Annotated in this window: 48 protein-coding genes and 10 pseudogenes (2 of these 58 only partly in view); 37 read left to right on the top strand and 21 right to left on the bottom strand. The window is 61.6% G+C overall.

The genetic code is table 11. The features are described from left to right. From A2G06_02735 to A2G06_02745, 3 genes and pseudogenes are all read left to right on the top strand, one after another. Positions 1–666, top strand: partial view of a peptidase gene (locus A2G06_02735; protein ANA39477.1) — the 3' portion only. It extends 459 nt beyond the left edge of the window; only the last 666 of its 1125 coding nucleotides appear in the window; its start codon lies beyond the left edge, outside the window; it ends in the stop codon at positions 664–666. An 85-nt stretch (positions 667–751) separates the two neighbouring features. Next, positions 752–2392 carry a hypothetical protein gene (locus A2G06_02740; protein ANA39478.1) on the top strand — a complete coding sequence of 547 codons (1641 nt, stop codon included), beginning with the start codon at positions 752–754 and terminating at the stop codon, positions 2390–2392. Positions 2393–2493: 101 nt separating this feature from the next. After that, positions 2494–3086 (top strand): annotated as a pseudogene (locus A2G06_02745) (dephospho-CoA kinase). A gap of 30 nt (positions 3087–3116) precedes the next feature. On the opposite strand, the gene A2G06_02750 reads toward A2G06_02745, so the two are convergent. Next, positions 3117–3899 carry an IclR family transcriptional regulator gene (locus tag A2G06_02750; GenBank protein ANA39479.1) on the bottom strand — a complete coding sequence of 261 codons (783 nt, stop codon included), beginning with the start codon at positions 3897–3899 and terminating at the stop codon, positions 3117–3119. Positions 3900–4212: 313 nt separating this feature from the next. Here A2G06_02750 and A2G06_02755 point away from each other — a divergent pair, with 313 nt between their 5' ends. Next, positions 4213–4668, top strand: a complete 456-nt coding sequence (locus A2G06_02755; GenBank protein ID ANA39480.1) for a universal stress protein — start codon at positions 4213–4215, stop codon at positions 4666–4668. 114 nt (positions 4669–4782) lie between these two features. Here the strand turns inward: A2G06_02755 and A2G06_02760 are convergent, their stop codons facing one another. From A2G06_02760 to A2G06_02785, 6 genes and pseudogenes are all read right to left on the bottom strand, one after another. Continuing rightward, complete coding sequence (locus A2G06_02760) at positions 4783–5574, bottom strand: TIM alpha/beta-barrel protein (protein ANA39481.1); 792 nt, start codon at positions 5572–5574, stop codon at positions 4783–4785. Positions 5575–5579: 5 nt separating this feature from the next. After that, entirely contained in the window at positions 5580–6794 is a 1215-nt protein-coding gene (locus tag A2G06_02765) for a nucleotidyltransferase (protein ID ANA39482.1), read from the bottom strand. A 21-nt stretch (positions 6795–6815) separates the two neighbouring features. Then, a pseudogene (locus A2G06_02770) lies at positions 6816–8338 on the bottom strand (cation acetate symporter). After that, complete coding sequence (locus tag A2G06_02775) at positions 8331–8657, bottom strand: sodium:solute symporter (protein ID ANA39483.1); 327 nt, start codon at positions 8655–8657, stop codon at positions 8331–8333. Before A2G06_02775 ends, A2G06_02770 begins: the two are co-directional and overlap by 8 nt. 76 nt (positions 8658–8733) lie before the next feature. Then, positions 8734–9960 (bottom strand): pseudouridine synthase, encoded by a 1227-nt coding sequence (locus A2G06_02780; protein ID ANA39484.1) that lies wholly within the window; start codon positions 9958–9960, stop codon positions 8734–8736. Positions 9961–9963: 3 nt separating this feature from the next. Further along, complete coding sequence (locus A2G06_02785; protein ANA39485.1) at positions 9964–10593, bottom strand: tRNA (guanine-N7)-methyltransferase; 630 nt, start codon at positions 10591–10593, stop codon at positions 9964–9966. A 139-nt stretch (positions 10594–10732) separates the two neighbouring features. On the opposite strand from A2G06_02785, the gene A2G06_02790 reads away from it, so the two are divergent. Next, positions 10733–12064: an RNA helicase gene (locus A2G06_02790; GenBank protein ID ANA39486.1), complete on the top strand. Its 1332-nt coding sequence runs from the start codon at positions 10733–10735 to the stop codon at positions 12062–12064. Between the two features lie 91 nt (positions 12065–12155). Here the strand turns inward: A2G06_02790 and A2G06_02795 are convergent, their stop codons facing one another. The 4 genes from A2G06_02795 to A2G06_02810 all read right to left on the bottom strand — a co-directional run bounded on the left by A2G06_02795 (position 12156) and on the right by A2G06_02810 (position 15919). Continuing rightward, positions 12156–13946: an aminobenzoate synthetase gene (locus A2G06_02795; GenBank protein ID ANA39487.1), complete on the bottom strand. Its 1791-nt coding sequence runs from the start codon at positions 13944–13946 to the stop codon at positions 12156–12158. Beyond that, complete coding sequence (locus A2G06_02800; protein ID ANA39488.1) at positions 13943–14800, bottom strand: TIGR02757 family protein; 858 nt, start codon at positions 14798–14800, stop codon at positions 13943–13945. The genes A2G06_02795 and A2G06_02800 overlap by 4 nt, the downstream gene beginning before the upstream one ends. Before the next feature lie 142 nt (positions 14801–14942). Continuing rightward, positions 14943–15401, bottom strand: a complete 459-nt coding sequence (locus A2G06_02805) for a D-tyrosyl-tRNA(Tyr) deacylase (protein ID ANA39489.1) — start codon at positions 15399–15401, stop codon at positions 14943–14945. Next, positions 15398–15919 carry an RNase III inhibitor gene (locus A2G06_02810; protein ID ANA39490.1) on the bottom strand — a complete coding sequence of 174 codons (522 nt, stop codon included), beginning with the start codon at positions 15917–15919 and terminating at the stop codon, positions 15398–15400. The genes A2G06_02805 and A2G06_02810 overlap by 4 nt, the downstream gene beginning before the upstream one ends. Before the next feature lie 152 nt (positions 15920–16071). On the opposite strand from A2G06_02810, the gene A2G06_02815 reads away from it, so the two are divergent. After that, positions 16072–16251: a hypothetical protein gene (locus A2G06_02815; GenBank protein ANA39491.1), complete on the top strand. Its 180-nt coding sequence runs from the start codon at positions 16072–16074 to the stop codon at positions 16249–16251. A 145-nt stretch (positions 16252–16396) separates the two neighbouring features. Here the strand turns inward: A2G06_02815 and A2G06_02820 are convergent. From A2G06_02820 to A2G06_02840, 5 genes and pseudogenes are all read right to left on the bottom strand, one after another. Beyond that, a pseudogene (locus A2G06_02820) lies at positions 16397–18087 on the bottom strand (potassium transporter TrkA). Between the two features lie 21 nt (positions 18088–18108). Continuing rightward, positions 18109–18933: a nitroreductase gene (locus tag A2G06_02825; GenBank protein ANA39492.1), complete on the bottom strand. Its 825-nt coding sequence runs from the start codon at positions 18931–18933 to the stop codon at positions 18109–18111. Then, the gene (locus A2G06_02830; GenBank protein ID ANA39493.1) at positions 18921–19811 is read right to left on the bottom strand and encodes a deoxyribonuclease IV; all 891 of its coding nucleotides are present in this window, start codon (positions 19809–19811) and stop codon (positions 18921–18923) included. The genes A2G06_02825 and A2G06_02830 overlap by 13 nt, the downstream gene beginning before the upstream one ends. 4 nt (positions 19812–19815) lie before the next feature. Beyond that, on the bottom strand, positions 19816–20235 hold the full coding sequence (locus tag A2G06_02835; GenBank protein ID ANA39494.1) for an HIT family hydrolase: 420 nt from the start codon (positions 20233–20235) through the stop codon (positions 19816–19818). Between the two features lie 106 nt (positions 20236–20341). After that, entirely contained in the window at positions 20342–21190 is an 849-nt protein-coding gene (locus tag A2G06_02840; protein ANA39495.1) for a diaminopimelate epimerase, read from the bottom strand. Positions 21191–21347: 157 nt separating this feature from the next. Here A2G06_02840 and A2G06_02845 point away from each other — a divergent pair, with 157 nt between their 5' ends. The 6 genes and pseudogenes from A2G06_02845 to A2G06_02870 all read left to right on the top strand — a co-directional run bounded on the left by A2G06_02845 (position 21348) and on the right by A2G06_02870 (position 26774). Continuing rightward, positions 21348–21557 (top strand): hypothetical protein, encoded by a 210-nt coding sequence (locus tag A2G06_02845; protein ANA39496.1) that lies wholly within the window; start codon positions 21348–21350, stop codon positions 21555–21557. A gap of 89 nt (positions 21558–21646) precedes the next feature. Beyond that, positions 21647–22051 (top strand): cytochrome C, encoded by a 405-nt coding sequence (locus tag A2G06_02850; GenBank protein ANA39497.1) that lies wholly within the window; start codon positions 21647–21649, stop codon positions 22049–22051. A 147-nt stretch (positions 22052–22198) separates the two neighbouring features. Beyond that, a complete protein-coding gene (locus A2G06_02855; protein ANA39498.1) occupies positions 22199–22663 on the top strand; it encodes an Rrf2 family transcriptional regulator in 465 nt (154 codons plus the stop codon). A 20-nt stretch (positions 22664–22683) separates the two neighbouring features. Next, positions 22684–23606: pseudogene (locus A2G06_02860) on the top strand (cysteine synthase A). A gap of 62 nt (positions 23607–23668) precedes the next feature. Continuing rightward, positions 23669–24478, top strand: a complete 810-nt coding sequence (locus A2G06_02865) for an adenine nucleotide alpha hydrolase (GenBank protein ANA39499.1) — start codon at positions 23669–23671, stop codon at positions 24476–24478. A gap of 76 nt (positions 24479–24554) precedes the next feature. Then, on the top strand, positions 24555–26774 hold the full coding sequence (locus A2G06_02870; protein ID ANA39500.1) for a diguanylate cyclase: 2220 nt from the start codon (positions 24555–24557) through the stop codon (positions 26772–26774). On the opposite strand, the gene A2G06_02875 is transcribed toward A2G06_02870, so the two are convergent. Together A2G06_02875 and A2G06_02880 are read right to left on the bottom strand one after the other, a co-directional pair. Continuing rightward, entirely contained in the window at positions 26755–27198 is a 444-nt protein-coding gene (locus A2G06_02875; protein ID ANA39501.1) for a molecular chaperone, read from the bottom strand. The two genes, A2G06_02870 and A2G06_02875, sit on opposite strands and share 20 nt — an antisense overlap. A 136-nt stretch (positions 27199–27334) precedes the next feature. Beyond that, the gene (locus A2G06_02880) at positions 27335–27508 is read right to left on the bottom strand and encodes a hypothetical protein (protein ANA41576.1); all 174 of its coding nucleotides are present in this window, start codon (positions 27506–27508) and stop codon (positions 27335–27337) included. 258 nt (positions 27509–27766) lie between these two features. On the opposite strand from A2G06_02880, the gene A2G06_02885 reads away from it, so the two are divergent. The 3 genes and pseudogenes from A2G06_02885 (at position 27767) to A2G06_02895 (ending at position 31835) form a co-directional block, all read left to right on the top strand. Then, positions 27767–27946, top strand: coding sequence for a hypothetical protein (locus tag A2G06_02885; GenBank protein ID ANA39502.1), 180 nt, complete (start codon positions 27767–27769; stop codon positions 27944–27946). After that, positions 27947–30620, top strand: a pseudogene (locus tag A2G06_02890) (DNA polymerase I). 189 nt (positions 30621–30809) lie between these two features. Then, complete coding sequence (locus tag A2G06_02895) at positions 30810–31835, top strand: diguanylate cyclase (GenBank protein ANA39503.1); 1026 nt, start codon at positions 30810–30812, stop codon at positions 31833–31835. Between the two features lie 24 nt (positions 31836–31859). On the opposite strand, the gene A2G06_02900 is transcribed toward A2G06_02895, so the two are convergent. Both A2G06_02900 and A2G06_02905 read right to left on the bottom strand, forming a co-directional pair. Continuing rightward, positions 31860–32357 (bottom strand): hypothetical protein, encoded by a 498-nt coding sequence (locus A2G06_02900; GenBank protein ID ANA39504.1) that lies wholly within the window; start codon positions 32355–32357, stop codon positions 31860–31862. A 16-nt stretch (positions 32358–32373) separates the two neighbouring features. After that, positions 32374–33002 (bottom strand): annotated as a pseudogene (locus A2G06_02905) (SAM-dependent methyltransferase). A gap of 148 nt (positions 33003–33150) precedes the next feature. On the opposite strand from A2G06_02905, the gene A2G06_02910 reads away from it, so the two are divergent. From A2G06_02910 to A2G06_02920, 3 genes and pseudogenes are all read left to right on the top strand, one after another. Beyond that, complete coding sequence (locus tag A2G06_02910; protein ANA39505.1) at positions 33151–34077, top strand: hypothetical protein; 927 nt, start codon at positions 33151–33153, stop codon at positions 34075–34077. Positions 34078–34079: 2 nt separating this feature from the next. After that, positions 34080–34460 carry a peptidyl-tRNA hydrolase gene (locus A2G06_02915; GenBank protein ANA39506.1) on the top strand — a complete coding sequence of 127 codons (381 nt, stop codon included), beginning with the start codon at positions 34080–34082 and terminating at the stop codon, positions 34458–34460. Continuing rightward, positions 34457–36834, top strand: a pseudogene (locus tag A2G06_02920) (DNA mismatch repair protein MutS). Before A2G06_02915 ends, A2G06_02920 begins: the two are co-directional and overlap by 4 nt. Positions 36835–36855: 21 nt before the next feature. On the opposite strand, the gene A2G06_02925 reads toward A2G06_02920, so the two are convergent. Further along, positions 36856–38370, bottom strand: a complete 1515-nt coding sequence (locus A2G06_02925) for a B12-binding domain-containing radical SAM protein (protein ID ANA39507.1) — start codon at positions 38368–38370, stop codon at positions 36856–36858. 121 nt (positions 38371–38491) lie between these two features. Between A2G06_02925 and A2G06_02930 the strand changes: the two are divergent. From A2G06_02930 to A2G06_03020, 19 genes and pseudogenes are all read left to right on the top strand, one after another. Further along, positions 38492–39171 (top strand): annotated as a pseudogene (locus A2G06_02930) (SAM-dependent methyltransferase). Between the two features lie 147 nt (positions 39172–39318). Further along, a complete protein-coding gene (locus tag A2G06_02935) occupies positions 39319–40536 on the top strand; it encodes a hypothetical protein (GenBank protein ID ANA39508.1) in 1218 nt (405 codons plus the stop codon). A 184-nt stretch (positions 40537–40720) separates the two neighbouring features. Continuing rightward, positions 40721–42103, top strand: coding sequence for an FAD-linked oxidase (locus A2G06_02940; protein ANA41577.1), 1383 nt, complete (start codon positions 40721–40723; stop codon positions 42101–42103). Between the two features lie 139 nt (positions 42104–42242). Further along, positions 42243–42587 carry a cupin gene (locus tag A2G06_02945; GenBank protein ANA39509.1) on the top strand — a complete coding sequence of 115 codons (345 nt, stop codon included), beginning with the start codon at positions 42243–42245 and terminating at the stop codon, positions 42585–42587. Between the two features lie 290 nt (positions 42588–42877). Then, entirely contained in the window at positions 42878–43159 is a 282-nt protein-coding gene (locus tag A2G06_02950; GenBank protein ID ANA41578.1) for a hypothetical protein, read from the top strand. A gap of 1 nt (position 43160) precedes the next feature. Next, positions 43161–43502, top strand: a complete 342-nt coding sequence (locus A2G06_02955; GenBank protein ID ANA39510.1) for a transcriptional regulator — start codon at positions 43161–43163, stop codon at positions 43500–43502. A 120-nt stretch (positions 43503–43622) separates the two neighbouring features. Further along, positions 43623–44612, top strand: a complete 990-nt coding sequence (locus A2G06_02960; protein ANA39511.1) for an arsenic resistance protein — start codon at positions 43623–43625, stop codon at positions 44610–44612. Between the two features lie 2062 nt (positions 44613–46674). Further along, a pseudogene (locus tag A2G06_02965) lies at positions 46675–46872 on the top strand (transcriptional regulator). A 1005-nt stretch (positions 46873–47877) separates the two neighbouring features. Continuing rightward, positions 47878–49038 (top strand): hypothetical protein, encoded by a 1161-nt coding sequence (locus A2G06_02970; protein ID ANA39512.1) that lies wholly within the window; start codon positions 47878–47880, stop codon positions 49036–49038. Between the two features lie 168 nt (positions 49039–49206). Next, positions 49207–51354 carry a prepilin peptidase gene (locus tag A2G06_02975; GenBank protein ANA39513.1) on the top strand — a complete coding sequence of 716 codons (2148 nt, stop codon included), beginning with the start codon at positions 49207–49209 and terminating at the stop codon, positions 51352–51354. Between the two features lie 129 nt (positions 51355–51483). Next, positions 51484–51978: an NrdH-like redox domain-containing protein gene (locus tag A2G06_02980; protein ID ANA39514.1), complete on the top strand. Its 495-nt coding sequence runs from the start codon at positions 51484–51486 to the stop codon at positions 51976–51978. 42 nt (positions 51979–52020) lie between these two features. Next, a complete protein-coding gene (locus A2G06_02985) occupies positions 52021–52596 on the top strand; it encodes a DNA-3-methyladenine glycosylase (protein ANA39515.1) in 576 nt (191 codons plus the stop codon). Continuing rightward, positions 52593–52993: pseudogene (locus A2G06_02990) on the top strand (hypothetical protein). Before A2G06_02985 ends, A2G06_02990 begins: the two are co-directional and overlap by 4 nt. Before the next feature lie 39 nt (positions 52994–53032). Beyond that, on the top strand, positions 53033–53581 hold the full coding sequence (locus A2G06_02995) for an isochorismatase (GenBank protein ANA39516.1): 549 nt from the start codon (positions 53033–53035) through the stop codon (positions 53579–53581). Positions 53582–53621: 40 nt separating this feature from the next. After that, positions 53622–54227, top strand: a complete 606-nt coding sequence (locus A2G06_03000; protein ID ANA39517.1) for an SAM-dependent methyltransferase — start codon at positions 53622–53624, stop codon at positions 54225–54227. 14 nt (positions 54228–54241) lie between these two features. Further along, positions 54242–54724 (top strand): dihydrofolate reductase, encoded by a 483-nt coding sequence (locus A2G06_03005; GenBank protein ID ANA39518.1) that lies wholly within the window; start codon positions 54242–54244, stop codon positions 54722–54724. Continuing rightward, positions 54721–55869 (top strand): hydrolase, encoded by a 1149-nt coding sequence (locus A2G06_03010; protein ID ANA39519.1) that lies wholly within the window; start codon positions 54721–54723, stop codon positions 55867–55869. Before A2G06_03005 ends, A2G06_03010 begins: the two co-directional genes overlap by 4 nt. A 1-nt stretch (position 55870) precedes the next feature. Beyond that, positions 55871–56863, top strand: a complete 993-nt coding sequence (locus A2G06_03015; protein ID ANA39520.1) for an alcohol dehydrogenase — start codon at positions 55871–55873, stop codon at positions 56861–56863. 409 nt (positions 56864–57272) lie between these two features. After that, positions 57273–57671: the 5' portion of a hypothetical protein gene (locus tag A2G06_03020; protein ANA39521.1), read on the top strand. Its footprint extends 45 nt past the window's final position; the window shows 399 of its 444 coding nt (coding positions 1–399); the start codon lies at positions 57273–57275; the stop codon falls past the right edge of the window.

A 57671-nucleotide genomic window follows, 5' to 3' on the forward strand; every position in this document is an offset into this window, starting at 1 on the left:
GGCGGTCGCTTTGCCAGCCTTCCCCACTTCGATCCTGATATGTTCTTTTCCTCCATGCGGGTTGATTGGCGCCAGTTGGCCGAACGGACCCGGCGGGTCGCCGATGCGGTTAATGGTGCGACCGCCCTGCGGGTGGAAACCCCGAACGGCACGCGTATGCGTTTCGACAAGGGGGGGCGGGTTGCCAAGGGGGACGATGGGCTTCTTGCCGCACCGGGAAGTTTCGGCAACCTCCCTGCGGGGGAGGTGTACCTGGCCCCGCTGGAGGGGACGAGCGAAGGAATCATGGTGCTCGAATGGGGGCCCACGCGCCGGCTCGACTCTCCGGTCGAGCTGGTGGTCAGGGCCGGCGCTGTCGTGGACGTACGAGGCGACGATCCCCTGCGGGCAGCGCTGGAACGGAAATTCGCCGAGAGCGACCGGAACCGGAACATCGCCGAGCTGGGCATCGGGACCAATGACCGGGCAACCCGGCCGGACAACGTCCTTGAAGCCGAGAAGATCCTCGGCACCATTCATATCGCACTGGGTGACAATTCCGGTTTCGGCGGCACCGTGCAGACGCCGTTTCATGAAGACTACGTCTTTTATCGTCCCACCCTCACCCTTGTCTCGGAAACCGGTGCCGAAACCGCCCTGCTGAGCAACGGCAGCCTCTTGCTCTGATGATTCAAGAGTTTTTATCTCAAGAATCGGTGCGCTTTGTCGATATGTATACAAAGAAGGTATCTTTGCGCCACGGAGGTGTGCCATGGTCGGGGAGATACAAGACGCAAGCGTCGGCCTCACCTTTCGGCTCGACAATGGAGAGCACAAGCTCAGCGCGAGTTTTGTGCCGACCGGTGAAAAGCCGCCCATCAATCTTTCCTGGATCAAACAGGCCCTCGCCTTGGCGGGGTTTGCCGATCTCTATCTCTACGAGCACGCCCTGGTGGAGTTGCTGAAGCGTTACAACGCCGCCACCCAGCCGTTCACCTTCGACCTGGGTGAGCGTCGCAATGGTTCTTTCACCATCACGTGCACCCCTGACAATCTGGAAGCACGTCTGACGATCATTCCCGCGTACGGCGGCAAGGCGGTCGCCGCGGAACAGGTCAGGCAGGCACTGAGGGAAAAGGGGGTCGTCTTCGGTGTTGACGAAGAGGCCATCAATCGCGCCGTTGCCGCCGGTGCGGCCTCGGATGTCCTGGTGGCGCAGGGAATACCGCCCCGGCCGGGCACCGATGGCGAACTGGTGAGCTTCGTCACCGAGATCCGCGACCGTCAGCCCCAGCTCCTCGATGATGATACGGTCGACTACCGGAACCTGGGGCAGATCCTCAGCGTACGTGCCGGCGATCCCCTCATGCGCCGGATCCCGCCCGTGGAAGGTGTTGCCGGCACGAGCGTCATGGGAAAGATCCTTTCTCCGCCGCCGGCGCGTGATGCGGTCTTTGCCCCGAACCTCCCGGGAACGGCCTTTGATGCGGAGGACCCCAACCTTCTCGTGGCCGCCGTGGACGGCCAGCCCGTTCTGGTTGCCAACGGCATTACTGTTGAGCCAGTGCTCCGGTTGAAGCTCGTCGACCTTTCCGTCGGTAACCTGGATTTCAACGGAACCATCGATATTGCCGGAGACGTGGTGGCGGGAATGACCGTCAAGGCCAGCGGCGACATTTTCATCGGTGGTGTGGTGGAGGCGTCAAGGATTGAAGCCGGCGGCAATGTCGAGGTCCGTGGCGGTGTCCTCGGCCAGGGGGAAACTCGCGCCTCGTCGGCGGCAGCCGGAAGGGACCCGGTGTGGATAAAGGCCGGGGGGTGCGTTACGGCCCAGTTTGTCGAGCACGTCATCGTCGAGGCGGGCGACGGTATCATGGTGCGGGAGTTCTGCATGCAGAGCGAACTGGTGGCGGGCAACCGGATTGTTGTGGGGCATGACGGAGGGAGCAAGGGACACGTCATTGGCGGCAGTTGCCAGGCCGTCAACCTGGTCCGTGCGGTTACCCTCGGTTCGCTGGCCGGCGTGCATACGGCCGTGAGCGTAGGAGTCGACCCCCACGTGCGGGAGCGTTTTTCAACGGTGCGCCTCAAGCTTCAGGAAAAAGAGCGGGAGATGGACGAGCTTGCCAAGAATCTCGATTACTATGCCTCGCTGCCGTCGGCTCAGCCGGAACAGCTCGCGCGTACCAGTGAGGCCAGGGACAAGCTTCAGGCGGTCATTTCGGAGCTCACGGGAGAAAAGAAACGTCTCCAGAAGCGCCTGGAACAGGTGGCCGGGGCCCAGGTCGTTGTGGAGCGAGAGGCCCTGGTGGGGGTCGTGATATCCATTGGCGCCAAGGTCTTCCTGGTGGACGAGGACCTGGGCGCAACGGTCTTCCGGATCGAGGACGGGGCCATTGTCGCTTCAACCTGAGGCAGGCGGGGGCTGCGCCTCACGCCGTCCTTCCTCCAATTGCCGTTGACACCGGCGACCGACTGTGAAATGGTTCCTGACCAGGGAGATTTGGACCAGCCATGAACATAATCGGACTTACCGGTGGAATCGCTTCGGGAAAAAGTACGGTATCGCGGATTCTGGAGCGGCTCGGCGCGGTGGTGATCGATGCGGATCAACTGGCCCGCGAGGCGGTCATGCCGGGGGTGCCCGCCCATCGGGCCATTGTGGACACCTTCGGCGGGGGGGTCCTGCTGCCTGACGGCACCATCGACCGGAAGGCTCTCGGCAGCATCATCTTTGCCGATTCCTCTGCCCGCAAGCGGCTGGAGGCGATAATGCACCCGGCCATCAGGCGCTTGCCGAGCAGCGTCTTGCCGAACTGCGCCGGTCCGGCGCGCCGGTTGCCGTGTACATGGCCGCGCTCTTGGTCGAAGCTGGCGCAACCGATCGGGTCGACGAGGTCTGGGTGGTGTATGTGGACCGGGAAACACAGGTTCGGCGTGTGATGGCGCGGGATGGTCTGAGTCGCTCGGAGGCCGAGCAGCGGCTGGCCGCCCAGATGTCCATGGAGGAGAAGGCCGCAAGGGGGCAGGTGGTCATCGACAACAACGGCACCCCCGAGGAGTTGGAGCGACGGGTCGAGGAGATCTGGGCGAAACGGTTCCCATGAAAAAAGCCCCCGGTTTGCGGGGGCTTTTTGTTACCGATGGAAGCCGAGCTTCATGGATATCTCGTCGGCAGCCTTTTTGACCAGAGGTATCAATTCCTTGTCCAGCCGCTCGTCGGTAAAGCGCATGGAGGGCCCCGAAAGGCTCACCGCACCGATGATCCGCCGGGTGTAATCGCGGATCGGAGCGCCAACGCAGCGCACACCGATGTCGAGTTCTTCATTGTCCACTGCATACCCCTGCTCAACCACCTCCCTGAGGTGCTTCCTGAGGATTTCCCGGTCAGTGATGGTGTTGGGGGTGAGGGCCTTCAGGTCGCGCTGGGGGAAGAAGCTGTCCAGTTCCTCGTCGTTCATCCAGGCGATCTGGACCTTGCCGGCCGCCGTGCAGTAGGCGGGGAGGCGGGAACCGACCCGGGGGACGACCCGCACCGTCAGGTCGGTTTCCACCACATCCAGATACACGATGCTCTGGTCCTTGAGGATGGCCACATAGGCGGTTTCGTTGCACTGGTTGACGAGCCATTCAAGTATTGGCCGCGACTGGCGCAGCAGACCCATCTGCCGGATGAAGGTCTGGCCCAGTTCAAGCGTCTTGAGGCCGAGCCTGTAATTCTCCGTAACCTTGTTCTGCTCGATATATCCCCGCGACTCCAGGGTTGCCAGGAGCCGGAATACATTGTTCTTGTGCAGTTTCAGACGTTTTGACAGTTCGGTCACGCCCAGCTCGTCCACATCGTCGTGGAACTGTTCCAGAAGATCAAGGGCGTGATCGACTGCCTGGATGATGTATTCGGATTTGTCCTTCTTCGCCATCTTAATCCCTCTTCTCATGAAAAGATGAACGTATCAACTTAAGTCGGAAACGTACGGAAGTCAAGACAATCAATCCGGGCATGACATCCGACTCTTCACACGAAAGCCTGAACTCACTGGAAAATAATCCCAGAAACGATAGAATATTGTTTTATAATTGTCAAGGCGGAATATTTTCCCTATAGTCGGATCACGGCATGGCCACAGGAACCATGCGGGTTCTTGCCGGCAACTCAACGCTGGACGATTGTTTTTCCACGGCGGTGACAGGTTGCTGAGCCGCTTCAGGTTGTTTTATTTTCAGGAGGAGGCAATGCTCCATCTGCGCAAGAAGATTCTCGTGGCCATCGACGGCTCTCCCCTGTCGGACAAGGCGGCCGAGGAGGCGGTCAGGATGGCGGCGGGCAATCCAAGCCAGTTTAAAAGCAAGATTTACGCCATGCTTGTTTTGCCCAACGCCCCCCGCAGCACGTTCACCGACTTCGTTCCTCCTCCTCCCATCACGGAAACGCCCGATTGGGAAGAGCTTCGGCAACGGGTGTTCTATGTGATAGAAAAGAATGCCCGGGAGGCGGACATCCCCCTTGAGATCCGGGTGGTGTATGGTGAACCGGCGGAAGAACTCGTCACATTCGCCGACAAGGAGCAGATCGATGTGATCGTGCTCGGCAGTTCGGGCAAGGGGTTCCTGAAGCGGCAGTTGCTGGGCAGCGTCTCCCACAAGGTGGTCAAGACCGCCTCCTGCTCGGTCTACATTGTCAAGGGGTAGCCATGGTCCGACCGGTTCGTGTCCCACGGCGTCCCTGGTCGTTCGACCTGCGCGATCGACAAAATATGTCCTTGCCCTGCGGATTTTCCCGGTGATTGCCTGGATCAGGCAGGTTCAAGCGGGGGAGGTTTCACGGCGGAGGTACTGGAGGATTTCCCTGAGGCTTCCAATGATGATCCGTTCGTCCCGTGGGAACTCCTCCGGCGAGAGTTCCAGGGTGAGCGTCTCGGCGTAGTCGGTGCTCCTCAGGTGGTTGAGGAAGCGGGTGAGCGGCAGGATGCCGCGGCCGGGGACCAGGTGTTCCCGGCCGTGGCCATAGTCGGAGAAGTGAATGTTCCTGATGCGGCCCGAGTTGTAGCAGTGGTAGAAGTCGTTGATGAAGTTGGCCTTGCCCGATCCCATGTGGGTGGTGTCGAAGGTCATGTAGAGATTGCGCTCCTGGATGAATTCGATCAGTTTCTCGGTGCTCGAGAGGATGTGCGGGTTCACCCGGAAGCGGGTTCCCACCCACGGCATGTTTTCCAGGGTCACGATGACAGTTTCTCGCCCCACCTCCTTCTGGAAATCCATCACCCGGTAGAGCCAGCGCCAGAAACCGATCTCGCATCCCATCCACGAGGGGGGATGGAAATTGACGAGCGGTATTCCCGCGCCCGCCGCCAACTCCACGCAGCGCTCCAGGGAGTCGACGGGGCCGCCCCACCCGTCAAGGGGCATGAAGGGAGCGTGGATGGAGTTGATGGGAAGGATTTCGGTCAGCTCTTCAATGAGCTTGCGGCAGTTGACCTTCTGAAAGTCCTGGTTGATGATGAGTTCGACACCGTCGAATCCCGCCTCCCGGGCGATCCGCATGACTTTCCCCAGGGGAAAGGTGAAGAGCGTGCCGGTGGAAAGAGAGATCCGCATCGTGCCTATCCCTGTCCGGCAATGGTGGTGTAGACCAGCCGCTGGAGGTTCCCCACCGCTTCGATGCCCGCCTTGAGCTCATCCTCTTCCTGCTCGGCCAGTCCCGCCGTATCCACGTAAGCGCCGGAAGCCTCGCCGCCCATGCCGCCGCGTTTCCGGCCGAAGGAATGGCAGGCGCGCAGCAGCCGCTCGGCCAGCTCCACATCCATGTGCCCCTCCCGGAGCAGTGCCCGGATGCGCTCGATGGTGCCCGTTTCCGGTATCTCCGCGTGGACCGCCAGGACCCTGACGTTGGCCACCAGGGGGGAAATGCCGTAGTAGCCCAGGTTGAACATCCCCCGCGACTCGCCGATCCGCTCCGTTCTGAACCTGCCGAAGAAGTCGAATCCCGAAGGCATCATGGATATGTGCCGGGCCGTTTCCCGGAACTGGTCCCCGTGAAAGGCGAGCATGGACCGGACCAGGTTGTTCATGCTGGCGGCCAGGGTGGAGTCGCCGGCAACGCAGCGCAGGTCGGCGAGCCCGATCAGCCACCCCAGGCCGCCGTCCCCTTCGGTGACCCGGCTGGTGATCCGTTTGCGCCAGTCGGCCATGCTCCCCCGCCAGGCTGCGCCGACCGGGGTGACGCCGCCGGGGCTGGTAAGGCCGAGGCGCTCCAGGATGCCGGCGGTCCGCCCGGCCAGTCCCACGAAGAACGAGGTTTCTTCGGGTGATTCGCCGTCATGGATGACGGCAAAGTCTGCATCTCCCGAGAGCCCTGCTTCGCCGCGCCCCAGGGCGCCCAGGGCGAGCCAGGCCCAGGCGACGGCCGGAGCGGCCGGACCGTGTTCTTCCATCCAGCGGAAGGCGAGCCGAAGCGCCCCTCGCGTCAGGTAGTCCGTCAGGGTGGTGCAGAGGATGTCGAAGGCGGGCACCGAGCCGCGTTGGTGAAAGTAATCGGCTGCCTTTTCCGTTAGTTGCCGCTGGAGTTCGGCGAGGCCGTTCACATCGGTGGCGGTTTCCGTCTCTGCCAGCAGGCGGGGAAAGGCTTGGTCAAAGGCCTCCTCAAAGGCGAGTTCCGCGCCGAGGGACTGGGTTATCCCCGTGAGCAGACGGCATTCGTCGCCGGGCGGGAGGCTCCTGAGTCTCCTGAAGAGGTCGCGGCGAATCCCTTCCAGAAAATCCGCGGTTCCCCGACGGTTAAGGATATCGTCATTCTTTACCGCGAGAAAGAGCGACATGGCATCTCCTTGTTCCGTATGTCAGTCCATGTGGCCGTGAACCTGCTCGGCCAGGAAGCGTCGTACCGCTTCAGGGGGGGGCGGCGTGAGCAGCGACACGACAATCATGACGCCTATCACCAGCGGTGCGCCGATCAGGGCCGATGAGGTGAGGGGGAAGACCTTCGCCACCGTCGGCACCAGGCCGCCGAACAGGGGGGTGGAAAAGGTGACGAGGACGCCGGTCAGCATCCCGGCGATGACGCCGTGGCGGTTGGCGCGGCTCCACCAGATTCCCAGGAGAAAGGCGGGGAAGATCGTGTTGCCGGCCAGGGCAAAGGCGACAGCCGTGATCTCGGCGATGAGCCGGGCGGGTTCAGGGCGATGACCGCGACGATCGCCGCAAGGGCCACCACCGCCCCCTTTGCCAGGACCATCTTGGACCCCTCGGAGGCACGGGGGTTGATGAGGCGGTAATAGATGTCGTGGGAAAGGGATGCCGCGCCGGTGATGAGGAGCCCCGCCACGGTGAAAAAGGCGGCGCTCATGGCACCTGCGGCCAGGATGCCGATCATCCAGGGGGGAAGCCCTCCCATGACCGCGGTCTTGATCACGATGATGTCGGCCATCTTGTCGGCGGCCACCGGCGGTGGAACCATGCCGGAGCGGGCCTCCAGCAGCCGGGCGAAGACGGCGTAGGCGGGAGCCGACCAGTAGATGAGCGCGATGAAGAACAGGCCCCAGACCAGGCTCCAGCGGGCGTCGCGAATATTGGGGACCACGTAGAAGCGCGACAGAACGTGGGGAAGGCCGGCGGTGCCCACCATGAGGGTGAAGCAGAGGGCCACCCACTGGAAGGGGCCGGCCGAGGCGAAGGGGGCCGCGAAGTTGACGCCGAACTCGTTCTTGAGGTCCTGGATGGCGACCCCGTAACCGAACTGGGGGAGCACCCAGAAGTAGCCGAGCTTATGGGCCAGGGCCATGAGGGGGAGGATGAACGAGACGATGAGCAGGGTGTACTGGAGCTGTTGGTTGCGGGCCACCCCCAGCATCCCCGAAAGGATCACGTACCCCACCGCCACGGTGGCGCCCAGAATGACTCCGGTCCGGTAGTCGGTGCCGAAGAGCCAGCCGAAGAGCATGCCGATCCCCTTGAACTGAGCCGTGCAGTAGATCACCGAAATGGTAATGGAAATGGCCGCCGATATGAGACGCGCGCCTGGCGACGCATACCGGTCGCCCACGAAGTCCGGGGCCGTGTACTTGCCGAAGCGGCGGATCTGGCCGGCCATGAGGACCAGCAGCAGCACGTAGCCGCCGGTCCAGCCGATGACGTACGCAAGCGCGTAGTAGCCCTGGAGGTAGAGGAGTCCGCCCATGCCCAGGAAGCTGGCCGCGCTCATCCAGTTGCTGGCAATGGCCGCGCCGCCGCCGATCCGGCCGATGTAGCGGCCGCCGAAGCCGTAGTCTCCCGCTTCCCGCGCCCGTGCCCGCAGCCCGGTGATGATGAAGGTGGCCAGGGCAGCCGTCACGATGAGGAGGGGTACGAGGTTCGCGTCAGTCATGGCTGCGGTCCCTCCTGCGGCTGTGCTGCTCGGTGTGCCGGTCAATATAGATGTTGAAGAGGACGCAGAGGATGATGAACCAGAGGGGAAGGAACTGGCCCGTGAACCAGAAGTGCCAGGGAAATGACAGAAAGGTGAGCCTCGTGAGAATCCCTTCGCCGTCGGGCGACTGGGCCAGGAGCGCCAGTAGGCCCTGGAAGCCGAAGTTGACCACGGCCCACCCCACCAGCACGGCAGCGATGATGGCCACCTCGCCGGTCATGTAGCCTTTTCTCGGACGGAAGAAATTTACGTCGCAAGGTTTTTGCGGATCGTTCATGGGCTGTGCCCTCCCGGGCGCGGGCTGTGGCCGGCCGCGCGCATCACAGTGCATTGTATCATTAAAAGGTCTCCTGTCAGGCGCCGTTTCCCGGGCGCTTCATGACCTCCCGCAGCACTGCCGTGGCATAGCTTCCCCGGGGCAGCGAGAACCGGAGCACCAGGTCTTCCTCCTCGCAGGATAGCTCGGGTCCCTCCAGGGGAACCCTCAGGGGGCGGCGTTCCCCCTCCATCCGCAGCCCGCCGGCCAGGTTGAAATTTGCCGGCGTGAGTCCCGCCGCATCGAGGATGCCCTTTTCCCGTTCCGCCGGTTCCCCTTCGGGAGAGGTCATGCGGCAGCCGAAGAGGGGGCCGGTGGGGGATATCTCGAATCGCTCGGCCCGGGGTGCCTCGGCCTTGGCATCGATCACCAGGAAGCAGGCGCCGTTATCGTGTTTCCAGGCCAGGTCCCCCTCCATCACGTGGTCGATGGCCTGGAGCCGGGCCTCCAGAACCCGGTCGAAGAGGGCCGACTGGCAGGCCGAGAGGTAGAGCTTCTTGAGCCGGGGGTGGACCCCGTGGAAGGCGCGCTCAAAGTCGTCCGGGCGTTTTGCCAGGCGCTGGAGCACGTCCCGCTCGGTCCGGCAGTGGCCGGGAAAGAGGCCGAGACTCCCTGCCAGGTCGCCCTGTCGGTAGGCTTCGATGGCGGCCCGCCACTGTTCGCCCTCCACCTTTGCCGGGTCGCCCATCAGGAGCTCCACGGCTCCGCGCCAGTCGCCGGCCAGCATGGCCCGGCCCACCAGGTGGTTGTTTCCCTGGATGCCGTAGCGCTGTTCGCCGAAGCGGTTGGGGACCCCGCGCCGGGTGAGAACGTCAAGGATGGTCCGGGCCCGGTCGGCCGCGTCGGGGACCGTTTCCCGGAGCCGGATCAGGAAGCGGTTGCCGGCCAGATGACCCAGGCGCAGCTTGTTCCTGTGCCGTTCCGCGGACAGGATCCGGATGCCCGGTATGTCGAGCCCCATCACCTCTGCCGGTGTCACCCGCGGCAGTGAAACCGTCTGCCGGGTTATCCCCCTGGCATCCTTCATGCCGGCATAGCCCGTGTCCCGCTCGGGGGCGCCCGTGGCGCGACAGAGACGTCTGAGGGCCTCCAGGGTGGTGATGCCCTGTTTTTCGATCAGTGCATAGGTATGCTCGCCTTCGCCGCAGGGGAGGTAGAGGGGGATCTCCTCCACCAGGAAATCCCCGGGCGTTTCCTTGAAGAGGCCGCCCGTGCCGGGAAGCTCTGCGGTCAGGTAGCGGCTGTCGTGCTCATCGTGCGCCACGCGTCACCCCTCCATCGTCGTGCGGTAGTGGACGAAGTAGATCTGTTTTCCCTCGGCCATGAACTTCTGCATGTACTTGGAGAGGTGATAGCCTTCCAGTTCGTGCCGAAAGATGTCAGGGGCCAGCATGTTCGCGTAGCCCGGCTGCCGGGGCATGAAGTCGGCCACGTCCTCGCCGTAGTCGTCGAAATCGGTGGTAAAATGGAAATCACCCCCCGGCACCAGGTAGTCCCGGATGAACCGGACGAACTGCGGATTCACGAGCCGGCGCTTGCGGTGCCGCTTTTTGGGCCACGGATCGGGGCAGTTGATGTAAACCGCCGCCAGCGATCCCTTGGGAATCCGCTCCACGATGAACTGGCGGGCCTCGGCCCGCACAACCCGCACGTTGGTGATACCGTGCCGCTCCAACCGGCTGCAGGTCTTGAGGCATCCCTTGTTGTAATAGTCGATGGCGATAAAGTTGGTTGTGGGGTGATCGAGGGCGGTCCGGGCGATGAAGTCGCCGATGCCGCAGCCGATCTCCAGGGCCAGGGGGTTGTCGTTGCCGAATACGGCCGACCAGTCCGCGGGGGAGCCAAGCTCTGACGGAACGAGGAAAAAGGGTGATTCGATGGGGATGATGCGCTGCATTGGTTGTCCTTGGTGCGGTAAAGTGGGCGTACCATAGCACAAAGCGTGTCCGCGAGGAAGACTGCGCTTCCGGCTTGAGAAACGCGCCGCGCTGTGTTATTGCTATACGGTTGAAATAACGAAAAAAAGGAACAATGAGATGAAATTTGCCGACTTGAGCCTGCCCGAGCAGGTTATGCAGGGGGTGGCGGACGCGGGCTTCAGCGACTGCACCCCCATTCAGGAAAAAACCCTGCCCCTCTCGCTGGGGGGAAAGGATGTGGCCGGCCAGGCCCAGACCGGCACCGGCAAGACCGCGGCCTTCCTGATCAGCCTCTTTACCAAGCTCCTCCGTTCCGGGCGGGGAGGAGAGCGCCGCCATCCCCGCGCCCTGATCCTCGCCCCCACCCGCGAGCTGGTGGTCCAGATCGAGAAGGACGCCCAGGTGCTCGGCGCCCACTGCGGGTTCACCATCCAGGCCATCTACGGCGGGGTGGACTACATGAAGCAGAAAAACGCCCTCAAGGAGGGGGCCGACGTGGTGGTCGGCACGCCGGGACGGCTCATCGACTACCTGAAGCAGAAGGTTTACTCGCTCAAGGAGATCGAGGTGCTGGTCATCGACGAGGCGGACCGGATGTTCGACATGGGCTTCATCGCCGACCTCCGTTTCATCCTCCGGCGCCTTCCCCCCTACGACAAGAGGCAGAACCTGATGTTCTCCGCCACCCTGAACCAGCGCGTGATGGAGCTTGCCTACGAGTTCATGAACGTCCCCGAGAAGGTGGCGGTCACCCCCGAACAGATGACGGCCGAGCGGGTGGAGCAGGTCCTCTACCACGTGGGACGGAAGGAGAAGTTTCCGCTGCTGCTGGGGCTCTTGCGCAGAGAAGGGATGGCGCGGACCATGATTTTCGTCAACACCAAGCGTGAAGCGGAGTTCCTGGATGAGCGGCTCAACGCCAACGATTTCCCCTGCCGGGTCATCTCCGGCGACGTGGAACAGCGCAAGCGACTGAAAATACTGGAAGATTTCAAGGACGGCACACTGCCGATCCTGATCGCCACCGATGTGGCCTCGCGGGGGCTCCACATCGACGGGGTCTCCCACGTCATCAACTACGATCTCCCCCAGGACGCGGAGGACTACGTCCACCGCATCGGCCGCACCGCCCGGGCCGGCGCCGAGGGGAAAGCGATTTCCATGGCCGACGAGGACGGTGCGTTCCATCTGGAGGCGATCCACGAGTACATCAAGGACAAGATCCCGGTGGAGTGGGCCGAAGACGAGCTCTTCGTGCATGATTTCAAGCGGGTGAAGCCGCGGCCCAAGGGCCAGGAGACCCGGGCCAAGGGTCCCACCCGTCACGGCAGGAAGCACCCGGAGGCCGAGAAGAAGGAGCCGGAAGGGGAGAAGAAGAAACGGCGCCGGCCCCGTCGCAAAAAGAATCCGGCTGACGGCGGGGGGGGCACGCCTCCGGCCGCGGAGTAGGCGGGGAGCACGACCGGACAGGTACGGGGGAACGGCATCGATGGATGCGTTCCCCTTTTTTTGTTGCCTCACGGAGCCCGGTGCGTCGCGGTCAGGGGAGGAGAGAAACCGGCCGCCAGCGGCGGACCGAGTTGATGAGATAGATTTCCCGGCAGTGCTCGAGCTCCTCCCGCGAGATGGACCGTTCGCGGATGGCCCCCTCGGCCAGAAGCTCCTCCCGGAAGGTGCCGGGCAGGATGCCGGCGGCAAGGGGAGGGGTGACCATCTCCCCGTCGATGCGGGCGGCCAGGTTGGCCGTGGTTCCCTCGGTCACTTCACCGTGCCTGTTCACGAAGATGACGTCTGCGCAGTGGGGCGCCGCTGCCAGCTCGTGCCGGTAGAGAGGGCGGTAGGTGGTCTTGTGGTAGAGGAACTGATCGGCCGGGTCAACTGCCGTGGCCGCAAAGCAGACAGGGGCCGGTTCCGGGCAGGATGCTTCGGCCAGCGGCGATTCCTGGATGGTGAACGCCCCCCGCCGGTTCACCAGGACGCGTACCCTTTGCCGGCCCTCCATGAGCGCTGCCCGACGGGTCAGGACCTGCTGAAGGCTGCCGAGCCGGAGCGGGATCCCGAAATGGGCGGCTGATCGATAGAGTCGCGCCAGGTGGCGTTCCAGCAGGAAAAATCCCGCTCCTTCCTCGTGGAGCAGTGTCTCCACCAACTGGAAATCGGGGATACGCATCTGTGCAAAGCGGCTTTTTGCCAGACATTCGTCGTATTCCGACGATGGGGTCGAGCCGATGGTCACACCGCTGCCGATGCCCAGTTGGCCTTGACCCGATGCCGTGTCGAGGACCGCGGTCCTGATGGCCACGCTGAACGTCGCCTCAAAGGGAGTAGGAGCCCCCTGGGCGGCCGGTGAGACATAGCCGATGGCGCCGGTGTAGATCCCCCGGGGCGAGTCCTCCAACTCCCGGATGATATTCATGCTCCGCCGCTTGGGCGCTCCGGTCACCGAGCCGCAGGGAAAGAGCGCCCCGAAGAGCTCGGCGAGGCCGACCCCGGCCCGTGGCCGGGCCGTGATGGTGGAGGTCATCTGGTGGAGCGTTTCGAGGCTCTCCACGTCAAAGAGCGACTCCACCCGCACCGAACCCGTTTCCGCCACCATCCCCATGTCGTTGCGCAGCAGGTCGACGATCATCAGGTTCTCGGCCCGCTCCTTCTCGCTGGCGGCAAGGCCCGCGCGCAACTCCTCGTCTTCGGCCCGCCAGCGTCCCCTGCGGGCGGTCCCCTTCATGGGGCGGCAGGTGAGGGTCCCCTGGCGCAGGTCGAAGAACAGTTCGGGCGAGGTGGAGAGGACCCGGAGCGGGCCCGTGTCGATAACGGCGCAGAACGGGGCCCGCTGGGCCCGGCAGAGATCGTGGAACCAGGCCAGGGGATCGCCCGAGAAGCGGAACTGCTGGCGGAAGGTGAAGTTGACCTGATAGCAGTCGCCGGCCGTTATGTACTGCCTGATCCGACCGACAGACTCCAGGTAGGGCTCCCGCTGGAGCGTGGCGCTCCACTGGGAGGTCTCGTAGCCGGGGGACACATCCTCCTCATGTTCGGGGAACCGGGGCGCAAAGCCGACGCGGCGGCGGAACAGGCCGAACCAGACCAGGGGGGTGTCCGGCGCCGGTTCGCGGGTCGTCAGGGATTCGTCCAGGCCGGGCGCCGCCTCATAACTGACGAACCCCGCTGCGTGGAGCCCGCCGGCCACCATCTCTTCCACCCGGCGCAGGGCCGGCACGACCTGGGCAGGGGTCAGGGCCGTCACCGCCTCCACGAACTCCTCGAACCGGTACGAGGCCGTGTGCCGCTCGGCATCGAAGGAGGCGAGCATGACCGTGGGCGTGCCGCTCATGACAGGTCTCCGGCGCAGCATTTTACCACCGGGCATGCCTCGCAAAGCGGGGTCACCGTGCCGTCGCACCCCTCGGAGATTCCCAGGTGGCAGAGGGAAAAGTCGTACTTCACCGGATCGTCGGGATCGAGGCGCCGCAGCGCTGCCGTGATCTCCCGGGCTGTGCGCCAGTCGGCCTGCCGCCGGGCGGTGAGCCCCAGGTTGCGGGCGATGCGGTGGATGTGGGTGTCCACCGGGATCACGAGCCGTGCCGGCGAGACCTTCTTCCAGAGTCCCAGGTCGATGCCGTCGTCGGGACGCACCATCCAGCGCAGGAACATGCACAGCCGCTTGCAGGCACTGCCCGAGGCCGGGGAGGGGAAGAAGAAACGGAAGGCCGAATCGGCCGGGATGGCGGCGGTGCCGAAGACGGGGGAATAGTCGAAGGCGAGGATCGCTGAGCTGAACTCCGTGAGGGAGGGGGTGATGTCTTCGGCCTCCGGGTCGTGGCACCCCAGGAAGAAGTCGCCGATGGTGTCGGCCTCCTCGATCATGGTCCGGGCAGCCAGGAAAAGGGCGCAGAGGTCACGGCCGTCGTTGAAGCGGTGCTTGAAGCCGGCAAAGAGCCGCATCCCGACCTCCGGCTCGAACTCCTCCACGAACCGCCGGGGTGACGGCCCCACTGCCCCGAAGACTGTTGCCAGGTTCCTGAGGATGATCTTCACGTTGCCGTAGGCAAGGCATGACGCCAGAAGTCCCGCGATCTCCCGGTCCGCCGGGGAGGCGTAGCGGTGGCAGAAGGAAAGGGGATCGTTCGCCAGGTGGCGGGGAGAGCGGGATGCGTAAAGGTTGTCGAGGACGGCTTTCAGTTCCACGGGGGCTCCAGGGCCGACGGGGATGGACACTCGGACGGCGTATGGTATACCACAGGGTGATCGTCTTCATGAAGAAAAAAAGGGACGATGGCCCCCTGCCGGGAGAGCTGCGCCGCGCTCCGTCCGATTTGCGTTCCCGGTATCACGTGGAGGAACTCCGGCTTTTGGTGTCCAGGATGAAGGTCACCGGACCGTCGTTTACCAGGTGCACCTTCATGTCCGCCTGGAAAATGCCGGTGGCGGTGGGGATGCCGGTTTCCCGGATAAAATCGACGAACCGGTCATAGAGCCGCTTTCCCTCATCCGGCGGGGCCGCCGTGTCGAAGGACGGGCGCCTTCCCTTGGCGCAGTTTCCCGCCAGGGTGAACTGGGACACGGCAAGGATCGATCCCTCCACCTCCCGCACCGACAGATTCATCTTGCCTGCGTCGTCCTCGAAGATGCGCAGCCCCGCCATCTTCTCCGCCAGCCAGGCCGCGTCCCGCTCCGTATCCCCCTTCTCCACCCCGAGAAGAACCAGAATCCCCCGGCCGATGGCTCCCACCGTTGCCCCGTCCACGTCCACCCGGGCCTCGCTCACCCGCTGGATCACCGCCTTCATGGGCCGAACACCCGTGCGAGGGCAGCCCGGTAGGCCGCCTCCGCCTCCGCGCCGAAGGGGGTGAAGATCACCCGCTCCAGCTCCGGGTAGCGCTCCAGGGCCGCCTTCGTCTCTTCCAGGGCGATGGAGCACGCCTCATCCAGGGGGTAGCCGTAGACCCCGCAACTGATGGCCGGGAAGGCGATGGACCTGAGACCGGCCCCGTGGGCCACCTCGAACGAGCGGCGGTAGCAGCTCCGAAGCAGCTCCGGCTCCCCCTTGGCGCCGCCGTGCCACACCGGCCCCACCGTGTGGATCACGTGCTTCGCCGGCAGTCGGTACCCCGCGGTTATTTTGGCATCCCCGGTGGCGCAGCCGTTCAGGGTCCGGCACTCCGCCAGCAGCTCCGGCCCCGCGACCCGATGGATGGCCCCGTCCACTCCGCCCCCGCCCAGGAGCGAATTGTTGGCCGCGTTCACAATGGCGTCCACCGCCAACTTCGTGATGTCGCCGGGAATGATGTCTATTTTTTCCTTCATGGCCGTCCCTCCGTACCGGTCAGAGTTCTTCGTGAGCCCCACAATATTACAACCGGTCCAGCGGACTTTCCACCCCTTTGCCGCCCCGGTTCAGCACATGGGGTGTAAATCATCGTCGTCTGCACGTCCTTGTGGCCCAGGAGCTCCTCGCCATGGAGCCGCTTGACCGCCGTCAGGTGTTCCCGCAGCGGCAACGCAACCGGCCGGGGGAGCATCGTGACCCGGTCCTTGGCCCACTTCTCCTCCCGGACGATGATGTTGCGCCGCTCGAAATCCACATTCTTGACCCGCAGGCGCCTTTTCCCGTCCCGGCGGGGTGGTGCTTGCTGTGAAAGAGGATGTAGCACTTCGCCCATTCGATATACGTCTGCTCAGTACGGAGACTGTAGTGCTTCAGGCGGATTCTGGAGCGGAGCAGATCCGGAAGAAGGGGTTTCCAGGTTCCACAGCGGGGCGTTTGCGCGTTGCGGGGGGTGATCAGTCGGCGGTGGTTTTGTCGAAGGCCTTTTCCTGTTCCGACGTGCCGATCAGGATGAGTCTGACTCCTTCTTCGAGGATGGTCTCCGGTGGCGGCGAAATGAGGATGTCGGTCTTGCCGATAGCCTCAATGGCCACGATGGAGCAGCCGGTGAGGGGGCGTAGCGGCTGTCGGCGATGCTCTTTCCGGCCATGCCGGGGGGGAGCGCTCGCCGGAAGACGGCCATCCCCTCGGAGAGAAAGGCCGATTCCTTGTGCTCCAGCAGGTTGCCCAGGATGTTGGCTCCCACGGACGCATTGGAGACGACGAAGTCGGCGCCGGCCGCGTAGAGCTGGTCAACGTTCTCTTCGCTGTTGGCGCGGGCCACGATGCGGGTGTGGGAGTGGAGGTGCCGGCAGGCCAGGGTGAGGAAGATGTTGGTGCTGTCGTCATTGGTGGTGACGATGATGCCGCTGGCGCGGTCGATGCCCGCCTGCCTGAGGGTCTGGCCAACGGTGGCGTCGCCGTAGACCACGGCGTGATCGTTGCAAACGGGGCTCTCCTGGCGGTCGATCAGAATGAAGGGAACCGGCTTGCGGTCGAGGAAGGCTGCGGCGGCACAGCCGATGCGACCGTGGCCGATGATGAAGATCAGTTCGTCTTCCGGCGCCTCGCCAATCAGGTATTCCAGGGTGGCCAACTGGCTCTTGGTGCCGGCCAGCACCAGGAGCGACTGTTCGGTCAGGACCGTATCCCGCTGCGGGGTGGTGAGGCTGCCCCGCTCCCAGACGCCGATGATTGAAAGCCCCGTCCGCTGGCGAATCCCCGATTCTCCGATGGTTTTGCCGGCGAAGGGGGTGCCGTGGACGGCCAGTTCGGCGATCTGCAGGTTGCCGAAGGAGTCGAGGATATGGGCCAGCGCACCGCAGGTGGTGGCCCGGATGCCCAGGTAGCGGCCGAGGATTCTGGTCAGGGGGATGACCTGGTTCGCACCGGCCAGCCGGAGCAGTTCCCCGTGCACCGGCTCATTGGCCACGGCAATGATGGGTGTCTGGCAGAGGGAGCGGACAGTGAGGCACAGGTTGGCATTGTCCGGGTCGCTCAGGTTGGCGATGATGCTCCGGGCCGCTGCCACCCGTAGGCCGGTCAGGACGTGGGCATCGGTGGGCGAGCCGAAGACCACCTTGAATCCCTCCTGTTCTTCCAGGTGCAGGGCCTGTTCGTAGTTGTCCGTTACCACGACGAAGAGGAGATTGCGGCTCTCCAGCTTGCGGATCAGGGTCCGGGTGATGGGGTCGATGCCGAAGATGAGGATGTGCCCCCTGGTGTCGTCCGGCAGCTCGATGGTGGGTCGGTAGCGGAGGCGCCGTTCGATCCAGGGGGCCAGAAACATGCTGACAAAGCCGAAGGGGAGGATGATCAGGAGAAAGATCACCCCCGAAATGGTGACGATTGAGGCGAACAGGTACCCGGCATCGCTCTGGAAGGTAATGTCGCCGAACCCCAGGGTGGTCATCACCGTGACAGTCCAGTAAATCCCTGCCATGAAGGAGTATTCGCGCCCTTCGAGGTGCCACATCAGGTAGCGGAAGATGGACGCGTAGGTCAGAAGCAAGGCAAAGAGGAAGGTGCAGTACAGGAGCAGGACCTTCAGGTTCTGCCTGGCGCGGCCCCTCAGGAAATAGGCCAGTTCGGAGGCGAGTACTTTCATGGAATACCTCTCCTCGCGTTCTCAGCGCCAATCCACGGCCAGCCGGTTGCGCCGGGGAGGGCGGCGATAGGAAACGGCCGGGTAGCCCAGCAGGAGGGTGTAGCCGGCGTGGTGCCCCTCGGGGAGGGCGAGGGCCCGCTGCAGGGGCTCCCATGCCTCGGCGGCCATCTGAAAGAAGCCGGCCCAGCAGGTGCCCACCCCGTGGGCGGGTGCCAGGATGTCCAGGTGGGTTGCGGCAATGACGGCATCCACCGCTACCGTGGGATGGCGCCGGTCGGTGTAGGCAATGGCCAGGTGCGGGGCGTTGCGGCAGATGGGGTCGTTCCCCTTGCGCCAGGAGCGGATCATGGCGGCAATGTTGAAGTGCCGGCTCAGGGGGGTGTCGCCCTCCTGTTGGGAGCGGAGCCAGTCCACCACCAGCCCGGTCAGCCGCCGCACCTCGGCGGTATCGTGGATGATCAGCCACCTGACCCGCTGGCCGTTGCTGCCGGTGGGGGCGTAGCGGACCACGTCCAGCAACCCCTCGATGGTTTCCCGGGGGACAGGCTCCGGCCGGAAATGGCGGATCGACCGCCGCATCCGCAGGTACGCATCGAGCTCTTCCGGGGCAAGGGGAGCCATCGGCGGCGGGTAGACGGCCGGGTCCAGGCGCGGATCGTCCACGACCAGTGCTGCCGTGGGGCAGACCGCCTCGCAGTGGCCACAGATGATGCAGCGCCCGGCTCCCTCTTCGGTGAAGCGGGGCGGCAGGTTTTCCTCGGGCAGCTCGACGATGCGGAGAGGGCAGACGGAGACGCAGGCGCCGCAGCGGGTACAGGCGGCGTCGGTTACGATCAGTTCGGGCATGGTTCGGTTCTTTCCTTTGTCGTGTGCCGGCGGGCCAATCCCCGGAGCGTGTTCAGGTTCATGACGTCGAACTCGTCGTCATCCCCTTTGGGCGTTTCGAGAATCTTGGGCACCGTCGTGAAGCGGCCATCGTTCATGAGGAGCCGGAACGGCTCCAGCCCCAGCATTCCCCGGCCGATATGCTCGTGCCGGTCCACCCGGGAGTTGAGTCCCTTCCGGGAATCGTTCAGGTGGAAGCACCGGAGACGGTCCAGGCCGACCAGCCGATCGAACTCGGCGAAGACGCGCCGGTACCCTTCGCCGGTGGTGAAGTCGTAGCCGGCGGCAAAGGCGTGGCAGGTGTCGAAACAGACTGCGAAGCGGTCGGGAAACGCGGTCCCGGCGATGATGGCAGCCAGGTGCTCGAAGGTGTGGCCCAGGCTGGTGCCCTGGCCCGCGGTGGTTTCCAGCAGGATCACGCCGGCGAACTCGGGAACCGCGGGGATCAGGCGGTCGAATGCCTCGCAGATGCGCCGGATGCCGGTCTCTTCCCCGTCGCCCAGGTGGGCGCCCGGGTGCATAACGATCATGCCGATGCCGAGGCGGGCGCAGCGCTCCATCTCCTCCCGGAAGGCCGCGAAGCTCTTGTCCCGGGTCTCGCCCGGCGGGGCCGCCAGGTTGATGAGGTAGATGTCATGGGCGACGATCTCGTGCAGGCCCGCGGCTTCCCACTGCTCGCGGAACAGGGCCGCCTCCCCGTCGGTGGGCATTTTCCCCCGCCACTGGTTGGAGTTCTGGGTGAAGACCTGGATCACGCCGCAGCCGACCCGGGTTCCCCGGGCCGGGGCCTTGTGGATCCCGCCGGCAATGGACATGTGCGCGCCGAGATAGTCTTTCATGGGCCTAGAGACCGAGCCTGTCCCGGATCAGCGCGATCCGCCCGGCGTACTCATCCGGTGCGAGCAGGGTTTCCCCATGGGGCTCGCTCCAGATGGGGCGGGGCCACAGGGGGTCCGTGGCGAAACGGGGCACCAGGTGCCAGTGCATGTGCGGCACCATGTTGCCGAGCAGCTCGTAGTTCATCTTGGCGGGCTGGAACAGGTCGAACAGGGCCGCGGCAACGGCCGTCACCTCTTCCATGACCCCCTGGCGGACCGGCGGGGAAAGATGGAACAGCTCAGTCACGTGCTCCCGGGTGAAGACAAAGGTGTAGCCGGGAAAGAACTGGTCGCGATTGAGCATGACGCGGGTATGTCCCAGCTCCGCAATGCGAAGCTCGGGCTCATCGAGCCACTTGGTGCACATGGGGCAGGATGGCGGCATGGGAGATCCTCCATGGCGTTTGCCTCAGCCTGATAGACGAAAGGCCGGCGGCGGCCCGGCATGGACCGGACCGCCGCCGGCCCCTGGGTGGTGCCGGCAGCGCCTGCTACAGCGCGCCGAGGTCGATTTCGCCGCTGAACACCTCGGTGGCCGGGCCGGTCATGTAGAGGAAGCCGTCCTCGGCCCACTCCAGCTCCAGGTCGCCGCCGGAGAGGTGGTTGAGGATCTTTTTGTCGGTGAGGCCGTTGAGGGCTCCGGCCACGCAGACGGCGCTGGCGCCGGTGCCGCAGGCCAGGGTCTCGCCGGCGCCCCGCTCCCAGGTCCGCTGCCGCACTTCGGTGCGGGAGATGATCTGGACGAATTCGACATTCGTGCGGCGGGGGAACATCTCGTGGTTCTCGATGAGGGGGCCGTACTTTTCCACCTGGAAGCTCTCCACGCCATCCACGAAGATGACGCAGTGGGGGTTCCCCATGGAAACGCAGGTGATGTTGAAGGTGGTGTGAAGGATGTTCAGGGGCTGGTTGACCACCTGGCCGTCGGCCGGGTCGCCCATCATGGGGATTTCCGCACGGGTGAGGCGCGGCGTGCCCATGTTGACGCGGACCCGGTCAACCCTGCCGTCGGCCCCGGTGAAGAGCTGGAGCGTCAGGATGCCCGCGCCGGTCTCGGCGGTGATCTCCTTCTTGGTCACGATGCCGTGGTCGTAGGCGTACTTGGCCACGCAGCGGATGCCGTTGCCGCACATCTCGGACTCTGACCCGTCGGAGTTGAACATGCGCATCCGGACGTCGGCCTTGTCGGAGGGCATGATCAGGATGAGCCCGTCGGAGCCGATGCCGAAGTTGCGGTTGGAAACCTTGATGGCCGTCTGCCCGGGGTCCCCCACGGACTCCTCGAAGCAGTTGACGTAGACGTAGTCGTTGCCGGCCCCATGCATTTTGGTGAATTTCATGATAACTCATCCCTCTCGTTGGTATAAGTGGCAATGTCGCGAAAATTCCTTTAGAAATAGCAGAAACGACGTTCGCCAACAAGAAAAAATCCCGCGTCCCTTGACCCCTTGCGAGGGGATTCGCTATGATTGCCGAAACGATTGCGGAGGATATTCAATGGAACTGAAGAATAAGATCTGGATGACGGGCAACCTGGACTGGTTCGCCTATATCGGCGACGAAGAGGTGTGGCTCGGTCGCCGGGACGTACCGATCCCCCTGGAAGAAGGGGATCGCTGGACGAATTCGCTCGGGTTTGTGTTCGAGGTCAGGAACGCGGAGATCGTTGTGGTGGAGAAGGTGGAGCCGCCGAATATCACGTGGTAAATTCTTTCGATCTGTCAGCTTGTTGCGCTGTTTTCCTTTCGTGGTACGATTGACGCTATGCGGCATTCCCCACCCGGAGGTGGCCAGCGATGGCGGTACGTACCCTTCTCGTTTGCCTGACGGCGCTCTGGACGATGTTGTCCCGGGCGCCGTTCCTTTACGCCGAAACCGTTTCCCATTTTGGCCAGGTCGTCGATGCGGCAGGTGCCACCGAAGACTGCCTTTCCTGCCACGACGGCCAGATCGCCACGGATGTCGGCTACTGCCTCGGTGCATGCGCCCTGTCGTCGGCCCACCCCGTCAATCGTCCCTATCCCCCCAGGGGAAAGGAGCAATCGTTCCGGTCGGCGGAGGAACTGAAAGGGGCGGGCATTCGCTTCATCAACGGCACGATGGTCTGCATCTCCTGCCATGACCTCCACAACCCCGGCCGGCACCAGTTGGTGATCGAAATGAACGAGAGCCGCCTCTGCCTGGCCTGCCACCTCAAGTAATTCTCCCCTGCCCCGTAGTCACTCCACGTGTCGATTTAACTGCAATTATTTACGGGAATGTTGTGGCTTATTGATTTGCGTTCTTGACAGGGTAGGTAGCAGAACGTATAGTTGGCATCACGTAGACACTAAGGCGAAGGGGGAATTATGAAGCTCTCGACGAAAAGCCGCTACGGGCTTCGGGCAATTTTCGACATCGCGTACAATTCGGGGTCCCTGCCGGCGCAGGTGCAGGACATATCCCGGCGCCAGGGTATTTCGCCCCGTTATCTGGAGCAGATCTTCCAGGGGCTCAAGCGGGCCGGCATCCTCAAGAGCAAGCGGGGCCCCCAGGGGGGATACTGTCTGGCCAAGAAGCCGGAAGAGATCACGGTCGCCGATGTGCTTCTCGCCACCGAGCGCGATATCAATCTGGTCGAGTGCACCAGCAAGAGAAAAAAGAAGACGGAGTGTAACTTTGACGGGACCTGCGTGACCCAGGAGCTCTGGTGCGAAGCGGGTGCGAAGCTCCTTGATTTCTTCTCGGGCTTCACGGTCAAGGATCTGTGTGACCGGGGACAGCAGATGGGGGTCAAGCGGGAGCAGGATCACCGGTTCATGTACTTTATCTGACGTGCGGGAAGGAGACATTCATGCCGCTATTAACCAGCGACAAGGTAATCGAGCAGATCGGCAATACCCCTCTCCTGAGGCTGGCAGCGCTTGAGCGGAAGGGTTCGGCAGCCGTATTCGGCAAGGCGGAATTCTTCAACCCCGGCGGCAGCATCAAGGACCGTATCTGCCTCGCCATGATCGAGGCCGCCGAGCGCGACGGCACCCTCAAGCCGGGCGCCACGGTGGTGGAGCCCACCAGCGGCAATACGGGCATCGGCCTGTCCATGATCTGCGCGGTCAAGGGATACAAGCTCATCCTGACCATGCCCGACACCATGACCGTGGAGCGGCGGCGGCTGTTGGCGGCGTACGGCGCCGAGCTGATCCTCACCCCCGGCGCCCAGGGGATGCGCGGGGCCGTCATGAAGGCGGAGGAGCTGGCGGCCCAACCGGGGCACGTGATGATGCACCAGTTCAAGAACCCGGCAAACCCGGAAATCCATCGCCGGACCACGGGGCCGGAGATCGTGGACGGCCTGCCCGGCACGACCATCGACGCCTCGTGGCGGGGGTGGGCACCGGCGGCACCATCACCGGCGTTGGCGAAGTGCTCAGGAAGCATAACTCCTCGGTGCGGGTGGTGGCGGTGGAGCCGGCGGATTCGCCGGTTCTTTCGGGAGGCCAGCCCGGTCCCCACAAGATCCAGGGAATCGGTGCCGGTTTCGTTCCCGATGTGCTCAACACCAAGGTGTATGACGAGATCATCACCGTTTCCAACGACGATGCCTATGCCACCGTGCGCAACCTGGCCCGCGAGGAGGGGATCCTCGTCGGCATCTCCTCCGGCGCCAACGTCTTCGCCGCCCTCCAGGTGGCGGCCAAGCTCGGGCCGGGCAAAAACGTGGTGACGATCCTGTGCGACACCGGTGAGCGGTACCTTTCCACCGGGGTGTTCGACTGATCGCCGCTCCCCGCCCGATTCAACCCAACGCCCCTCCCGGGGCGTTTTTTTTGAGGTGTCCGATGGAACGAACGCATCTGAACTATGAACGACTCAAGGCCATCCTCCGGGAGATGGGGTCGGTGCTCGTCGCCTTTTCCGGAGGGGTCGACTCCACGTTCCTGCTCCGGGTGGCCCATGACCTTCTGGGCGACAAGGCCGTTGCGTTCACCGCCACGTCACCCACCTATCCGGAGTCGGAGTTCCGGGAGGCTGTCGAACTCGCCCGGTCAATGGGTGCCAGGCAGGTGGTGGTGGAGTCCAATGAGCTCGAAATCCCCGGGTTCGCCTTCAACCCCCGCAATCGCTGCTATCACTGCAAGAAGGAGCTCTTCGGCCTCTGCGGCCGCACGGCAGCGGAGCTGGGACTCGCCTGGGTGGCTGACGGCAGCAATTGCGACGACCTGGACGATTATCGCCCCGGCCGTGCCGCGGCCGGCGAACTGGGGGTCCGCAGTCCCCTGGTGGAGGCGGGGCTCACCAAGGCGGACATCCGGGCCCTGTCGCGCGAACTGGGCCTTCCCACCTGGGACAAGCAGGCCTTTGCCTGCCTGTCGAGCCGCTTCCCCTACGGAACGGAGATCACGCCCGAGCGGCTCCGGATGGTGGGTGCCTGCGAGGAGTTCCTCAGGGGGAACGGCTTTCGCGTCTACCGGGTGAGGTTCCATGGCGACACCGCCCGGATCGAGACGGCACCGGAGGAAATCCCGCGGCTGTTCGATCCTTCCCTGCGTCCCCGCATTGTGGCGTTCTTCAGGGATGCCGGCTTTGCCCATGTGGCCGTGGACCTGGAGGGATACCGCACCGGCTCCATGAACGCCGACGCCGGGTGAGGCTCGTTTTCCGCCTCAAGTCGCGGACCGATCTGCCGATAAGAAACCATATTCCCGTGGCAGCATCGAGTCCGTCATGCCCTTGCGCAAGAATATCAATCTGAAGGAAACCCTCCACGAGATGGTTCTCGGCGTATCGGCCGCCGTGGGCGATCAGTTTTTCCACTCCCTGCTGGAGCATCTCACCAGGGCCCTGGACGTGGAGTACGCCTTCATTGCCGAATTCAGCGACCGGCAGGCCATGAGGGTGAAGACCGTTGCCTTCCGTGCCGACGGGCAGGAGGCGGAGCCCCTCGAATTCGATCTGGTGGGCACTCCCTGCGAACGGGTGGTTCTGGATGCCTACTATTGCGCTCCCGAAGGGGTCTGCACCCTGTTCCCCCTGGACCATCTGGCCATGGCCATGGGGGTCCAGGGGTACGCGGGCATCGCCCTGACCGATGCGGCGGGCAACGTGCTGGGGCCCTTGGCGGTCCTGAGCCGCCGGCCGCTGGGCGACAGCGAGCTGGCCGAGACGATGCTCCGGATCTTCGCGTCCCGGGCCTCGGCCGAGCTGGAGCGGACCAGGGCCGAGCAGGCCCGGCGCGAGCAGCTCCACTTCCTCCAGGTCCTCATCGATTCCATCCCCCATCCCATCTTCTACAAGGACGCCGACCGGCGTTATCTCGGCTGCAACTCCGCCCTGGAATCGTTCATCGGACGCACGCGCGAGGAGATTGTCGGCAAGACGGTCTTCGACATCGGCGCGGAGGGGCGGGCGCGCATCTGCGATGCCGTGGACCGCAAGCTGCTCGCCACCGGCGGGGTGGAAAGCTACGACAGCACCATGGTTCACACGGACGGCAGCCTCCGCGACATAATCTTCAGCAAGACGGTATTCGGCAATTCCGACGGCTCCATCGGCGGCATCGTCGGCACGATCCTCGACATCACCGAGCGCAAGCGGGCCGAGGAGGCGATTCAGCAACTGGCTTACTTCGACGGGCTCACGGGGCTGCCGAACCGGACCCTGCTCAGGGACCGCATCAGTCAACTGCTGTCCCAGGCGCGGCGGGAGGGGGGCGGCTTCGGGGTCCTGCTCCTGGACGTGGACCGGTTCAAGGGTGTGAACGATTCCCTCGGCCATGCCTGCGGCGATCTCCTCCTCTCCAGCGTGGCCGGGCGGATCGCTTCCAGCATCCGGGAGAGCGACACCGTGGCGCGGCTGGGGAGCGACGAGTTCGTGGTGATCCTGCCGGGGGTGGGGCACGAAGAGGACGTGGTGGCGGTGGTCCGCAAGATAGTGGAGGAGTTGAACCGGCCCATCGTCATCCAGGGCAACGACATCTTCTGCACCGCCAGCATCGGCATCGCCATCTATCCGACGGACGGCTCCAGCGCCGACATCCTGCTCAAGAATGCCGACATGGCCATGCATAAGGCCAAGGAGTTCGGGGGTGACGGCTACCAGTTCTATTCAAGCGAGCTGAACCACCGGGCCATGGAGCGGCTGACCCTGGAGACCAGCCTGCGCCGCGCGCTGGAGCGCCGGGAGTTTCTCCTGCACTTCCAGCCGCTGCTCGGCATCGGGTCAGGCCGGATTGTCGGGGTGGAGGCGCTGTTGCGGTGGGATTCGCCGGAACTGGGCATGGTGTCGCCGGCCCGTTTCATTCCCCTGGCCGAGGAGACGGGGCTCATCGTGCCGATCGGCGAGTGGGTCCTGCGCTCGGCCTGCGAACAGCTCAGGACACTCCACGAGCTGGGCCACACCGAGTTGCGCGTGTCCGTGAACGTGTCGGCGCGGCAGTTCCGGCACGACGGGTTCTGCGCCATGGTGGCCGCCGTGCTGGCGGATGTGGGACTCGACCCCCGCTGTCTGGAGCTGGAGCTTACCGAGAGCGTCATCATGGAACGCTCCGAGACGGCCAAGGGGATTCTGCGGAAGCTGAAGGAGATGCGGGTGTCGCTCGCCATCGATGATTTCGGTACCGGCTACTCGTCCCTGAGCTACCTGAAACACTTTCCCATCGACCGGCTCAAGATCGACCGCACCTTTGTCAAAGAAGTGACCGTGGACCAGGACAATGCCGCCATTGCCGAGGCGATCGTCGCCCTGGCCCACGTGCTGAATCTGGATGTCGTGGCGGAAGGGGTGGAAACCGCCGGACAACTCGCCTTCCTGGCGGCGCTTCGCTGCGACGTGGTCCAGGGGTATCACATCGCCCCTCCCCTTTCTTCCCGTGACCTGATCGAATTCCTCGACGAGCGGGGGGAGGCACCCCCCGCCCGCCCCATGCTCAGGTCACTTCAACCGTGATCTGCTTGGGCTTCACCTCCTCCCGCTTGGGGAGGGTGATGGTGAGGACCCCCTTGTCGGAACTGGCCCTGACCTTTTCCTGATCGATGGTGGCCGGGATCGAGAAGCTCCGCTGGAAGCCGCCGTAGTAGCGTTCCACCCGGTGATAGTTCTCCTTGCGGACCTCTTCCTCGTGCTTGCGCTCGCCCCGGATGGTGAGGGTGTTGTCCTCGATCCGCACCTCGATGTCTTTCTGGTCGATGCCGGGCAGCTCGGCCTTGATGACCACGGCGTTTTCATCCTCGAAGATGTCCACGGGGGGCTGCCAGGCCCCCTCCCGCAGCTCTTCCCCGCCCTGCTTGCTCCAGGCCAGATCCAGGAGCCGGTTCATCTGCTCCTGCATATTCATCATGTCGCGAAACGGGCTGTACTTGACGATTGCCATGACTGCGCACCTCCTTGGTGGTGATGTGTTCGATCTGATCACAACATAATCACCCGTTTTTCAAAGTCAAGGGGGAGGCCTCCGCTGCCGGCGCCTCCCCCCCTCTGTTCACCTATTCACGTGAGCCCGTGAGTACTTATACCCGTTTCCCTTTGGGAACGCTGTGTTTGAGCTTTTTGGAGCCGTCGTAGAGGCTGCTCTTGGCGACCGAACGGCGCTCCTTGAGGTCCTTGCGCTCGTAGTCCGTGGAGAGTGCAACTTCCGCATCCTCGGCCAATTGTTCGATCATTTCCGTTTGCTTTTCCATCATCATACCGTGCACCTCGCGTGGCTGGCGGACCCGCCCGGGGCGAGCCGGTTGAGGGGGGAGCGTCACGGCATCGGGCCTCCTCCCGATGCTGACACAATGATACCATGGGCCAGGGGAGATGCAATTGTCGCAAGATTAAAGTTCTATAGTTATTTTAATGAGTTAAGGTCTTGTCGGCCGGGGCTCGCTCCCATTTCAGCCTTGAAGCGGGGGGGATTCTGGGCTACCATGCGACCCAAAAAACGGAAGAGGTGCGCTGTGCTCACATACAAGGTGGTGGAGATCGGGACCGTGACGGAGGACGTCATCGAGGAGGCCCTCAACGAATGGACCGCCAGGGGGTGGCGCTTCGACGGGATGCAGTTCGCCATGCGCGAGGCGAGCCGTCGCCCCTCCATGGCGTTTCTCATCTTCACCCGCGAAACGGAGGAGGCATAGATGGCGACCGACACGCTGTTTCTCATCGACGGCTCCTCGTACATCTACCGGGCCTACTTCGCCATCCGGCACCTGTCGTCGCCGGCGGGCTTCCCAACCAACGCGCTCTACGGTTTCACCCAGATGCTCCTCAAGGTCATCAAGGACCACCATCCCGGCCGCCTGGCCGTGGTCTTCGACAAGGGGCGCACCACCTTCCGCACCGAGATCTATCCCGACTACAAGGCGAACCGGGCCGCCATGCCCGATGACCTGGTCCCCCAGATCGGACCCATCAAGGAGATGGTCCGGGCCTTCAGCATCCCGGTTCTGGAGTTGGAGGGCTACGAGGCCGACGACATCATCGGCACCATTGCCCGGCGGTGCGAGGAGCAGGGCATGGAGGCCGTGGTCGTTACCGGCGACAAGGATCTGATGCAGATCGTGAGCGACCGCATCCGGCTGCTCGACACCATGAAGGACCGGGTCTCCGGCATTCCCGAGGTGGTGGAGCGCTTCGGCGTCGGTCCCGAACTGGTCATCGACATCCTGGGCCTGGCGGGCGACACCTCCGACAACATCCCCGGCGTCCCCGGCATCGGCGAAAAGACCGCCACGAAACTGATCCAGGAGTTCGGCTCCCTGGACGCCCTGCTGGAGCGGGCCGGCGAGGTAAAGGGAAAGACCGGCGAGCGCCTGCGCGAGTTTGCGGATCAGGCCCGGCTTTCCCGGCGCCTTGCCACCATTGTCCGCGACGTGCCCCTGGACTTCGACCTCGACGCCTTTGCCGTGGCCACTCCCGACAATCGCCGGCTGGCCGAGCTCTTCAAGGAATACGGGTTCACCACCCTCATGAAGGAGCTGACCAGCGAGGCCACCCTGACTACCGAGCACTACCGCACCATTTTCGCGGAGGCCGATTTCCGCACCCTGCTTGCCGACCTCGCCGGGGCCGGGGTCTTTTCGGTGGATTTGGAGACCACAAGCCTCAATCCCCTTGAGGCGGACATCGTGGGCATCTCCCTGTCGCTCCGGGACCACGAGGCCTGCTACATCCCGGTGGGGCACGTCTATGACGGCGCCCCGGCCCAGCTCGACCGCGAACTGGTGCTGGAGGGGCTGCGGCCGCTCCTCACCGACCCGAGGTGCGCAAGGTGGGGCAGAACCTCAAGTACGACTACCAGGTGCTGCGCCGTCACGGCATCGTCATGGCCGGGGTCTGGTGCGACACCATGGTCGCCTCCTATCTGATCAACCCGGTCCGGTCGGGCCACGGCCTCGACTCCCTGGCGGTGGAGCACCTGGACCACCGGATGATCTCCTACGAGGAGGTGGCCGGCAAGGGGAAGGACCAGTTGAACTTTGCCCGGGTGCCAGTGGAGAAGGCCGCCACCTATTCCTGCGAGGATGCCGACGCCGCCTGGCTCCTGCACCGGCTCTTCCTGCCCCGGGTGGCCGAGGCCGGCATGGAGCGCCTGCTCTTCGACCTGGAGATGCCGCTCGTGCCGATCCTGGCCGAGATGGAGACGGCCGGGGTCAAGCTGGACCTGGCGCTGCTGGCGGAGCTCTCCGCCGGGCTCGGCAGCCAGTTGACGGCTCTGGAGGAGCAGGTCATGGCGCTCGCGCCCGAGCCCTTCAACCTCAACTCGCCCAAGCAGTTGGGAGAGGTGCTGTTCGAGAAGATGAAGCTCCCGGCCGGGAAGAAGACCAAGACCAAAACCGGCTGGTCCACCAACGTGGAGGAGCTGGAACGGCTGGCCGAGGCCGGGCACGAGATCGCCGCAGCCATCCTCCGGTACCGGGGGCTCGCCAAGCTCAAGTCCACCTACACCGATGCCCTGCCCAGGCTGGTGCAACCGGCCAGCGGACGGGTGCACACCTCCTACAACCAGACCGTCACCAACACCGGGCGGCTCTCGTCTTCGGAGCCCAACCTGCAGAACATCCCGGTCCGCACCGACGAGGGGAGGAAGATCCGGCGCGCCTTCATCGCGGAGGAGGGACACCTGATCCTCTCGGCCGACTACTCCCAGATCGAGCTGCGGGTCCTGGCCCATCTCTCGGAGGACCGGGTCTTCTGCGACGCCTTTGCCCGGGACGAGGACATCCACACCCGGACCGCGGCCGAGGTGTTCGGCCTCTTCCCGGAGATGGTGACGCCCGAGATGAGGCGCCAGGCCAAGGCCATCAACTTCGGGGTCATCTACGGCCAGGGGGCCTTCAGCCTGGCCAAGCAACTGGGGATCGCCACCAAGGTGGCCAAAGAGTTCATCGACAACTACTTCGCCCGCCACCCCGGTGCCCGGGCCTTTCTGGACGGCTGCGTGGCCGGGGCCGAGGCCAGGGGCTACGTGACCACCCTCATGGGGCGGCGGCTCCCCATTCCGGACATTGCCAGCAACAACGGCAACATCCGGGCCTTTGCCCAGCGCAACGCCGTCAACTACCCCATCCAGGCTCGGCCGCTGACATCATCAAGGCGGCCATGGTGCGGGTCACGGAGCGGATGCGGCGGGAGGGGCTCGCCAGCCGCCTGATCATGCAGGTCCACGACGAACTGGTCTTCGAGGTGCCGGAGGGGGAACGGACCGCCATGGAGCGGCTCGTGCAGCACGAGATGGAGCATGCGGCGACCCTCCGGGTGCCGCTGCGGGTTGACGTGAACGTGGGGCGCAACTGGAGCGAGGCCCACTGAACCGGAATACTTGAGCCTGAAACTGCAGGGGTAGGCCGTTAGTACGTCTGCACGCAGTGTTCAACTGCTGAATATACGTCGAATTTTTTAATCGCGTCGCCTCAGAATTCTAATGAAATAATCGGGCCAGGAGCGTATACTCAATCCGACGCTGGTTCCGCCGATTTTCCCCGAGGCAGGAGGTGCCGCATGTCCGGCGACATTCTGAACGATATCGTTGCAGCATGCCTGGAGCTTGAACGCAAGGCCGCATCAGTTTTCAGGATGTTTGCGGCGGATGCCGGCAGCGACGACGCACGGCGCTTCTGGGAGACCGTTGCCGGCGAGACCCGCAACCACAGCACCGTGTACGAGCGCCTGCGGGCCGGGGGCGGAAGCGAGCCCCTGCCGCTCATCATCTACAAACCGGCCGAGACCCTCGAAGAGCTGGAGATGATCGGCAAGAGCATCGACGAGCAGGTGGAGCGCTACACCGAGGTCCCTTCTTCCGAGTCGGCCTGCCTGCTCGGCTTCCGACTGCAGCTCTATCTCCTGCACCCCGCCTTTGCGAGCCTCTGCCGCCTGACCAAAGACGCTGCCGGCGAAGATCGTGCCGATATCGGCTACGGCCGCTACCTGCGCCGCTTCATCGACGGCATCGGCTCCTGCGGCCTGGCCACCGCGGAAACGGAACTGCTGGGCGAGGCCCTGTTCCGGCTCTGGAACGAGGCGCGGCAGTTGGCAGCCCAGTCCCACTTCGACGCCCTCACGGGGGTCATGACCCGGGCCGGGTTCTTCAAGACCGTGGGACCCCTCGCCTACGCGGCCCAGCGCAGCGGCAGCAACGTGGGCATCATGCTCATCGATCTGGATTATTTCAAGCTGGTGGGAGACAATTACGGCCACCAGACCGGCGACCGCATCCTGCAGCTCGTGGCGGAAACCATCACCGCCCACCTGCGCCGCTCCGACGTGGTGGGGCGCTATGACGGAGACGAATTCGTGGTCTACCTGTCGCCGGTGGACCCGGCGTCGCTCCGGACCGTGGCCGACAACCTGCGGCGCAGCATCGAGGAGGAGAGCGCCCGCATGGTGCCGGTCACCGCCAGCATCGGCGTTGCCCAGGGCTTTCTCGGCGCCGACGTGGACCAGGGGCTCGAAGAACTGGTCCGCCTGGCCGACGAGTGCCTCATGCAGGCCAAGTACACGGGCAAGAACAAGGTCGTCGTGAAATAGCGCTGCCTGCGGCCCCGGCCGCGGTCAGAACCCTACCCCCACCCCTATGCCGAAGTGCACCGCCGGCTGGGCATAGGGATCCTCAGGTCTCCAGACGTACATCTCCCTGATGGCAATCACCGGATAACGGTAGCTGGTGCCGTCGAGGCGCCGTTCCGTCACGCCGGTCACCGTTCCCACCAGGGTCACGAGCCTTCCCCTGCTGAAGATCAGCGGATCGAGAAATTCGCTGCTACGGGCGAGGAAGCGCCCTTCTGACCCGCGTTTTTCCTGGGGCCGGTCGTCGGAGTCCAGGGGAAACTGGACCACTTCCAGCTCTGCTCCTTCAGGCCTGTTTGCCGTTTCGGCCACCGCCCCTCCCAGCAGGAGGTGGCGCCCCACGTATGCGTGTGGGTTCTCCCGCACCACGGCAAAGGACAGGCTCCGTTCCGCCAGAAGAAGGGACTCCCGGCTGATGACCTGCCGGGTGCAGCCGGCCAGGGTGCAGGCAATGACCAGAACGAACAGCAACCGTATCGGCATGATGCGCACCTTTCTTTCAACTGAGCCGGTAGCCCAGGAGCACGCCGTTTCCCACCGGCACGATGGTGGTGAAGAAATCCCGCCGACTGGACAGGTGGCGGTTGAACTCCCGCAGGCAGCGGTCTCCGGGGTCTCGTGGCCTTCGGCAACCGCGCCGCGCCGGAGGGCGTTCACGGCGATGAGCAGGGCATTTTTTGCCAGGCACCGGGTCATCCGCTCCAACACGTCCGCCCCGTCGAAGACGTCGCAATCCATGAGCAGGATGTCGATGTCCCGCTGGCCGGCGGCGATCCCCAGGGGATCCCCGACCTGCAGGTCGGCCCGGTCGATGAGTCCGCTGTCCTGCAGCATGCGGCGGGCATGCTCCACGTTGTCCCGGTCGGGGTCGATCATCACCACCCGGCTGCTGATGCTGATCGCCCGGGCGAACCACCAACTGGCGCAGCCGAGGCCGTCGCCGGGCACCACCACCAACTGGGGCTGCTTGATCCGTGCGAGCAGATAGAGCAGACGCCCCGTCTGCCGGTCCACGATGGGAATACTCCGCTCGCGGGCCAACTGCTCCATGGCGGTCGCCACCGGGTCGGTTTCGGGCAGGAGGCCGTCCAGATACGCCCCGATGCGGGGATCGATTATCGGAATCATCGCTCGTCCCTTCCTTCCGCCTATTTTTTTCATACGGTCCGAGTAGTTAGATAAGTCTAACACTTGCGGCCGGATGCGCAATCGCCCCCTCGGGAAAAGCGCAAACTGTCTGTTGACTTGACCGGCGGCGCCGTTCTTTAATAGCAGGATGATCCAGGCTCAGACCGCGGCACCGCCGCACGCAAAGGTAACGGCTATCCTCCTGTTCACCACCCTCATGTGGGGGGGGAGCTTCCTCTTCAACAAGATCGGGATGCGCGAGGTGCCTCCGGTCCACTTTTTCTTTTTCCGGTTCGCCCTGGCGGCGCTCCTCATGGGAGTGGTCTGTCTGCCGCGGCTGGCACGCCTCAACCGCCACATCGCCGTGCGCGGGGCAGTGGTCGGCCTGGCCCTTGCCGCGGTCAACCTCACCTTCGTCCTCGGCGTGTCGGGCACCACCATCTCCCGGGCCGGGTACCTGAACAACCTCTTTGTCCTCTTCATCCCGCTCCTCACGTTCGCCCTGTGGCGCGAGCGGGTCGACCGGGTAACCTTCGGCGGCATCGCCCTGGCCGTGGTCGGCCTCTGGGCCCTGGCCAGCGGCGGGGCCGAGGGGTTCAACCGGGGCGACCTCCTCTCCACGGTCTGCGCCCTGTTCATCGCCATCCACATCATTGCCGTGTCCCGGGTGCTGCGGGACGAGGACGTCTATCTGGTAACCCTGGTGCAGTTCGTTGCCGTTGCCGCCGTGGGGCTCGTCCTCTGCCTGATCCTCCCCTGGCCGGAGTTCACCATCGGCCGGGCCGGGGCCTGGTCCCTGGCGTACTGCGCCCTCTTTCCCACGGTGATCTGCTTTACCCTCCAGAACGCCTACCAGCGCTTCACCACTCCCACCAAGGCGGGGCTGGTCTATACCCTTGACCCGGTCTGGAGCATGCTGTTCGGGGTCTCCATCCTGGGCGAGCGGCTCACTCCCCGCGAACTGTCTGGTTGTGTCCTCATCCTCATGGCCGTGGCCGGGCCGCTCCTGGCCCGGCTCTACCTGGAGCAGCGCCAGCGGCGGCTCTACCGGCTCGATGACGCCGAAGGGACCTAGCCGTGGCAACGCCGACCTTTGCCGTGAGCGAAGAGAAAAACCGCTGGCTTCGGGACAAGATGGCCGAGCTGGGGGTGAGCGAGGCGGACCTGGAGGAGACCTTTGTCCGCTCCTCCGGCGCCGGCGGGCAGCACGTGAACAAGACCGCCACCTGCGTCCAGATCCGTCACCGCCCCACCGGCATCGAAGTGAAGTGCATGAAGGACCGGAGCCAGTCCGTGAACCGCTTTCTGGCCCGGCGCGAGATCCTTGAGCGGATCGAACGGCTCAACAAGGGGGAGAGCCCCCGGGACGCCCGGGTCGAGAAGCTCCGGAAGCAGAAGGCGCGGCGGAAACGGCGGGCCACCACGAAATACGACCCAGAGAAGGACAATCAGCAATGATCAGAACCGAAACCCTCCGCACCCTTGAATTCGATAAAATACTCTCGGCCGTGTCGGGCTACGCCCACAGCGACGCCACGCGGGGAGAAACCGCCCTGATCCGGCCCCTGGACGACCGTGAGGCCATTGTCCGGCGCTTCGGCCAGGTGGACGAGATCCGGCGGCTGCGCCAGTTGGGGATCGATCTTTCCCTCCGCTCCTTCGAGGACATCGCGCCGCTGCTGGCGGCGGTCCGTCCCGACGGCGCGGTGCTGGACCCCACGGAGCTGGTGGTCCTGTTCCCGATACTGCGGACCATGACCGCCATTGCCAAGCAGTTCGCCTACCGGACCGACATCCCCCTGCTGAGGGAACTGGCCGGCACCCTGACCGGCTTCCCCGATCTTCTGGACGAGCTGGAGGTCTCCATCGACTCCGAGGGGGAGATCCTCGACTCCGCCTCGCCGCTCCTCTCGGACCTGCGCCAGAAGAAGCGCCATCTCACCGAGCGGATCAGGCGGCGGCTGGCCGAGATCGTCCGGGAGACCGGGGTCGCCACCTTCCTCCAGGACGACTTCATCACCCAGCGGGGCGGGCGGTGGGTGATCCCGGTGCGGATGGATTCCAAGGGGATGGTCCCCGGCGTGGTGCACGACGTCTCCAACTCCGGCGAGACCGCCTTCATGGAGCCCCTGGAGATCATCGGCCTGGCCAACGAGCTGGAAAACCTGGTGGCCGAGGAAAAGGCCGAGATGATCCGCATCGTCCGGACCATCTGCCGGATGATCCGTCAGGATGCCGACGGCCTGGAGGAGCAGTTCCGCATCCTGGTCCGGCTTGACGTGCTGAACGGCATCGCCCTGTTCGCCGATTCCCTCGGCGCCGAGACCCCCGAGATCACCGACGCCCGGTTCATCCGGGTCCGGGAGGGGCGCCACCCGCTCCTGGCGCTCATGGCGCGGAAACGGGGGACCGGCCGGGTGGTGCCGCTGGACCTGGGGCTGGGGGGCGCTGAACGTCCTGATTCGCATGTGGCGAATCAGGTCATGGTCATCACCGGGCCCAACGCAGGGGGCAAAACCATCTCCCTCAAGACCACCGGCCTCCTTCACCTGATGGCCCTGGCAGGGATTCCGGTACCGGCGGCTTCCACTTCGTCGTTCCCCCTGATCTCCGACCTTCTGGTCGACATCGGCGACGAGCAGTCCATCGAGCAGAGCCTCTCCACCTTCTCGGCCCACGTCTCCAACATCGCCGGCATCCTGGAGCGGGCCGACCGCCGGACCGTGGTGCTGCTGGACGAACTGGGCACCGGCACCGAGCCGGTCCAGGGGGCGGCCATCTCCTGCGCCGTCCTGGCCGACCTGCAGGACAAGGGGGCGCTGGTCATCGCCACCACCCACCTGACCGACATCGTGGGCTTCGTCCACAAGCGGGACGGCATGGTCAACGCCTCCATGGAGTTCGACCGCCAGACCCTCACCCCCCTCTACCGCCTCACCGTGGGAGAGCCGGGCCAGTCCCACGCCCTGGAGATCGCCCGCCGCTACGGCCTTCCCGACCGGGTCGTGGCCGTGGCCACCGGCATGCTCTCCCGCATGGAGACCGAATTCCACGAACTGCTGGCCGAGCTCAAGGACCAGCGCCGGCGCCACGAAGAGGCCCTGGCCGAGGCGGAACGACTCCGGCGCGATGCCGAGGAGAAGGCCCGCATCGCCCGCGAGCGGCTGGCCGAGGCCGAGGCCCGGCGGCGCGAGGCAACCGAGAAGGCCCTCCAGGAGGCAAAGGAGATCGTCCGGGCCGCCCGGCGGGACGTGAATGCCATCATCGAAGAAGCCCGCCGGGAGAAGAGCAGGGAGGCCCGGAAGAAGATCGACGAGGCCGAGGCCGCGGTGGAGGCCAAGCTCCAGGAGTTCCACCCCGAGGAGACCCTTTCCCTGGATGCCGCCCGCGAGGGTGACACCGTCTTCGTCAAGGCCATCGGCCATGACGGCACCGTCACTGCCGTGGACCGCCGCAGCGGCCGGCTCCGGGTGCGGGCCGGCGCCATGGAGCTGGAAGTGGCGGCCACGGACGTGTCCCCGCGCCGGGGCAAGGCCACCGAGGCCAAAATCCGCACCGGCTCGGGCAGGAAACCGGTGCCGGACACGGAGACCCCCCGGGAGATCAACCTGATCGGCCTGCGGGTGGACGACGCCCTGGCGCGACTGGAGCCCTTCCTGAACCACGCCTCCCTGGAAGGATACGGCGAGCTGCGGATCGTCCACGGCAAGGGGACCGGCGCCTGATGCGGGCCGTGCGCGAATACCTGGACGGCCATCCCCTGGTGCTCGAATTCCGCCCCGGCGAGCCCTTCGAAGGGGGCGAGGGGGCCACGGTGGTGACGCTGCGGTAAGGCGCACCGCGCCCCGTCGACTCACTCGACGCATTCCTGCTCCTCGAACATGCCGGTGGCACCGATGCTCTCCGCCACCTTTCGGAAGTGAAAGCCGTAGATGGCCAGGGTGATCGCCAGGGGAAAGAGCCGTGGCCGCCTCGCCAGTGACCAGAAGAAGAGTTTCCAGTAGTAGAGGCGCTCCCTCCCGATCACCCCCAGCAACACCACCGACGCCAGGAACGCCCGCAGTCGGGCCGGATTCGGCTGGAACCCCCCCGGCGGGGTCCGGTACTCCGTGAGGAAGGTGATGACCCGGCGGTAGTAGTGCCGTGGGGCATAGATGGTGTCGAGGATTTTCCGGTAACCGCCCACGAGCGCATCCGCCGGCATCCGGGGGACGAAGTTGAGGGCAATGGCGGTATTGTTGCCCGAGGCGTTCCGCAGCAGCCGTCCCTCCTGCGCAAGACGCCGGTGAAGCCTGGTCCCCCGCAGGGCGGTGAGCATTCCGACCATGGCGGTCACGATGCCGCTCTCCTGGATGAAGCGGATCTGCCGCTCGAAGATCGTCTCCGGGTCGCTGTCAAAGCCGACGATGAACCCTCCCTGCACCTGGAGCCCCGCCCGCTGGATCCGTTTGACGCTGTCCAGCAGGTCGCGGTTGCGGTTCTGAACCTTGCCGCTCTCGTGGAGCCCCTCGTCGTGGGGGGTCTCGATGCCCACAAAGACCTCCGTGAACCCCGCCCGCACCATGAGCCCCATGAGCTCGGGATCGTCGGCCAGGTCGATGGAGGCCTCGGTGAAGAAAGAAAAGGGCCGTCCCCGCTGCTCCTGCCAGTCGATCATGGCGGGAAGCACTTCCCGTTTCAGCTTTGCCCGGTCGCCGATGAAATTGTCGTCCACGAAGAAAACACCCCCCTGCCAGCCGCGGGCATGGAGGCTGTCCAGTTCCGCCGCCAGTTGCTCCCGGCCCTTGGTGCGCGGCCTGCGGCCGAAGAGCCGGGTGATGTCGCAGAACTCGCAGTCAAAGGGGCAGCCCCGGGAATACTGGATGTTCATGGCCGCGTAATCCCGGATGTCCAGGAGATCCCACCGTGGCAGCGGGGTTCGGGTCACGTCGGCCCGTGCCTCGGTAGTATAGATACGCTGGGCGCGGTCCATGGCCAGGTCGTCCAGAAGCCGCGGGAGGGTGAGCTCAGCCTCGTTGAGCACCAGGTGGTCCGCCTCGGGAAACTCCTCCGGCGCGGTAGTGAAGAGAGGGCCCCCGGCCACCGTGGTGACCCCCAGTTGCCGGCAGCGGCCGAGGATCTCCCGCACCGCATCCCGCTGGATGGTCATGGCGCTCACGAAAACGAGATCAGCACGGGCAAGATCGGCATCGGTCACTTCCCGGACATTCTGGTCGATCAGGCGTGCCTGCCAGGTGTCGGGGAAGAGGGAAGCAACGGTCAGGAGCCCCAGGGGCGGGAAGGCGGCTTTCTTGCCGACGAATTTCAGGGCGTGGCGGAAGCTCCAGAAGGAATCCGGATAGCGGGGGTAGACGAGGAGAACGTTCATGGGATCCTCCGTGATCCATGAGTTTTCCGTCAGGCGGGGACGGCTCGATTGGGTAAATTTTACCCCTTCTCCACCGGCGCCCGCGTAATTTTTCTGTAAAATGTGTGAACGGAGGACTCCCATGATCCAGGACCCCACCGGCGAGTACATCCGCACCATCACCAGCCACTGTGACCTGCGGGGCGCAGAGGTCCTCGAAGTGGGCTGCGGCGCCGGCCGCATCACCCGCGACCTGACGCGCCACGCCGCCCGGGTCGTGGCCGTGGACCCGGACGAACGCGCCCTGGCACAGGCCCGGGCAGCCGTCACCGCCGCCAACGTCAGCTTCCTCCCCATGCCCGACGGCGTCCTCAGCTTCCCCCCTGCCTCCTTCGACATCGTCATCTACACCCTTTCCTTCCACCATGTTCCCCTCCATCAAATGGACGAAAGTCTCGCCACCGCCGCCGGACTCGTGCGCCCCGGCGGCGCCGTGGTCGTGGTGGAGCCGGGCGAGGGGGGCTCCTTCACCGAGGCCAAGGAACGCTTCGGCGCCGGCAGCGGCGACGAACGCCCCGCCCAGGAAGCCGCCATCCGCGCCATGCACGCCCTCCCCGGCTGGACCGTGGGGGACACGGTTCTCTTCCGGGTCGGCTTCCTCTTCACGGACGAAGACGACTTCATCAGCTCCAAGCTCCCCGGCTTTGCCGAACAACCCGCAGCATATCAGCAGGAGGTGCGGACCTTCCTCGCCCGCCACCGCACCCCGGAGGCATCGTCCTCGACGCCGGCCGGCGGCTCACTGTGCTGCGGAGGAGGTGAGGCGCCGGGGGGTGTTGCCAACCGTGGGGGGCCTGTTACAGTTTCGAGGTGCGGGAAGAAGTGTTCCGTTTGGGTGGATGAGCGGTTCACGCGCGTGCGCGCGTGAACCGCTCAATACTGAGTTGAGCTCTGATAATGGAAAAGATCATGAATAAAGAAATTTCTGGAAACGAATTGTGCCCATGTGGGAGCAAGAAGAAGTACAAAAGGTGTTGTCGGAAAAAGGATTTTACCTGGGCGAGGGACGAGGATGGAAATATCTGCCGAGTTGTTTCAGCCTCCGATGAGCTAATTGAAGAATTTCACAAATCACGAAAGCAGTTCTTTGACGTCTTTGGAAGAGATTCGATTCAAGATGATCCATTGTTATTGGGGAAGTATCTGGTGTCTGATACTGACTATGACAACGATCTTGATCAAGCAATGGAAGCTGCTGGTATAGATTCAGCTATTGCGTATGCTTGCAAGAAGACCGGGTTATTGGTGTCACAACAGAATATCAATAAGTTAACAGATGTTGAGATTGAGGAATGGAATGATGCCATAACAGAATTTAATAATGGGTCAATAGAAGCTAATCCTATAACGTCTTTCATAACTAAATTGGAAGCAAATATCGAACATCTCATTTTTGCATATGGTCTTGTGCTTGACAAATATGCAAATAATATTGCTCCAAGCACTGGGCCAGTGGAATTTATGATAAAGTTTCATATCACTAAGTCCATGAAAGTATTAAGAAGCATTCGATTACTGACACAGAACTCAATGCCTGATACCGTCTTTGCGCTGTTACGTACCATGTACGAAAGCTATATTTATATACTCTATGCTCTCTCTAACCCAAAAGAAGCGGAGGAGATGCTGTTTGCAACATTAGGATTGGATAGTGGAACCTATCGATACCCATTGAATGCTGATGGAAGTATCAAATCAAAAAAGATAGCTATCGGCATAAAATCAGGAAAAGAAGTGAAGCTTACTATTAATAACTATCAAGTAATAAAATTAACTAAATCAAAAAGTGAACTTGAATTTTATGAAATGATATACGAGTTACTTTCTAAGCACGTTCATCCGAATCTCTCGGTATTGGATCAATGTTTTGACATGAATAAATTTGACCATTTTATCTCACTTCACAAAGTAGATGGCATTGTATACACAAATGCGATTGCTGCTATTATCCTCGAATATATAGCCAGTAATATTTTATCAGAATCCATTCTTGTCAATGATGTGAAACATGTTGTCAAAGACACAAGAGACAAAATCATTAATATATTACAAGAGCTAGATTTAATTGACGGTGGTAGTGAATCGCGCAGAATATTAGCACAACGCATTGAGTTGTTCAGTATTTAGAAGAAGCTAATTGAGGCAAGGTCACAGTTGATTGAATATGAGCGCTGAAGCACAACAAGGCTGTACAGAGACAGTAATCACCTGACAGTCCGCCCCGTTCGTCGCGTGATACAGCAAAGACAGAAGTCGAAAAGACACTCACTGGGAGGCCAACATGAAGGCGAAAACGTTGAATGGTGGCGAGATCGAGCTGAAACCGGACACGATCGACTCTTTGAGGACACGGCTGCGGGGCCCACTGCTGTTGCCGGGCGACACGAGCTACGACGAGACGCGCCAGATTTGGAACGCCATGATTGACCGCAGACCCGCGATGATTGCCCGCTGCGTTTCGCCTGAAGACGTCATCACCGCAGTGGGATTCGCCCGCGAGCATAGCCTCCTCGTATCGATTCGCGGCGGGGGGCACAACATCGCTGGCAATGCCGTCTGCGATGGCGGCCTGATGATTGATCTCTCGCTGATGAAGAGCGTCCGGGTGGACCCTGTTGCCCGCCGGGCGACCGTCGAGCCCGGCTGCACCCTGGCCGACTTCGACGCGGCCGCGCAGGCGCACGGCCTTGCCGCGCCGCTGGGCATAAACTCGACCACTGGGGTGGCCGGCCTGACGCTTGGCGGCGGTTTCGGCTGGTTGAGCCGGAAGTACGGCATGACCGTCGACAGCCTCCTCTCGGCGGATGTCGTCACGGCTGACGGCAGGCGGGTACACACCAGCGATTCGGAGAATGCCGACCTGTTCTGGGGACTGCGCGGCGGCGGTGGAAACTTCGGCATCGTCACCAGCTTCGAGTTCCAACTCCATCCAGTGGGGCCGGATGTGCTGAGCGGGCTCATCGTCTTCCCGTTCGACCAGGCGAAGCACGTGATCACGCAGTTTGCCCGCTTCACCGAGACGATGCCGGACGAGCTCAACGTCTGGATGATTACCCGAAAGGCGCCGCCGCTCCCTTTCCTGCCTGCCGACGTCCACGGGAAAGAGATGGTCGCGCTCGCCATCTTCTACACAGATGACCCCGCCGCGGGGATGAAGCTCATCGCGCCGCTGCGCTCGTTCGGGATGGTGCTCGGCGAACACGTCGGGGTGCAGCCGTTCACCGCTTGGGAGAAGGCGTTCGATCCCCTCCTGACGCCGGGTTCGCGCAACTACTGGAAGTCGCACAACCTGGTGCAGCTCAGCGACGGCCTGATCGACACTGTCATCAAATACGCCGGCGCGCTGCCGACGGACCAGACCGAGATATTCATCGGCACAATCGGCGCCCAGACGACACGCGTTGCGCCCGAGACGATGGCCTATTCGAGCCGGAACGCCAATTACGTGATGAACGTGCACTGTCGTTGGGAGTCGGCCGACGACGATGATCGCTGCATCGCATGGGCGCGCGAATTCTTCTCCACGTCACAGCCGTTCGCCAGTGAGGGCGCGTACGTCAACTTTCTCACCCAGGACGAGGGTGGCCGCGTGGCGTTTGCCTACGGCACGACGTACAACCGGTTGGTGGAGCTTAAGAAGAAGTACGATCCCACGAACTTCTTCCGGATGAACCAGAACATCAAGCCGGCTTGAGGATGGGCTCGGAAGAGGCGTGGGTGCCCTTCTGTATATTCACATTTACAAGCAAAGGATTGTTCCGCCTCTCGGGTGCTGCTGTTTCCGCCGCGCTCCCTAGCAGACCCCCATGCCGTACGACAAAGGGGAGAATACAATGGGCAACGAACTGGCGGCACCAGAGACGAAAGGTGTCACGGTGAAGGTACTTGCAACGGTTGACCTTGGCCCTGAAATTGAGGGCATGGCAGGACGCCAACTTCGGATGCGTATGGTGACTATCGAACCAGGAGGCGTCTTCGGCCCGGTTCATGACCATAGAGACAGACCAGGCACCGTCTACATACTGCAAGGAACGATCACTGACCATCGAAATGGAGTCGCTACGGACTATGGGCCGGGAGTGGGCTGGCCCGAGGACAGGAACACCACTCACTGGCTTGAGAACAGAGGAACTATTCCGGCGATAGAGATTTCGGTCGATATAGTCAGGCAAGAGTAAGCTCAGGCCCCACATCTAACGCGGGAAGTCTACGGGGACGTAGTTGAGTCGCGGAGGATTAGTCAACAAATCAACTACGTGCCTTAGCGGCGTCCCAAACTCCCCGGCTTTGCCGAACAACCCGCAGCGTATCAACAGGAGGTGCGGGCCTTCCTAGCCCGCCACCACACACCGAAGGGAATCGTCCTCGACGTCTGCCGGCGGCTCAATCTGCTGAGGAGGAGGTGAGGCGAAAACGTTCTGTGTTGTCGATGTTGACAACACACGATGCTGTTGTTATTCTCTCCAACATGAATGCAACGCTCTTGCTGAACGAACGTCATATCCTGTCTGACAATGCGTTTGTTGAGATGGTGGTGTGGCGTGTGCCGTCGCCCCTTTCCGGCAGCGCCCATTCTTTCAAGTACCGACTGGCCTTTATTGTCGGTGGCCTGTGCGTGCTGCGTTATGACAATGAGGCCGGCAAGGGCGACCACAAGCACATTGGCGAAAAAGAACTACCGTATCGTTTCACCACACCACAGGATCTGCTGGACGATTTCTGGAAAGATGTGGACGAATGGAGGTCCTGATATGCGTACCGTAACATTGGAAATTTCTTCCCGCGAAAAAATTAGTCAAAGATTCTTGCGGGCATTCGAAGGCAAACCTCAGGGGGATGTCATCAGTTTTGAGTCACCGGAACTCCTGTTCAGGGTGATTTCTGGCAAACGCTGGGACCTGCTTAAAATTATGACCGGCGCGGGGCCCATGACGATCCGCGAGGCGGCGCGCCGGATGAAAAGGGACGTGAAGGCGGTCCATACCGATGTGCACGTACTGCTCAACGCCGGGATACTGCAGAAAACCGGGGAAGGCCTGATTGTCTTCCCCTTTGATGCGGTGCATGTGGATTTTATGCTGAATGCGGCGTGAGTAGCCGGTGGGAAGGGTTTTTTGCCGGATAATAATGCCGTCGGGCAGATCAGCGGTTCATCATGTACGCACGCGCATGAACCGTTCAGTGACGGGAGCTGAGCGCTTCAGGAAAGCACAGTGTCTAGAGAGCGCCTCGAAGAGAACCAAATCTGGCTATACGCCGCTGCCTTGGCTGTCGGGGCGGGGCTTGGGCTGTGGCGCCCCGCCTTCGGCGCACGCCTAGAGTCTGCAATCACCCCTGTTCTGGCGGTGCTGCTCTATGGCATGTTTGCCCAGATTCCATTCCTTCACCTGCGTGAGGCATTCGCGAATCGGCGTTTCACGGCAGCGTTGCTGACGGTCAATTTCATCGTCGTTCCCGTGCTCGTCTGGTTGTTGTCGCGCCTGTTGCCTCAATCCCCACCGTTACTGCTCGGAGTGTATCTCGTTCTGCTCACGCCCTGCATTGACTACGTCATCATCTTTACCCATCTCGGTCGCGGAAACGCCCGGCTCGTTCTTGCCTCGACACCCTTGCTGCTCCTCGCCCAGATGCTCCTGCTGCCCGTGTATCTGTGGCTTTTCATGGGGGACGAGGCGGCACGGGTAATGAGCGCTGACCCGTTTCTACAGGCATTTTTCCTTCTCATCGTTTTGCCTCTCGGCCTGGCTCTGACAACCGAGTTCTGGGCCAAGCGCCGTCGCAGCGGCGCACTTTGGCTTGAGGCAACGGCGTGGCTTCCCGTGCCGTTCATGGCGCTGACTCTCCTGCTCGTTGTGGCCTCTCAACTGGGCAGAATCGGAGAGCATCTTTCCCTGGTAGTGCACGTCATCCCGATCTACATCGCATTCATGGCCGTCATGCCGGTTCTCAGCCGCTTGGTGGCCTGTGCGTTTCGCCTGGACACACAGGCGGGAAGAGCTCTGATTTTCAGCAGCGGAACCCGCAATTCATTGGTCGTGCTCCCCCTTGCGCTGGCCTTGCCGGACACGTGGGTTGTGGTGCCTGCCGTCATTGTCACCCAGACACTGGTGGAACTGGTTGGCGAGTTGATCTATATCCGCGTGGTGCCATCGGTAATTTTCCGAGAGGCAAGGCGTTGCGGTGCCGCGTCGGTAAAAAGCTGAACAGTGCATAACACGGTGCTGGGGGATGTTGCCAGCCTTGGGGGCCTGCTACAGTTTCGAGGGGCGACAAGGCCATGCTGATAATAAATCATTTTCTCTTTTTGAAGATTCTGTGAATGATTGACCGAATAGATCCTTTTTTGTTTCGAGATTCCGTAAGATCGGCCAAAATATCGGCCATAAAATCAAAAAATGAAATTTTCCATTTATTTATTTGGTAAAATACACTACAAAATAATCGGCCAAAATATTGACTAATATTGACGCACTATATTTTGTAACAGCTTGCTTCTAATTGCTTTTATAGGTTATGACTAGCGGCCAAAAAACCGGCCATATTTTATCGAAGCCATGCTAAACTAGTCTCAAACTAATTAAAATAACTGTATTCGATATCGGCCAAAAAATCGGCCAGTATCCGGAGGCCAACATGGAAGATGGTTTTTATACAAATATTTCAGAGATGGAGCCAATGATGCCTTCTGACTCCACGGGAGAGTTGGGCGATTTGGCAATTGAGGTTATCCGAAAGTCTGCCGCTATTAGCGCCGCTGTTCACCCTGTCACCCGTAGGGGAATCGTTGAGTTGGTAAGAAAGATGAACAGCTACTACTCCAATTTAATAGAAGGGCATAACACCCACCCTGTGGATATCGACCGTGCTATGCGTGAAGACTTCTCGAAAGACCCTGCAAAACGAGCAAGACAATTGGAAAGTAAAGCACATATAGAAGTGCAGAAATCTATTGAATCTAGAATCGAGGATGCTCCGGAAATAGTCATTACAAGTAAAAGATTTTTGTGCTGGATACATAAAGAATTTTATGAGCGTATGCCGGAGGAGTACCTTGTAGTACAACGTGCAGATGGAAAAACTGAACGAGTAATTCCTGGAGAAACAAGAGTATTGGAGGTTGAGGTTGGGAGACATTTGCCGCCCAAATCAGAATACTTAGATGCTTTTATGAAAAGATTCGAAGAGGTCTACGATCCTCACAGACTAAAAGGGTTGAATCAAGTTATTGCAACGGCAGCCTCTCATCACCGGCTTGCGTGGATTCACCCATTTTTGGATGGAAATGGGCGAGTTACTCGTCTTGTGACTCATGCATACCTTAAAAAGGCAAAAATAGATGGTCACGGGTTGTGGACAGTTTCCCGCGGTTTCGCAAGAAATCGTGAAGAGTATCTAGCTGCATTAGCCGGTGCAGATCAACCCCGCAGAGGAGACCTTGATGGCCGTGGGAACTTAACGCAAGCCGGATTGCTCGGATTTTGTAAATTTTTCCTTAAAATCGCGATTGATCAAATTGACTTTATGGCTGGCCTTCTGGACCTTGATGGCATGCAGAAACGAATACAAGCAATCGTAGATCGTAAAGTTTCTTTTGGTGAATTGAAGCCTGAAGCTGGTCATTTACTACGAGATGTATTTTTACGAGGAGAAATACCTCGTGGGGAAATACCCAGCATTATCGGAATGCCAGAACGCTCGGCACGTAGGGTTGTCAGCAGTCTATTGGGAAAAAACTATTTAGTCTCCGGCTCGGAAAAAGGGCCCGTAATGCTCGGTTTCCCGGCATCACTGGTGGGGTATTATTTCCCTCGCCTATATCCTGAAGGAGTTGAAGCAAGCCTTGATTAGCTTGTTGGAAGAGGGCCAACAATAGTGAATAGAAGGAGAAAGTTCAAGAAAATTGGAGTAGTAAGGAGCGCCCACCCCCCGGCTAGACCCATCTCCGCCAACGCTCCGTGGGTCAGCCTATAGCCGTTAGAGGTTTCCTAAAAACATGGCGTTATGGAAGAAGATCGTTAATAGGTATTTGTGTCTTGCTCGTGACTGCCGTGTCAGGATGTGTCTGGTTCCTCAAAGCACATTTCCCGGATCTGTGCGCTAACGACCAGACGCAAGTAGTTTACTCGCCAAACAACAAGCTGAAAGTCATCGTCTTTACACGTGACTGCGGTGCAACAACCGGACGGTCTAAGGGGACGTAGTTGATTAGTTGAGTAGCGAAGGGGAAGTCAAACAAATCAACTATGTCCCCTAGTGGACCCCTAGGATCTGCTTAAAATCATGACTGGCGCGGGACCCATGACGATCCGCGAGGCGGCACGCCGGATGAAAAGAGATGTGAAGGCGGTCCATACCGATGTGCACGTGCTGCTCAACGCCGGGATACTGCAGAAAACCGGGGAAGGCCTGATTGTCTTCCCCTTTGATGCGGTGCATGTGGATTTTATGCTAAATGCGGCGTGAGTAGCCGAGCACAGTCGGAGAAATGTTCCAATTGGGTGGATCACCGGTTCACGCGCGTGCGCGCGTGAACCGGTCAATACTGAGTTATGTCAGGGAAGATGATGGAGAGATAAAAATTATGCTTTTCTCAGCCTCTATGGATCATATAGCCGCGGCGCGAAATTTAATGACGGCTGGAGATGAAGCAAGTCTGAGATATGCTGCACTCGAAATTCGAATGGCTATCGAGTTGATGTTCTACAAATTGCTACCATCATACAAAGAGGAATTGCCGGATGAGCTTCTGAAACACTGGCAGCCAAAGAAAATTATTGATGCACTTATAGAATGTGATCCTTATATCGAGCATGATTATACAATGACAATGGCAGCGGAAAGGCCGGATGGCAGCCATGGACCGGCGTTACATGTCGGGCGCTACAAAGCTGTAAATAGGAAATTGTTGAGGCAGTATTACCACAAAATCGGATCGTATCTACACGCACCAATGACCGAAACACGCCCAGATTTGCCTAAAATGCACTCATTTTTGAATTCAGCTGCAACAAGAGTCGAGGAATACTGTCGGGAGACAACGCTCATCAGTAACTTTGGGATATTTCACACCGTCAGTTGCGTCTGTGGCCGGAAAATCAAAAGAAACGCGCATGCTTTAAAAAGCAAAAGCTACATTGTATGCCCCGATGAGTCATGCGGTGCAGTTTTTGATTTAATAGAAGATAGCGAGAATGGAGCAATATGGAAAATAAGAGAGACAGAATATATCTGCCCAAACTGCAAAACTTCGAATTTTTTAGGCTCGCACTTGATTGAGTCCGGGGTTACCTTCACTTGTGTCGAGTGCGGTCAAAAATATATTATCCACACCGGTTTTTTTGCTAGTCCCGCACAAACAGAGGGGCCATGATGACATAACCATCGGCAAGACCCGCCGAAGGCGGGTCAGCCTCAGCCCCGTTGGAAGATTAAAAAGGAGCAGAGGAATAAGCAATGTCAAAAGTGTGCATGTTATTAGGTGCTGGTGCATCGATAGAATACGGAGTTCCATCAACGCCGCAGTTGACCGAGCAACTTGAAGTTAAAATATTGAATGATTGCTGGGTACTCCATAACAAAGCCGATGAAACATACAAGCTGATCAGAAACACATTGAAATCGTTTTTGATAAATCCAGGAGGCGAACATTTCGAGCAAATCTACCATGTAATCGATGAATTATCCCAAGCCTCATACGTAGTCCAAACATCCGCATTTGATGAATTTCGGTACTTAATCCAACCGTTCATAGAAATCAAAAACAACGGCATCTTAGATTCAGCCAAGCTCACAGCGCTTGGTCAAAGATACCTATATTACGTTTACGAGATCATTTCCAAAGCGTGTGATACGCCCGCTTTCTCCGTTGCCCCTTTCTCAAATTTTCTGAACAACATGACAAGTGCGCATACCTTACGAATCTATAGCCTGAATTATGACGACTACGTGTTACAGGCTAAACCGGATTTGTACAACGGATTCGAAAAACGGGATAACGGTAAATTCAATAAAAAAGAGTATTTTTCAAACAGCTCCATTTCGTCAGTGTTTCAGCTACATGGATCGATCCGGCTGGGATACCCCTCTTTGAGGCATCATAATAATTTTGAGATTGGGGAACTTGCTTGGTTTGAAAACCGAGAAGAGGCTCTGAAACATTGCGAAGCAAACAGTTCTGGTGATAGGCAAATGGATGGTGGTGAAGTTAAGCTTTCCGCAGTGGTGACGGGCCTTAATAAGCTCGCAAGACTCCAAAGCTTTCCATTCAACTACTATTATTCAAGCCTCGGACATGATTTGATGGAAAGTGAGTACGTGATTGTTGCGGGATATGGAATGGGAGACATTCACGTGAACAAGTGGCTAAAGGAAGCGAGATTAGCGAATCCAGGCTTAAAGGTGATAATCGTCGATAAATTTGCACCAACCTTCTTGTCCTCGATCGATAGAAAGCTCATCGAATTAATACATATGATTCGAATAGACTTTTTCGGAAACCCCGGAAATCTCAGAAGGGGACCAGGCACTGACTGGATTCTTGTCCCATCTTCTAAAGCTGCGGTATGGGCCGGAGGCTTCCAAGCTTTCTTGAATGATCCAAACCTGGACATCGTCTTGAAATCAATTTAATTGTTTCTGGCTCCATTGAGAAGAGGCTGAGTCAGCCCTTAAAAATGTAATATTAGAGAAAGTTTCCAACCACGTAAATGCACCGGCCTGAAGCCGCCGGTGATTTCCGGCCCCGTTGTGCAAAGAGATTGTAAGTGTCACATGAACTGTCAACTAATGGAGGTCGGGATGCGGCCTGAGCAAGATATATTTGATGACTTGGCAAAGCTTTGTATTTCGCCGGGCTATATTCATGCGATATCCTATCTCTGTTTTCGCGACAATATGATTCGCTACGAAGATGAACTAAAGTCCGAGGACATGCAACATCTCTTCTCAAAGTCCCGTCTTATTAGAACTGAGACCTCCACACTCATCGGATTGCTACTTAAAGAAAAAATCGACTACGCAGTTCCTGTGCCGAGTGTAATGCAAGATTACATCACAAGAACAGAAGCCCTCCTCGAAGAATTTCACAATGCTATGTCTGCGCCATTTTGGGCGACCTTTGCCTCCAAAAAGTTAGCGAAAGGCTTCAATCCTTTTACCGTCGGAGAGGTGCTTCGCGAACCGATATTCTACGGAGGTGAGTCTGCCTACAGTTTTCAGTACCGAGACTTGGCCCCTCGAAAGTACGCGAATGACGACGCTTGGTTAAAAGCTAACAAAGGTTTTTCAATTAAGGAGGCGCGTGATGTCGCGTATGCCGTCGGACTCGTCCAAGACGAAAAATCAACTGTGACATTGTCCGTAATGAGGACAACAGCCCCTGATGAATGGACATTTCTTCCAGGAGACATATTTACCGCTCAAGAGATCGCCAGCCAATCGGGGCTTGATGTTGCTATTATCAAAAAAGTCCTATCGGCCTTCACTGTGCCAGATGGCGAGAGAAATGACCAATTCGCAGCTATACACGACTTCAATATCGCGAATGCCTTACCTCTAATTTCACCTGCAGAAGATACATATATTCTTTTCAATAGGTACAGCTTAGTTGAAGCGCTGTACGAATCACCTTTCTACTGGATGTGCGCTGACAAAGAATATGTCAATACTGCTAGTCAAAACAGAGGGTTGTTTGCTGAAGAGTTCACAGTAGAACGCTTAGCGCTTGTATTTGGTAAGGACAAAGTGTATTCGCGAGTCGATATCTTCGGCTCAAATCGTAATAAAATTGGAGAAATAGATGCTCTTGTTCTTTTTGGTAACCGTGCGATAGTTGTTCAGGTCAAGTCCAAACGATTAACAATTGAGTCGAGAAAAGGTAATGACCTTCAAATTAAAGACGACTTCAAGAAGAGCATCCAGGACTCTTACGACCAAGCATATAAGTGCACAAAACTGCTTGGTGACACAAGTTACGTTCTTAAAGATTGCTGTTCAAAGGAAATTCCAACCCCAGTTGGGCTCAAAGATGTTTATATACTTTGCATTATTTCAGACCACTACCCTGCATTAAGCTTCCAGGTACGTCAGTTCCTTCAGTTTCAGTCGACTGACAAAATATCACCGCCTTTTATCTTAGATGTCTTCACACTTGATGCGATGACTGAGATGTTAAATTCACCATTACAATTCTTAAGTTACGTGGATCGTAGGTCAAAATATCACGAAAAATTGATGGCATCGCATGAATTGACAATATTGTCGTATCACCTCAAACGCAACCTATGGTTGAGCGAAGAACACGATCTGGTGATGTTGGAAGATGACATTTCTACCGACTTAGATTTAGCAATGATTGTTCGGCGCGAAGGCATCCCTGGGAACGCTACACCGGATGGGATTTTGACGCGTTTGGCTGCAACCACATTGGGAGGCTTTATTAAGGAGATCGAGGCTCGACCAGATCCTGCAACGATTGACCTTGGATACACGCTTCTTACTCTTGGTGAAGATACAGTTATTGAAGTAAGTAAATGCATCAATGAACTTGCCAGGAGGGCGCAGATTGACAGAAAGAGCCACGATTTGACCATTGGGCTTGCGCAATCTAGTGCAGGGCTCACTGTCCATTGCAACGATGATCCAATAGAAATTGCAGGGCCAACTCTTGAAAGACACTGCTATGCCAGAAAGTACTCCCAACGCGCCCGGACTTGGTTTGGGATTTGCGTACGCCCCAGCGATACATCGCTAAGATTTGGCTTGAACCTTGACTTTTTGTGGGAACATAACGACGAAATGGATGCTCTAACTCAGAAAATGGCAAAGCCTAGAGCCATTCCAGATTTGCTGAATGAATTGAATCCTAAAAGAAAGAAAATCGGGCGTAATGATCCGTGCCCATGCGGTAGTGGCAAGAAGTACAAAAGGTGCTGCATTCCGTCGTAGCCCGAGGAACATAATTCCCATGAAATGCCCAACGAGCGGCGTCACGCGGTCTCCGCTTCGCTCCGCCGCTGCGCCTCACCACGTTGATTGTCACAGAACCAACCACATCCTTCATCCCCAGGAGCCCCCATGCCAATCCGCATCCTCCTCCCCATCGTCACCCTGCTGCTGACCTGCTCCCTTGCCGGGGCCGAGATGTACCAGTGGGTGGACGAGCACGGGGTGGTGACGTTCAAGGACACGCCTCCGCCGGCAACGAAGAAGGGGAAAAAGGTGAAGGTCTACACCGACGGCGATTTCGCGCCAGCGCCGTCTCCGCAGCCTGTGTCGACGCCGCGCAGGGCTACGCCGGCACCGCAGCCCGCGCCGCCCGTGAAGCAGCGCTTCACCGGCACGGTTGAGCTGTACGTGACCGACTGGTGCGGCTACTGCAAGCGGGCGGAGAGGTACCTGCGGAGCAAGGGCGTTTCCTACGTGGCCTACGACATCGAAAAGGACAGCGCCGCCATGCAGCGGCACAAGGAGCTGGGGGGCCGGGGCGTGCCGCTGATCGTGGTGGGCTCGCACAAGATTTCCGGATTTTCGCCCGAGACCATCGATTATTATCTGGAGAACGGCCGGTAAGGCCGCGGCCCGCAGCCGTCTCCGTTACGACAGGAGCACGACATGATCCAACGATGCGAATGGTGCGGCACCGACCCCCTCTACGTGGCTTACCACGACGGGGAATGGGGCGTGCCCGCCCACGATGACCGGCACCTCTTCGAGATGCTGATTCTGGAGGGGGCCCAGGCGGGGCTTTCGTGGCTGACGATCCTGCGCAAGCGCGAGGCGTATCGCCGGGCATTCGCCGGGTTCGACGCGGAAACGGTGGCCGCCTGGTCCGAGGCCGACGTGGCGCGGCTGCTGGCCGATCCGGGGATCGTGCGCAACCGGCTCAAGATCGAGTCGACCATCAGGAATGCCCGGGGCGTGCTGAAGATCCGGGAGGAGTTCGGCTCTCTCGATGCGTACCTGTGGCGGTTCGTGGACCATGCGCCCCGGCAGAACGGCTGGCGCAGCCTGGCCGAGGTGCCGGCCCGGACGGAGCAGTCCGATGCCATGAGCAAGGACCTGAAGCGGCGGGGCTTCAATTTCGTGGGGTCGACCATCTGCTATGCCTTCATGCAGGCGGTGGGGATGGTGAACGACCATGTGGTCCACTGCTTCCGGCACGACGAGATCAGGCGGAGCGGGGGATGACGTCTTCCATCCTCAAGTCATGCGCCATCTGGCTCCTGTTCATCCCGCTGGGAATCGTGAACGGCGTGGTGCGTGAAAAGGTCCTGAACCCGCTGGTGGGAGCGCAGGTGGCGCTGCCGCTGAGCGGCGTCACCCTCGGCGCCTGATCGTTGCCGTTGCCACGCTCCTGATCCCGCTGGCGGGAGGGCTCACCCCTTCGCGCTGCCGGCTGATCGGCGGGATATGGCTGGTGTTGACGGTCTTTTTCGAGTTTTTCTTCGGCCGCGTCGTCATGGGGCACCCCTGGGCGAAGCTGTTGGAGGCATACGACCCGCGCGGCGGGAACCTCTGGGTGGCGGTGCTGCTGGTGATCGCGGCGGCCCCGTACCTGGCGGCCCGGTTGCGGGGGCTGGTGTAGCGGGGGCCACGGGCTCCACGAATCAAGGGAGGCTACGGAATGAAACGCGCACTGCTGGTTATCGACGTCCAGAATGAATATTTCACCGGCGCCCTGCCGGTCAGTTATCCGGAGGGGAGCTTCCCCAACATCCTGGCGGCCATGGATGCCGCCACGGCCAGCGGGATTCCGGTGGTGGTGGTCCGCCATGCGTCGCGGCGGCCCGACTCGGCTACGTTCCGGCAGGGCTCTCCCGGGTGGGAGCTGCACCCGGAGGTGGCGCGGCGGCCCTACGATCTGCTGCTGGAAAAGAACCTGCCCGGCAGCTTCACGGATACGAACCTGGAGGCCTGGCTCAGGGAGCGGGGGATCGACACCCTGGTCATCAGCGGCTACATGACCCAGATGTGCTGCGATACCACCTCTCGCCAGGCGTTTCACCGGGGCTTTGCCGTTGAGTTTCTCGCCGACGCCACCGGCACCCTGGCCTTTGCCAACAGCGCGGGCGCGGTCACTGCCGAGGAGCTGCACCGGGCGGTGCTCGTGACCCAGCAACTGATGTTCGCCACGGTGATGACCACCGGGGAATGGATCGGCTCGCTCCGCTGAAGCTGCCACCTCGTCCTGCCGGAGCAAAGGAGAACGAACCATGTCCGATGTCACGAACACGTGGAATGAACGATACGATACCGAGGAATTCGTCTACGGCCGGGAGCCCAACGCCTTCCTGGCCGGAGTGAGCGCAATGATGCCGCCGGGGGATGTCCTCTGTCTGGCCGAGGGGGAGGGGCGAAACGCGGTCTTCCTGGCGCGGCGGGGGCACCGGGTGCTGGCGGTGGATGCCTCCGCCGTGGGGCTGGCCAAGGCGGCGCAACTGGCTGAGGAACATGGGGTGCGGATCGAGACCCTGACCGCCGACCTGGCCGATCTGGTTATCGAGCCGGGGCGCTGGGACGCCATTGTCTCCATCTTCTGCCACGTGCCGCCCCCCATCCGCCGCACCCTGCACCGGCAGGCAGTGGCGGGGCTCCGTCCGGGCGGGCTCTTCGTGCTGGAGGCGTACACCCCGGCGCAGCTGGAGTTCCGGACCGGCGGCCCCCCCACGGTCGAGCTGCTGATGACCCTGGCTGATCTGCGGGAGGAACTGGCGGGCCTCGAATTCCTGCAGGCGCGGGAGATCGAGCGGGACGTGGTGGAAGGGCGGCTCCACACGGGCCGGGGCGCCGTGGTCCAGATCGTGGCGCGCAAGCCGTGAGGGGGCCGGATTCCATGCGCGTCACCCTTATCGCGGCCATGGCCGAAAACCGCGTCATCGGCAACCGGGGGGCCATCCCCTGGCACCTGCCGGACGACCTGGCCCGCTTCAGGGCCATCACCCTGGGGCACCCGGTCCTCATGGGGCGCAGGACCTTCGAGTCAATCGGCCGGCCGTTGCCGGGGCGGCTGAACATCGTCCTCTCCCGCCGGGAAGGCTATGCCCCGCCGGGGTGCCTTGCTGCGCGGGACCTGGCCGGGGCACTGGAACTGGCCCGGGGCGCGGCGGAGCTTTTCGTCTGCGGCGGCGGCGAGCTCTACCGGGAGGCGCTGCCCCTGGCCGACCGGATCCTTCTTACCCTGGTACGGGGGGAGTTTCCCGGCGACGTCACCTTTCCGGAGATCCCGGCTGATTTCGTGGAAACGGCGCGGGAGGAGGGGGCGGGGGAGCCGGCCCACCTGTTCCTGGCCTATGAGCGGAGGAAAGAGGCCCCATGAGCACCGAACCACGCAGGTTCTCCGTCTTCCTCGTCCCCGCGGCCGGGGACCGCCGGTGGGCGGATGGAGTGATCCACGAACTGGCCGACCGCTACGATACGCTCCCCTTCGAGCCCCACGTGACGGTCTACGGCGGCGCGTTCAGCAACGATGCCGAACTGGAGCCGGTACGGCGGGCTCTGGCGGATGCGGCGGCCGGGACGGGCCCGATCACCCTGCAGGTGGCAGGGCTCGGCGTGACCGAGGAATACTTCCGGTCCCTGTTCGTATCGTTCGGAGAAGACCCGGCGCTCCGGCGGCTCCACGAGGCGGTCAAGGGCGCGGTGGCGCAGGATTCGGGCTACCTGCTCGTCCCACACCTGTCGCTCTTCTACGCTGACCTGCCCCTGGCGGCCAAGGAGACCGCCGCCCGCACGGTGGCCCTGGACCGGCAGGAGATGCGCTTCGACCAGGTGAAGATCGTGGTCCCCGATCCGGTCACCGGCTGGAGCGACGCCCGGCGCTGGCAGACCCTCTTCCGGCTGCGGCTGGGGGCCCCGGCGGAGAAGGTCACGACGGTTATTTTCGACTATGGCGGGGTGCTGGCCGAGGAGGGATTCCGGGAGGGGCTGTTCGAGCTTGCCCGGCGCCAGGGGCTCGATCCGATCGCGGTGCACGGTGCCGGCATGGAGGCGGTCTACGCCAGCGGTTACGTCCTGGGCACGGGAAGCCAGTCGGCATTCTGGCAGTCGTTGCGGGAACGGACCGGGCTGCGGGGGAGCGACCGGGAGCTGTCGAACCTGATCCTCGACCGTTTCGTGCTCCGGCCCCGGATGATGGAGACCGTCCGGGCCCTGAGGGCGAAGGGGTATCGGACCGCCATCCTCAGCGACCAGACCGACTGGCTCGAATGGCTCGACCGGCGCGACGGCTTTTTCCGGGAATTCGATCGGATCTTCAACAGCTACCGGCTGGGCAAGGGAAAACGGGACCCTTCGGTGTTCGACGACGTGGCGCGGGAGCTGGGCATCGCCCCCGGCGAGGCGCTCTTCGTGGACGACATGCTCGCCAACGTGGTGCGGGCCGAAAGCCGGGGGATGCGGGGCATCCTGTTCGAGGACGAGCCACGGTTCGAGCGGGACCTGAAACGGTACACGGAGGTGTAGCATGCGCGCCATGCTGTTCCAGGAGGTGGGAAAACCGCTGCGGCCGGTCCGGGTGCCGGTCCCCGAGCCCGGGCCGGGCGAGGTGCTGCTCAAGGTCCACGCCTGCGGCATCTGCCGGACGGATCTTCACATCGTGGACGGCGAGCTGACGGAGCCCGCGCTGCCGCTCATCCCCGGCCACCAGATCGTGGGGAGCGTGGCAAAGCTGGGTGACGGGGTCGAGCGTTTCCGGGAGGGGACGCGGGTGGGGGTCCCCTGGCTCGGCGCCACCTGCGGCGCCTGCCGCTACTGCCGGTCGGGACGGGAAAACCTGTGCGACCACGCCCGGTTCACCGGCTATCAGCGCAACGGCGGCTTTGCCGAGTTCACCGTTGCCGATGCCCGCTTCTGCTTTCCGATCCCCGGGGGATACCCGGACCTCCAGGCGGCGCCGCTGCTCTGCGCCGGGCTCATCGGCTACCGCTCTCTGGTCATGGCCGGTGAGGGGGAACGGCTGGGCATTTATGGCTTCGGCGCTGCGGCCCACATCGTGACCCAGGTGGCCCGCTTCCGGGGATGGCGGGTCTACGCCTTCACCCGTCCCGACGACCAGGCCGGCCAGGCCTTTGCCCGGGAGATGGGGGCGGTCTGGGCCGGGGCCTCCCACGAGCGGCCGCCCGAGGAGCTTGACGCCGCCATCATCTTCGCGCCAGCCGGGGAACTGGTGCCGGCGGCATTGCGGGCGGTGGGCAAGGGGGGCGTTGTGGTCTGCGGCGGCATCCACATGAGCGACATTCCGCCGATCCCCTACGATATCCTCTGGGGGGAGCGGAGCATCCGTTCCGTGGCCAACCTGACCCGGCGCGACGGGGAGGAGTTTCTCGCCCTGGCGCCGAAGGTGCCCGTCAGGACCGAGGTGACCGCCTATCCCCTCAGCGCGGCCAACGAAGCCCTCGACGACCTGCGGAGCGGGCGCATGCGGGGCGCCGGCGTCCTGGTGATCGACGAGGGATAGCCGGGAGAGGGGTGTATCACCCCATCCCGGTTGCCTCGCCAGCACGGCTCCCCTGCGCCGTGGGCATGGCTCTGCCCCTGCCCTGCGGCTCGATTTCGCCCCCAGGTCAGGGTGCTTGAGCACGAGGATGAGGCGTGATGGCGTCGTTTCAGGGTGGTGACAGAATTGGTCGTCCTCGGTCTTGCTTTCGTATGTCTGTCGGTCATTTGGCGTAAATAATACCGTGTGATTCCCTGGTGCAATGGGTGTGGCGCCATGTGTAGCATGCCGTATTGCCTGCATTATGCCCATGATTGCAATATGCTGTTGTACGCGGCTATTTTGGTTGTTTCGCTGGCCTGATAATTGAATTGCTCCGTTCGCACGGCATGGGTTTCCTGCCCCGGCATGTCAACGAACGAGGCACGTCATGACAGCAACGAATACGACGGAATGGTTTGTCAAGGGAGTCGAAGCCCTTCACCACGACCACGTCTATCTGGCCCGTACCTGTTTCGAGCAGGCGGTGACGGAGCGGCAAACGCCACTTTCCTCGTCCTATCTCGCCCTCTGCCAGGCCAAAACGCGGGGAACCTTTTCCGACGCCATCGCCCGTGCCCGGGAGGCCGTGGCGGCCGATCCGGCGAACCCGACCCTCCACCACAACCTGGGATGCATCTACCTGCTGGCAGGTAAGCGGACCGAGGCGATCGATGCCTTCCGCCAGGGGCTGCGCATGGGGGGCGGGGAGGACATCATCGTCGAGCTGGACCGGCTCGGCACCCGCCGCGCTCCCCCCATCAAGCGTCTGTCCCGCAATCACCCCGTC

This window comes from Geobacter anodireducens (genome assembly GCA_001628815.1).
Taxonomy (GTDB): Bacteria; Desulfobacterota; Desulfuromonadia; order Geobacterales; family Geobacteraceae; genus Geobacter; species Geobacter anodireducens.

Coding starts and splice junctions, on each gene's coding strand:
- A2G06_02740 (ANA39478.1), top strand. CDS start 752: ATGGTCGGGGAGATACAAGACGCAAGCGTCGGCCTCACCTTTCGGCTC.
- A2G06_02935 (ANA39508.1), top strand. CDS start 39,319: ATGAATAAAGAAATTTCTGGAAACGAATTGTGCCCATGTGGGAGCAAG.
- A2G06_02950 (ANA41578.1), top strand. CDS start 42,878: ATGAATGCAACGCTCTTGCTGAACGAACGTCATATCCTGTCTGACAAT.
- A2G06_02765 (ANA39482.1), bottom strand. CDS start 6,794: ATGTCGCTCTTTCTCGCGGTAAAGAATGACGATATCCTTAACCGTCGG.
- A2G06_02775 (ANA39483.1), bottom strand. CDS start 8,657: ATGAACGATCCGCAAAAACCTTGCGACGTAAATTTCTTCCGTCCGAGA.
- A2G06_02760 (ANA39481.1), bottom strand. CDS start 5,574: ATGCGGATCTCTCTTTCCACCGGCACGCTCTTCACCTTTCCCCTGGGG.
- A2G06_02870 (ANA39500.1), top strand. CDS start 24,555: ATGCCCTTGCGCAAGAATATCAATCTGAAGGAAACCCTCCACGAGATG.
- A2G06_02795 (ANA39487.1), bottom strand. CDS start 13,946: ATGAGCGGCACGCCCACGGTCATGCTCGCCTCCTTCGATGCCGAGCGG.
- A2G06_02955 (ANA39510.1), top strand. CDS start 43,161: ATGCGTACCGTAACATTGGAAATTTCTTCCCGCGAAAAAATTAGTCAA.
- A2G06_02785 (ANA39485.1), bottom strand. CDS start 10,593: ATGCAGCGCATCATCCCCATCGAATCACCCTTTTTCCTCGTTCCGTCA.
- A2G06_02755 (ANA39480.1), top strand. CDS start 4,213: ATGCTCCATCTGCGCAAGAAGATTCTCGTGGCCATCGACGGCTCTCCC.
- A2G06_02840 (ANA39495.1), bottom strand. CDS start 21,190: ATGAAATTCACCAAAATGCATGGGGCCGGCAACGACTACGTCTACGTC.
- A2G06_02835 (ANA39494.1), bottom strand. CDS start 20,235: ATGCCGCCATCCTGCCCCATGTGCACCAAGTGGCTCGATGAGCCCGAG.
- A2G06_02970 (ANA39512.1), top strand. CDS start 47,878: ATGTTATTAGGTGCTGGTGCATCGATAGAATACGGAGTTCCATCAACG.
- A2G06_02850 (ANA39497.1), top strand. CDS start 21,647: ATGGCGGTACGTACCCTTCTCGTTTGCCTGACGGCGCTCTGGACGATG.
- A2G06_03005 (ANA39518.1), top strand. CDS start 54,242: ATGCGCGTCACCCTTATCGCGGCCATGGCCGAAAACCGCGTCATCGGC.
- A2G06_02985 (ANA39515.1), top strand. CDS start 52,021: ATGATCCAACGATGCGAATGGTGCGGCACCGACCCCCTCTACGTGGCT.
- A2G06_02830 (ANA39493.1), bottom strand. CDS start 19,811: ATGAAAGACTATCTCGGCGCGCACATGTCCATTGCCGGCGGGATCCAC.
- A2G06_02855 (ANA39498.1), top strand. CDS start 22,199: ATGAAGCTCTCGACGAAAAGCCGCTACGGGCTTCGGGCAATTTTCGAC.
- A2G06_02865 (ANA39499.1), top strand. CDS start 23,669: ATGGAACGAACGCATCTGAACTATGAACGACTCAAGGCCATCCTCCGG.
- A2G06_02945 (ANA39509.1), top strand. CDS start 42,243: ATGGGCAACGAACTGGCGGCACCAGAGACGAAAGGTGTCACGGTGAAG.
- A2G06_02825 (ANA39492.1), bottom strand. CDS start 18,933: ATGCCCGAACTGATCGTAACCGACGCCGCCTGTACCCGCTGCGGCGCC.
- A2G06_02875 (ANA39501.1), bottom strand. CDS start 27,198: ATGGCAATCGTCAAGTACAGCCCGTTTCGCGACATGATGAATATGCAG.
- A2G06_02845 (ANA39496.1), top strand. CDS start 21,348: ATGGAACTGAAGAATAAGATCTGGATGACGGGCAACCTGGACTGGTTC.
- A2G06_02805 (ANA39489.1), bottom strand. CDS start 15,401: ATGAAGGCGGTGATCCAGCGGGTGAGCGAGGCCCGGGTGGACGTGGAC.
- A2G06_03010 (ANA39519.1), top strand. CDS start 54,721: ATGAGCACCGAACCACGCAGGTTCTCCGTCTTCCTCGTCCCCGCGGCC.
- A2G06_02880 (ANA41576.1), bottom strand. CDS start 27,508: ATGATGGAAAAGCAAACGGAAATGATCGAACAATTGGCCGAGGATGCG.
- A2G06_02900 (ANA39504.1), bottom strand. CDS start 32,357: ATGCCGATACGGTTGCTGTTCGTTCTGGTCATTGCCTGCACCCTGGCC.
- A2G06_02925 (ANA39507.1), bottom strand. CDS start 38,370: ATGAACGTTCTCCTCGTCTACCCCCGCTATCCGGATTCCTTCTGGAGC.
- A2G06_02790 (ANA39486.1), top strand. CDS start 10,733: ATGAAATTTGCCGACTTGAGCCTGCCCGAGCAGGTTATGCAGGGGGTG.
- A2G06_03000 (ANA39517.1), top strand. CDS start 53,622: ATGTCCGATGTCACGAACACGTGGAATGAACGATACGATACCGAGGAA.
- A2G06_02895 (ANA39503.1), top strand. CDS start 30,810: ATGTCCGGCGACATTCTGAACGATATCGTTGCAGCATGCCTGGAGCTT.
- A2G06_02995 (ANA39516.1), top strand. CDS start 53,033: ATGAAACGCGCACTGCTGGTTATCGACGTCCAGAATGAATATTTCACC.
- A2G06_02810 (ANA39490.1), bottom strand. CDS start 15,919: ATGAAGGAAAAAATAGACATCATTCCCGGCGACATCACGAAGTTGGCG.
- A2G06_02910 (ANA39505.1), top strand. CDS start 33,151: ATGATCCAGGCTCAGACCGCGGCACCGCCGCACGCAAAGGTAACGGCT.
- A2G06_03015 (ANA39520.1), top strand. CDS start 55,871: ATGCGCGCCATGCTGTTCCAGGAGGTGGGAAAACCGCTGCGGCCGGTC.
- A2G06_02750 (ANA39479.1), bottom strand. CDS start 3,899: ATGGCGAAGAAGGACAAATCCGAATACATCATCCAGGCAGTCGATCAC.
- A2G06_02980 (ANA39514.1), top strand. CDS start 51,484: ATGCCAATCCGCATCCTCCTCCCCATCGTCACCCTGCTGCTGACCTGC.
- A2G06_02975 (ANA39513.1), top strand. CDS start 49,207: ATGCGGCCTGAGCAAGATATATTTGATGACTTGGCAAAGCTTTGTATT.
- A2G06_02815 (ANA39491.1), top strand. CDS start 16,072: ATGGAGCCGCTTGACCGCCGTCAGGTGTTCCCGCAGCGGCAACGCAAC.